Origin of the sequence: Campylobacter sp. US50a (assembly GCF_004379015.1) — a bacterium.
Taxonomy (GTDB): domain Bacteria; phylum Campylobacterota; class Campylobacteria; order Campylobacterales; family Campylobacteraceae; genus Campylobacter_D; species Campylobacter_D jejuni.
On the sequence record NZ_RYYJ01000003.1, the window covers coordinates 1 to 57,671 of the forward strand.

Sequence of the window (57,671 nt, forward strand, 5' to 3'; positions counted from 1 at the left end):
TAATTTAAAAGATTTTAAGTCCTTTTTTCAAAAAAGGAAATGAAAGTATAACCAATTAAACTTAAAGAGGGATTAAATAAAGGATTAAATAGTATAAATATTTGTGTAAGTATTTATATAAGTATTTGGTGGGTTTAAAAAATGGGGGCTATATTTTAGAGCACTCGTAATTTTTATTTTTTATATTAACAAATTGACTTTTAAGTGTTTTAAAATCTGGAATATAAGCATAACCGCTAAGCGTATCTACAACGATACAAAGAGCATGCTTTTTTGATAACAAACGTATAATGCAATCTGAATTATTCTTTGCTAAAGTTTTTTCATATGCATAATTGGCATTTTTTAACGGAGAATACACTCTGCCCATTTCATCAAATACTAATCTAGTAAATCCTGAACAAGATCCTTTGAATTCAACCTTTTCTATTCCGAATCTTTTTGTAAGATTAAATCTTTGTGTAGTTTTTTCATCATCTTTACTAATAACTCCACTTTGACCTGAATTCATTAATTTGTTATGATTGATTACATCAACAGCAATTTCTCTATCTATATTGATTTCAGTTTTACCTAAATTAGCATTTCCATCGCCATTTTTATCCAAGAAAATAGTATATGTTTGATCATAACCTGTGGCAGCTGATTTTATAAAATAAATCTGCCATTTACTTTTAAACCACTCTCTTTTTGCGATAGCCAACTCATCAACTCTTATGCCTTCTTGCATCATGGCTAAACTTTGGGTATATTGGATATCATTAAGAATTTGTATTGCACCTTCTAGTAGATTGTCTTTTTTTAAGTAAAGACTGCCTAAATTAAAAACTATACCCAAAATGAGAATTATAAACACAAATTCTAACAAATTAAAAGCTTTAATCATAGTTTAAAATCTGATATACTTTTTCATATTTTCCAAGTTTTACCTTAACAATTTTTTTGTCCATATCATGCCTATCGGCTTGTTTTAAAGCTTTTAAATAAAACTTATTGCTATTTTTTATTCCATAGAATCGCAATCTTTTTTGCAAACTTGGGGCTGTTGCAAGCTCTAAAACATCTTGTTTTTTTAATTCTAGCGCCAATTCTTTAGCAAAATGATAATTATTGGCAAAATGACGATTTGGATTGTTTATAAAATAATACAATAATTGATTAGCGACGATTAAAAAGTAACAAAATATTAAAAAAATTATAGAACATTCTATAAAGATTTTATACCTTAATCGAAAAACTGGTAATCTCACCCTATAACTTTGCATTAAAGTTTTTATAAGCAAAGGAGTGCAAATAACACAAAAAGGCAAAAAATCATCTAAAAAAAGTTTTTGTCTTAAAGAAAGCAACAAACAAAATACAAATGTTACACTCATTAAAAACCATAATAAATTTTTATATTTCTGAAAAGTTAAACGATAAATAGTATAAAAAAAATACACAAAAACCAAAGGAGAAAAACATGCAGCAAAAATTCCTAAAGTATCTAAAAAATAACCTCTTGGGCGACCACCTGTATCAAAACCATAAAAACTGATACTCACTCCAAACAAAACAAGAGATAAGGTAAATAAAATAGCATTTCTTTTATAAATTCCAAAAAAGAAAAAAGTTAAAAATAAAATATTAAAAGATTTATCAACAAATAACACTATAATCAATAATATATAAAAAAGCCATTTTTTTTCATATTCGTAAGCACATAATATAGCAAGGGTTAAAAAAATCACCAAAGATGCGGCATTAACCAGCAAAGCACTTGCAACAGTACCCGGCAATAAAACAAATAACAATAAAGAAAAAAAAGCATCAATTTTAGTTTTAGTATATTTTAAAGCTAGCAAATACAAAAGCAAACAACTTAAAAAATGAAAAAATAAAAAAGGAAGCCTTAAACCAAAATCATTTTGCCCAAAAATAAAAGTTCCAAAATGAGATATATAATAAAGCAAACTATGGGAAAAAATAAGTGATTTACCCTGCTCACCAAAATAAATATCAGCTTCATCAGCACTAATACTCAGTGTTGAAATTCCATAAAGCAAAGCCAATAAATCAAGACTAAGTAAAATGATGATAAGTTTATAATTTTTGATTTTTTCCATAATGAAAATTTTACAAAATTAAACTTAAAATATCAACCAAAATAAATATTAAAAAGCAAATCAAATGATAAAAATAAATACTAATAAATATTGGAAAAATTTTAAACCGGTCAAGGCAAACAAAAATACAATAGAAAAATAAATACGAGTACTTACTATATCTTAAAATAGGATAAGAAAAATAAAGCAATACTAACTACCAAAAAATACTATTTATCTTATAAATAAGCAAATCTCCATCTGTTTAACTCATATCTTGAAGCAATTCTCCATATCTTAATCTTGATTCTTTGTGCTAACTTTTTTATATACACGAACACTTTCGCTTAAATTTCTTTATCTTATCAAAGATAATCATAAATTTATCAATAAAAGATTTTGGTTTTATAAAAAAATAATTTTGTTTTTAAAATAATTTAAATAATGCCTTAAACACAGGCATTATTATATCATATTTCTTCCTCGCTATTATATTTTAAAAGTGCGACAAAGCGATAAAACATATGCACAAATTTAGAATAAGGCATCATAATAAAAAAAGCCAAAACACAACTTAAATGAAACCAAAGTATATAAGGCAAAAAAGAACTTTGCTTTAAAAGCATGAGTAAAAGCCCTGTAAAACTTACTAAAAAAAGCATGAAAATAAAAACATAATCCATGTCCATACTTTGACTATCTACTATGTTTTTATCCGCTACGCTTTTTAAAACAAAAAGTCCCAAAGTTCCTATGCAAAGCATAATCCCTCCTAAGCTTCCAAAAATTTTAGGAAGTTGGGTAAAATCATAAGGGGCTACTAAATTTAAAAAATGATGATAAAAAGCCCCTAAAGAAGTCGCTATAAAACAAAATAAAAAACCATAAGCGGTAAAATGATGAAATATTTTTCTTATATTAGAACGCTTTTCATTAGGATAAGTACAACCCTCATTTTTATGTCCGCCTAGATATTTAAGGCTTAAAGCATCTTTTAAACTTTTTATGAAAACAGTAAAATTGAGATTTTTTATTTCTATAGCATGATAGAATTTTGCCACACTGCCCACAAGGGCTAAAAGCACCAAAAGTGAAACCGTAACAAAAATACTCACCATATAATCATAAGAAACAATAGCAAAAAAATTCCCTTTAACATCTTCACCCTCATAAGCACTCGCGCTCCAAAATCCAAAAAATAAACAAAGGATTAAAACTATACTGGTTAAAACCGCATTTTTCCTAAAAGCTAAGCCTAAAAAATTAGGAAAAGCGTATTTTTCATAACTGTATTGCCTAAGAGCTGCAAATTGTTTAGGAATCAAAACATTAAATTCATGTGGCTGGGCGTATTGACAATCATAAAAACATTCAGAACATTGGTGGCATAAATTAGCCAAATAATCCATATCCTTTAAAGAAAATTCACGCTTTTTTTCCATAGCTGGAAACACCGCACAAAGCCCCTCACAATAACGACAAGAATTGCATATAATGCAAGATTTTCGTGCTTCTTCATAAATTTTTGTAATTTTCATTTCATATCCTTTACTAACTCAAGTGCATTTTCTCCAGCCAAACGCCCAAAAACGCTTCCTATACTCATACCAAAACCTGCAACATAGCCTTGGGTTAAAATATTTCCTGCCATGATTTCACCAGCTGCAAATATATTTTTAAAAAGTTCTCCATTTTCTTGATATACCCTTGCATTTTTATCCACCTTCACACCCATGTAGGTAAAAGTCACACCTGGACGCAAAGGATAGCAATAAAAAGGTGGAGTATCTATTTTCAAAGCCCAATGTGTTTTTTCTATCTTTAAACCTTGAGTGTGACAATTATCCTGTATAGTGTGATCAAATTCTCCTTCTACAACACTTTGATTGTATTCATCTAAAGTCATCTTTAAAGCCTTTGGATCTAAGTTCATTTTAGTGGCTAATTCTTCAATAGAATTGGCCACTATGGGTTCAAAAAGTGAAGGCATGTAGCATTTTTGCACCTTAGAATCAGTGATAGAATAAGCGATTTGATCCTCTTCATTTGCCACCAAACGCCCCCAAATTGCATAACGCTTTGGCCAAAAATCCTCACCCTCATCATAAAATCTTTGTGCCTTTTTATTTACCACTATACCCAAAGACACACAATCCACCCTTGAAGCTATGCCTCCATCATATTTTGGAGTCCTTGCATCAATAGCAACCATATGCCCTTGAGTGGGATCGCCTATAATTTGTGCGTGATTTTTCTCTAAAGCCTTTAGCATCTTACCTTGATTAAAACGAGTTCCACGGATGATAAAATTTTTAGCCCTTTGTCCCCAAGCTTCTTCAAGCCATTCCAAATTTGACTCAAATCCCCCGCTTGCAACGATCACAGCCTTAGTTTTAATTTTCACTTCTTGATTTTGTTTTTTATCCAAAACCAAAATTTCCTTACAGCATCCATTTTCTACCATCAAATCCAAAGCTTCAAATTCATAAAAAATTTCAACCTCTAAATTTTTTGCCGCATTAAAATAAGCATTGACTAAAGATTTTCCACCCCCTAAGAAAAATGCATTTGTGCGTCCTAAGTGCAAAGTTCCTCGCATGGAAGGTTGAAAACGCACTCCATATTTTTTAGCAAACTCTACCGCTTTTGGAGTACGAGAAATGACAAAACGAGCGTATTCTTCATTAGTTTGCCCCTTAGTCACCTTAAAAACATCTTCAAAAAACTCATCCTCGCTATAACTTTGAGTCAAGACATCCGTAGGCTCATCGTGCATAGAACGCAAATTTCTAGTGTGTTGAGAATTTCCTCCTCTCCATTCTTTTGGAGAACTTTCTAAAAGTGCTATTTTTATATTTTCTTTTTTACTAGCTGCTGCTATAGCTGCACAAAGAGCTGCATTGCCCCCGCCTATAACCACTATATCAAATTCCATTTCATTCTCCTTTTTGTTGTCTTTCATAAATTCCACCTTTTTTAAAAATAATCAAAGAAGCCACAAAAGAACAAATGGCTGCAAAGGTAAGCCAAAATGCAGGAGAGGCAGGATTGCTAGTTTTTTCTATCAAATAAGTTGAAACAGCAGGGGTAAATCCTCCAAAAATTGCCACCGCTATAGAATAAGAAAAAGAAAAACCCAAAGCTTTTACATTTTTAGGCATGATTTCTGATAAAGAAACCACCATAGCCCCATTATAAGCACCAAAAATAAAACTAAACCATAATTCCACTAAAACCAAATTGGCAAAAGAAATATTATTTGTTAAAAAATTTAACATAGGATAAGCACTGACAACACCTAAAAAAGTCATGGTTAATAAAATAGGCTTTCTTCCTATTTTATCTCCAAGAAAGCCAGAAAATGGCAACCAAAAAGTATTGCTAAGTCCTATAATAGCAGTAATTATAAAGCTTTCTAATTTACTAAAATGCAAAACTTTATTGGCAAAAGTTGGAGTGTAAGAAGTGATAAAATAAAAAGTTACTGTCGTCATCATTACAAACATGATTCCAAAAATTACTATAGGTGTATTTTCTCTAATGCTTTTGAAAATAGCTCCAAAGGTTTTTGGAGCTTGGTGAATTTTTGCTTTAAATTCAGGTGTTTCATCCAAAGTTCTTCTTATGTAAAAAATATAAGGTACAACCAAACATCCAACGATAAAAGGGATTCTCCAGCCCCAAGCTTGCATAATAACATCACCTATAAGATAATGCAAAAGTATACCCAAAGCACCCGCAAATATGGTAGCAATTTGCTGAGATCCACTTTGCCAAGAAACATAAAAACCGCGTAAGTTTTTTGGTGCAATTTCTGCTAAATAAATACTTGCTCCACCTATTTCAGCTCCAGCACTAAAACCTTGCAAAAGCCTTCCAATTACCACAATAATAGGAGCTAAAATGCCTATACTTTCATAGCCAGGACAACAGGCTATGGTTAAACTTCCAAAAGCCATAATGCCTAAAGTTACAACAAGACCTTTCTTTCTACCATGCTTATCCATATAAGATCCAAGAACTATAGCTCCGATAGGACGCATTAAAAAGCCAACTCCAAAGGCCATAAAACTTTGCATCAAAGAAATAAATTCATTTTGAGCAGGAAAAAACACTTTAGCAATAAATCCAGCATAAAAACCATAAACCGCAAAATCATACATTTCTAAAAAATTACCGCTAGCAACGCTAAAAATGGTTTTAGCATCACCCTTGCACCTTCTTGCCATATAACCTCCTTTTTTATTTTCATTATAAACTAGTTTTAGGAATTTTTTAGTCCTAAAATATTTTTTGTATTCAAAAGTATTTTTTAAATTACAAAACTACACATAAAGTTGAAATAAAAAATTAATATTTTTTATTTGGATTGCAAGTGTCAATATCTATGTATTTTTAATTAAGTAGATTTAAAAATTAAGAATAGTAAATTATTTTTTAAGTATATTATCTAAACGAATTTTACAAGCTTGTTAAATATGAAATTTTGCTAATCTTTCTGCCTCTAAAGCATTTCTCTCTTTAATAGCATTAACAACAGCTAAATGCTCCTCGTAAGCTTCTTTAGGACGTTTTTCCTTGGCTAAAGTACCATCACCAAGAAGCAATAAAGAACGATCCAAATTTTCCATAATTTTAAAAAGATAATGATTTCCTGAGCAACGATACAAAGTCTGATGAAATAAAATATTACTAGCCCTAAGTTCATTAAGCTCTTTAATATTTTTTTGAACTTTTAAAATATTGACCAAAATTTCAATTTCGGTCATAGAAGCGTGTAATGTCGCAAGTTTAGCAACTTCACCCTCTAATAATTCCCTGATCTCATAAAGCTTCGTAATAGAAATCAAATCAAGTCCTGCAACAATAAGTCCATTTTTACCATCTTGCACCAAAATTCCATCATTTTGCAACAATCCCAAAGCTTCTCTTATAGAAGTTCTGCTAAGTCCTGATTGCTCTACCAAATCTTGTTCTTTAACTCTATCATTAGGTTTTAATTTTCCATCTTTAATAGATTTGAAAATAAAATCATAAATTCTATCACTCGAAATTTTTTGATTTTTTTTGGCATATTATAACCCCTAAGACTCAAATTGATTTTAGTTTTTATAAGTATAATTTTAAACAAAAAAAGGCAAAAATGCAAACTATTGATCAAATTTTTCAAACACAAATCGATATTAAAAAATCTACTTTCTTATCTTTTCTTTGCCCTTTTAAAGATTTTAAATTTTTAATAGAAACGCTAAAAAAAGAGCATCCAAAAGCTGTTCATTTTGTCTATGCTTATCGTGTTTTAAATGATTTTAATCAAATTGTAGAAGATAAAAGCGATAATGGAGAGCCTAAAGGAACTTCTGGAATGCCAACTTTAAATGTTCTAAGAAGCTATGATCTTATCAATGCGGCTTTAATCACTGTAAGATATTTTGGCGGTATAAAACTTGGTACAGGCGGACTTGTAAGAGCTTATAGCGATGCAGCAAATGCCGTGATTAATAATTCTTCTTTACTTTCATTCGAATTGAAAAAAAATATATCCATTGCTATTGATTTAAAAAATTTAAATCGTTTTGAACATTTTTTAAAAACTTATTCTTTTAATTTCACAAAAGATTTTAAGGATTGCAAAGCTATATTACATATCAAATTAAATGAAAAAGAGGAGCAAGAATTTGAAATTTTTTGTAAAAATTTTGCACCTTTTGAAATAGAGAAATTATAAATTCTTGCAAGTAAATACAAAAGCTCCAAAATGGAGCTTTTGATTAAATTGCGTTCAATAAATCATTTAACAAAGCATTATTCTTACTTTGTTCATTTGCACCTTGTTGCGCAAGATCATTGTGAATGCTAGCACTTTGAGCTCTCATAGACAACTCGCCTTCATTTTGTCTAAAACGATAAGCGTAAACATTTGACATTTGAGCATAATTACTTAAATTTGAATTTGAGTTTTGCCCATTGCTTTGAAAACTACTGCTAGAATTTAAAGCATCTCCGCTTGACTTCTCATCCGCCTTATTTAACATATCCATAAAATCAGAATCTCCAGATGAAGAATAATCTTCAATCTGTTTATCCACCTGTTTATACTGACCACTAATAGCATCGTATTCATACGAGCTAATCGTTCTATAATTTACCTGCATAGTTTTCTCCTTTCAAAATATGCAAAAACTATACAAGCAAAAAGCGTTCCTTTTTATGTAAAATCAATGTTTTTTAATCATGATGAGTAGGCAAATGCTCCACATCAAGCTCATTGTTGGCTATAAATTCTTCCTTGGCTTTTTTACAGTTTTCATCACGCATTTTGCGGTATTCATTGCGAATCGTGATTTCTTTATCGCTTAGAGGTCTATCTTCTAAAAAACTGATATGAAAATAAGTATCATCGCTCTTTGAATAAGTTTTATAAAAATCTATATAATCAAAATAATCCTTGCCATTATCAAACTCTACCACTTCTTCTATATAAATCGTAGGCCCAAAACCCTTGTGATTTTGTGTATAATGCCCAAAACCTGCGCTGTATTGAATTCTAAATTTAGCCATCATTTTCTCCTAAAAATTCTTGATAAGTTCCACGAAAATCTGTAAGCTTACCATTTTCTAAATGCCAAATTCTATTAGCAAAAGCAGAAACTAATTCCCTATCGTGGCTGATACAAAGCACTACACCTTTGAAATTATACAAAGCCTCACCTAGTGCAATAATACTTTCAAGATCTAAATGGTTATCAGGCTCATCTAAAAGCAAGAAATTCGGACGCTCTAGCATTAAACGAGAAAGCATTAAACGATGTTTTTCACCTCCACTTAAACTTGCTGCCATTTTTTCTTGATCACTGCCACTAAAAAGCATTCTACCTAAACACTTGCGGATTTCATCTAGATCTTTAAATTTTTCACTCATCAGCCATTCATAAAGTTTCAAATTTTCACAAATTAAATTACTTGTATCTTGAGGAAAATATCCAAGCTCTATAGTTGCCCCAAGATGTATAGATCCGCTATCTGGACTTATAGCATGGGCAATGATTTTTGCTAAAGTACTTTTGCCCACACCATTTGCCCCAATCAAAGCGATTTTATCATTTTTTTCTATTTTTAACTCCAAATTTGAAAATAGTTGTTTATCATAAGCCTTGCCTATACCTTTAAATTCTAAAACTTCATTACCTATTTCACGATTGATTCTAAACACTATACTAGGATCTCTACGGCTTGAAATTTTAATCTCTTCAAGCTCTAGTTTTTCAAGTGCCTTAGCACGGCTTGTGGCTTGTTTTGCCTTAGAAGCATTTGCGCTAAAACGGCGAATGAAATTTTCTAATTCTTCTCTTTCTTTTAAGGTTTTATCGCGTTTAAGCTCAGCTTGTTTTGCCAAAAGCGTTGAAGCCATATACCAATCATCATAATTTCCTGCAAAATCACGAATTTGTTTAAAATCCACATCCAAAATTCTTGTGCAAATTTTATTTAAAAAATGCCTATCATGAGAGATAACAACCAAAGTTCCTTCATGTCTTAAAAGTTCATTTTCAAGCCAAGAAATCGCCTCTAAATCAAGGTTATTTGTAGGCTCATCTAAAAAAAGCACATCAGCACCCAAAAATAAAACTTGAGCTAGTAAGACTTTAAATTTATCCGCACTTTGTAAGGTGCTCATTAAAGCATCAAAATCTTTAATCTTTAAAGAACTTAAAATTTTTTCACAACGTGTTTCACAATCATAATTTGGATCTTCTTCGGCCGTTATTATCTCAAGCTCACCTAAGCGTTCATTGATCTCATCAGTAAATTCCTCGCTCATATAAAGCTTTTCTTTTTCTTTTAAAGCCTCATACAAACGCTTATTTGCACACATCACTGCATCTTTGATGGTGTAATTTTCAAAAGCAAATTGATCTTGCCCTAAAACTGCGATTTTCAAGCCTTCATCAAATACTATTTCGCCACTACTTGTCTCAATTTCTCCTGAAAGAATTTTCAAAAAAGTCGATTTTCCCGCACCATTAGCACCAATAAGTCCGTATCTTTGTCCTCGAACAAGCTTTAAATTCACATTTTCAAATAAAAGCTGATTTGCAAAACGCATAGTAAGATTTTTTACTTCAACCATGATTTTCCTTAAATTTTTTACTTATAAAAATTTTTAAGAAATTGTATCAAAAAAAGACTTGAAATTAATTGAGTATAAATTTTATATAGACAATGAAAATAAAATTTCATTGTCAAAATAAATTAATAATCCAAAAGTTCTACAAAAACTTGCTTTTTATCATCGCTAAATCTAGCACTATAAGAAATTTGAGTTTCATATTCCCCTCCATCAAATAAAATTCCTTTTAAAGCGCCTCTTGAATATTTTTCTCGCATTTCATTAGGCATTTGTGGATAAGTAAATTTTAAACTAGCCATACAAAAACTAGTTTTTTTATCCTTGCTATCTTTGGTTATAAAACTTTCAAAAGAAGTATAAACCACTTCATTAGCATAATCTTTCAAATCAAGTAAAGGTTTAAAATGTGCCCTTAAAACTCCAAGCGTGTCAGTAGATAATGCAGCCTCTAAATCCCTCATATCCATACCATTGGAATTTATCCTTAACGCCCTTAAGGATTGTTCATTTAAACCATACTCAACATAAACCCATTCATCATCATCTAAAATACTTTTTAGCGTAAGCTTAACATCTTCATCATCGCATTTTGGCTTATTATTAAAACATCCTGCAAATAAAAAAACCAACATCAAGCTTAATAAAATATTTTTCATTATTTCTCCATTATTATTTTAATAAATTCTATGATTTCATCATTTTTAGCACCATCTTCCCTCAAAAGACTTTTTAATAAATCTAAGTTAAGCTGTGGAGGAAATATAAGATAAGAATTTACTGGAAAACCATTTGATTTTAAGCCTATGCAAAATTTTTCATCTTTATTTGTGTATGCTTTTCCTGCAACAATTTTATAAGTATCTTTCTCATAAAGTAAAGTAGGCTCTACTTCAAAAGGTGTATATTTTTCACTCATTTTCATCTCCATTCTTTCATTAGTTTTAAAATAAAATAATCATCACTGTATGATATTTACAATTTTTTCATAATTTTGTTTGCGAAGTTTTTTACCTACTAAAAACATATCTACAATCCACCAAATAGTCCAATTGACTATCCAATTCATAAGTGCTAATATATATGCTATGTTCTGCAAAGATTCACTTGCAACAATATTAAAAATTATTTGGAATAATCACAAATGCTAAACGCACAAAACCTAAAACCATATCACCTATCATAAAACGCCCTACTCCAAAAGGGCCAAATAAAAAAGTTCCTATCCAAAACACCAAAGCAGGGCTTTTTAGTTTAAGCATAGGAAGTCGATTTAACACATCTTTTTTCTTTCTTCGCTTAAGCGTTCAAATTTTTCTTTTAGCGTAATTGCTGCTAAACCATCTCTTGGTAACTTATCACCAATATTAGAAAGAACTGAATTAAAATCCATACATTTCTCCTTGAAAATTAAAAAATATCTCGAATTATTCCACACTATCACTTAATTAATATTGAAATATTAAATATATTTTATATAAAAAATTGAATATTTCAAGTGTTTTTAATAAAGAAATTTTAATGTAAAATTTTTTAAAAGCTAAATTTTTAAGGTAAAAAATGACAAAAAAGAGCAAGCGTGATATGGCATATGAACTAGACATTGATGTTAGCACTTTATATAATTGGAGAAAATATAAACCCAATTTATATCGTATTGTTATGCTTGGCTTTAAATTTGATGAACTTTTAGAAAATAGCAAAAAAACTCATGAAGAATTACTTCATATAGAACAAACTATACAAGATGAAATTGCTAAATTTAAATAAAACCCGCTTTTAAGCTTTTTTCTATACAATTATCACTTTTATTAAAATCAAGGATTTGAAATGTTTTTATTAGATTTTTTAATATCATTGAGCTTTATTTTTGAAATTTCAGCACTTGTGTTATCCTTTTACTTTAAAAATTCAAAAATTTTCTTTTTGACTTTAGTGCTATTAGGAGCTAAGTTACCTTATTTTTATACAAGTTTTTTTCAAGCTAATTTATTTGTCGCCTTGTTTTTACCTATGATTTTTACCATATTTTGCCTTGGAAAACATCATGTTTTAATTTTAAATAAAAAAAATATTGCTTCAATTACAACCCTTATTTTTATAGGCATTTTAAGTATCATTTTACCTAGAAATACTACTTTTAATAGCGCTGGTTTAGAATTTCATTTTATTGCATTAGATTTTTTTAAGCCTGTGAGTGAATTAGGATTTTTATTTTTTTTAGTCGGCTTAATACTCATTTTTATCAAAACCTTTAAAACTAAAGAATATTATCTTATTATCGCATTTTTTGCTGCATATTTTCAGTTTTTATTTCAAGAAGGAGCAGGAATAAGGTATTTTGAATTTGCAAGTTTAGTTTTTTGTTTTTATCTTTTAAATCACGCTTATAGATTGGCTTTTTTTGACATCTTAACAAAACTACCTAATGAAAAAAGCCTTACACGCTTTACAAAGGGAAAAAACAACTATATCATTGCCTTGCTTCATTTTAATGAACTAAAAGACACTAAAGAAAGCTATGCCAAACTCATCTTAAAACAAATTGCAAAAATTTTAAAACGCTTTAGAGCAAAAATTTTCATCGTAGACAATGATTTTATTTTAATTTTTAATGATAAAAATCAAGCTTTAAATCATCTTGCTTTTTTAGAATCCACCTTGAAAAACACGGAATTTAATTTAGAAAATGAAAATTTTAAACCAGATTTTAAATTGATTTGGCAAGAAAGCGAAGAAAATTTGGATAAAAATTTACAAAGTCTAAGAGCAAGACTCTTAGACTAAAAAATTATTTTTCGTTTGCTTCAACTTCGATATTTAAATTAATATCATCACTTAAAGTAATAGTTGAAGTACTTGTCGCGAATTTAAAATCAGAGCGTTTGATTTTTCCATTTAAAGAAAAACCTATTTTTTCTTTTCCATCTTTGCCTTTAGCTACACCGCCGATTTCAGTATCTAAAACGATATCTTTAGAAACTCCAGCTATAGTTAAAGTTCCTGTCATTTTGCCTTTTTCATTATCGATTTTTTCATATTTTTTCATTGTAAAAGTCATATCAGGATATTTTTTTGCTTTGAAAAAATCATCTTGTTGTAAGTGATTATCTCTTGTTTGATTTTCTGTATTTACAGATGCGATTTTTATAGTTGCATCAAGCTTTTTAAACTCAGCACTCGCAGGATCAAAATCAATCACCGCAGAATAATCTTTGAAATTTCCTTTTACATTGCTAATTTGTAAATGTTTGATTTTAAAACCTACATCTGTATGTGCTTTATCTAAAGTATATTCTTTAGCAAACAAACCTGTGCTTAACAAAGAGACCGCAACCAATGAACTTAATAAAACTTTTTTCATTTTTTTCCTTTTTTATAGTAATTTTCAATATAAAAATTTTATTAGATAAAACATAACAAATCATTAATAAAAATTAAAAAATTTTACTATTTAAAAATTTTACAAATTCTTCAAATTTAGGCAAGTCAAGCTTTATTGCTTCTCTTTGCTGTTTTCCCCACATACACTCTGGAAAAAACGCATCTTCTTTAAATCTTGCCATAACATGAAAATGCACCCTTGGCACATAATTTGCAAAAGAGGCGATATTGATTTTTTCAGGTTTGTAAAATTCTATCATAGCCTTTTCACAAAGTAAAATTTTTTCAAAAAGTTCTTTTTGCAACTCTAAAGGACAATCGCTAAATTCTTTATAAATTTCTTTAGTAAAAATTTTAAGCCAAGGCACTTGAGCCTCCTCTTTCTCTATATAAATCAAATCATTTTCATAAATCATTACATTCCTTTGAAATTGTATTTATGATTATTTTACAAAATTTATCAAATTTTTAAGTCAAAATGCGTTAAAATTCCTAAAATTTAAAAAACAAAAAGGAGGATAAATGCAAATTAGTTCAAGTTATAACTCTTATGATTACTACTCTAGCAAACCTTCTTTTGATAAAACAAATCAATCTGATTCCACTCAAAAAGATGAAAAAAATCTTAGTGAAAATAAAGATGATAAAGAAAAAAATGGCGAACAAACCCAAATGGTTAATGGCGTAGAGCTAAGCCAAAAAGAAGTAGCTCAAGTTCGCGAACTCCAAAGTATCGATAGAAATGTAAAAGCTCATGAAGCTGCACATCAAGCAGCGGGTGGCGGCTTAGCAGGTGCTGCAAGTTTTACTTACACAAGAGGCCCTGATAATCAAATGTATGCTACAGCGGGCGAAGTTCCTATCAGCATGCAAAAAGGAAACACACCAGAAGAAACTATAGCCAATGCAAGACAAATCGCAGCAGCAGCTATGGCTCCTGCTGATCCTAGCCCACAAGACTATAAAGTTGCAGCAAATGCTACAAAAATGGAATTTGAAGCAAGAGCTGAAGCAATGAAGCTTAAAGCCGAAGAAGCCAAAGAAAAAGAAGAAGAAAATAAAGAAAAAGATGACAAAAATTCAGAAAATAGCTTAGAAAAAACAGATAAAGATTCAAAAAACAACGATAAAAATTTAAATTTTGATAAAGACTTTAAAAATTTTGTTGCTAGAACTTATCAACAAAACTCACAAAATAACGACATTAAATTCAACATCGCATCTTAAAATCCTTAATTTAAATAAAAAATTTACTCCAATCTTCCTTATAAATAAAGCTTTGTTTTAAAATTAAACAGATATATCTAAAAAATTTATCTTTTTATTATCTGCTTTATCTGTATTTGTAGAATTACTTTGTTCTTCTTTTTTAGCTTCGGCTTCTACTTTTTGTTTATCTTCTTCTTGTTCCATAAGCTTTAAAGTATCATATATTTGATGAACTTCCTTAGGCATACATTTATGGAAACGATGATTTGAATTTGCATGTAAAATATTTAACATTTTTTATCCTTTTTATAATTTAAATTTTTGCATTTTCAAGCCTTTATATCTATGCCTTGCTTATTCAGTATTTCTAAGATTTCTAAAACATCCATTCCATTTTCTTGTTGAACTTTTAAAAATTGTTGCCAAAAATTTGTTTTTACTTCATCTTTGTAAGTTTCGCTTTTACTTTCTGCTTATATAGGTTTAAAAGTTTTTGTTTCTTGTTCTTTTTGGTTGTTATATTGTTCTTGTGCAGTTTGCATTTCTTGTTGAATATCTTTTCTGCTTTTCTCGGCAATTTCGCCAAATCTAGCTTCGTGTTTGGCTTGAAGATCTAACCATTTTTGTTTAAATTCTTCTACACTCATACTTGTGTGATAAATTTTTACATATTCTTTTTGTAAGTCTTCATCCAACCAATGCACCGAAGCTTTATTTTGTGCTTTAAAATCTTCTTGGCTTAATTCACCCTTTAAAATCTGATCTTGTATAGAGCCTTTAGCGATAGGAATTTCTTTTGTAAGTTCATCATAATAATCTTTGTAAGATTTTAGAAGTTCATCTAAATTTGCAACATTTAGCTTGTTTTTATCATTTGGAATTTGAGCGGTATTTTTATCGCCAAAATTCCAGTTATTTGTTGTGCTTATTCCAAAAATGCTTAAACTCGAATTTATAGTATTCATATTTTTTACCTTTTAATGTGATTTAAATTGTTATATCAATTTTTTGTTTTCTCTGTAAGTATTTTATTAATTCTTTTTGCTCTTTTTGCATTATTTCAATTAAAGGTGTAAATTCTATATTTTCATTATTTGTATCGACAATACCCGCACCTTGAACTATACTATTTTTATCTAGCTTTAAATTATAGTTTCTATCATTCCAAGCTTTTTTGACTTCTTCACCACTCATAGAGTTATCAAAGCCTTCAGTTTTTCCTTAACGCGTAGCTTCTCCTTCTCTAGTATAAATATTCTCATTTATAATAGCTACTAAAAGCCCACCTTTAGTAATAGTGCCATCTTTGTTAGTGTATTTGCCCTGTATTAATATTTTCTTCACCGTCATTATTATTATTAAAAATATCTGTGGCAGAATTTCCTTTCATAAGATTTTCAGTAGTATTAAAAAACAATTTGTTTATTTTTGTATCAGTTGTATTTTCATAATCAAAATCTATATCAGCATTTAAATAATCCATAGCAGAATTATAAATTTTCGTTACTTGCATAGTTTGGCGATTAAATTCATAGCCTTGTGGGAAGTTGGCTATCTCTTCTAAGTTAAAGTTATCTTTAGAATTTAGCACATCTTCGCCTACAACTTGACTTAAAATTTTATAGGCATTTCCTACGGTTTTAGCAATGTCTATACTCTCAAAAGCTCTTAATGGATTTTTTTCATTCGTAGATATTTTTACTAAGCTTTCCATAGTGCTAGAATGAATTTTTATATCCTCAGGAATTCCTGCTGCTTTATTAAATTCACTTGTAAAATAACCCTCGTTATCTACTTCATAACCTAAAACTTTATTATTTGTTTTAGTAGTGTCTTGGGCATCTTGTAGATTTTTTACACTATTATTTGAAGTGTTTGAATTTAAGGAAGAGTTATTATTGTTTTTAATGTTAATATTAAGATTAACAAAGGGATTATTGAAAGTTGAGTTAATGCCTATCATTTTTTATCCTTTTTAAAATTTAAATTTTTGCATTTTCAAGCCTTAATATCTATACTTTTTGGTGCAGAATTTGAAGAAAGGATTTTGTTAAATTCTCCTGCATCATCATCACTAAATTTCACACCAAAAAGAAGTTCTAATTCTTTACTTGTGCTAAATTTACCTTCTAATAGTTTTTTTACAAGATCATTTCTTGTATTATCATCTTTATAAGTTTCTTTGTTTTTACTTTCTGCTTGTATAGGTTTGAAAGTTTCTTTGTCTTCTTTTTGATTGTTTTTATTAGCTAAGAACCTATCTATATCTTCTTGAGTAAGTGGCTTACCAAGTTCATTAAAAAATTGTTTTTCTCTTTGTGCCCTTTCAGCACCCCATATTTTCTCAAATTCATTCATACTTGTAAGAGTTTTTAAAAGATCAACTTTTCGTTTATGAAGTGCGGACCAATCTACGCCTTCTGTAAGATAGTCTGTGCCAAATTTATTAAGTATTTTTATTTCATCCTTGCTTAGTTTATCTTCCATATATCTTTTATATAAAGAGTTTTCTACTTCTTTTACATCAGGAGATCCATTATAGCCATTTTCTTCTTTAAATTTTTCAAGATCTCCAAATTTTTTTATTATGGATTCATAATAAGCATCATCATCATTTTTAAGCACAGCTTTTTTATTGTTCGTGTTATCATTATTATTAACAAGTAACATTTTATCACCCATAGCCATTTCGTATTCTTTCACAAATTCATCGTGTCTTTGCTTAAAATCTATGTATTTAGTTTTAAACTCATTTAAGCTTAAATCTTTACTTATAAGTGCGTCAAATTCTTTATAAAATTCATCGGCTTTTTTGATGATGTCGTAGCCCAAATGAAACATCTTAGAATAAGAAACAAAAAAACCTAACATCATTTTCTCCGTAGTTGGGTCCCATTTTGTATAAGCAGGATTAAAATCTTTTAAAGGGGATTTTTCTATTTTATTGGGGTCTTTTAAAGCATTTGACTTCATAAAGTTGTTAAATTCTTGCATATCTTTTTTGCTAATACTTTCATCAAGTCCGAATATTTTAGGATTATACTCAAATTTTTTTCCACGATAAGGCAAAGCACCTTCTCCTGTTATAACGGCTACTCCGTGTTTGTTGATTTTAAAATCAATATTTTTATCTTGTTTAAAATTTGAAGTGTTATAATTATAATTTAAATTTACACCATTAATCATTTTTGCCTTCCTTGATATTATATACTATATCGGAAAAAATTAAAAATTTATAATCTTGAGAGTTTTCAAAAACTCTCAAGTTATTATCAAGCTAAGCTTTTTCCACTTTTATGATATTTTAAAATACCTTCAGCACAGCGATAAGCCAAAGCTCCCACAGTATCAGTTGGATTATATCCACTATTATGTTGGAAATTTCCTGCTCCTACAACAAAAAGATTATCCGCATCCCAGTGTTGTAAATAAGTATTAACCACACTAGTTTCTCTATCTGCGCCCATGGTTGTTCCACCTGTGTTATGAGTAGATTGATAAGGCACAACGCTATAATCCTTAAGATAAGCACCTTTTTTGATTGATTTTACTCCTTGCATTCTTTTTGCTACCTCAGCTGTTTTATCTGTGATAAATTTATGCAAAGCTCTATCTTGATCGGTGAAATTATAAGTTAAGCGTAAAAGTGGCATACCAAAAGCATCTTTATAAGTTGGATCAAGACTTAAATAATTATTCTTATGAGGCAAAGAAGCACCTTGTCCTGCTACGGTAATAGCTCTTGTGAAATTATAGTTTAATGCTTTTTTAAATTCAGCACCCCAAGTTGGAGCTCCTGCTGGAAGTGGGGCTGATTGTATAGGGCGAGTTCCAAGCTGAACGCTATAAATCATAGCTCCATGAAGGAATTTTTCCTTAGAATGATCAAAATTATCTCCGTTAAAATCATCACTCGTAGTTCCTAAAGCACCTGAACCCATAAAGGTGTTAAATTGCTCATCAAAGAAAGCTGTTGTGCCCATATTCATTTGGTAACAATAATTTCTACCTAAAGTTCCTTTACCTGTTTTTGGATCGTATTGCTCACCTATGTTACTTACCATTAAAAGCTTAGCATTGTTAAACATATAACTTGTAAGTACAACTATATCAGCAGGCTGGATATACTCTTTCATCGTTCTAGTATCGACAAATTTTACCCCTGTTACTTTTCCGTCTTTTTTAAGAATTTGCGTTACATTACTATAAGTGCGTATGGTGTATTTACCTGTGCTCATAGCCTTTGGAATTACTGTGTTTAAAGGACTTGCTTTTGCGCCATACTCACAACCAAAACGCTCACAATACGCACAGTATTGACAAGGAGCTAAATCTTGACCATCAGGGTTTGTATAGCCACCTTTAGAATTTGAAGCTGGCAAACGATAAGTGTGTAAATTTGAACTTTTTGCTGCACTTTCAAATCGTTTAAGCATTTTAGTATTTTCAAGAGGTTCTTGTGGATAAGGACTGGATCTAAAAGCTCCCATTTTTTCTGCTAAAGGATTTGGCTCACCTGATACCCCACAGGTTTTTTCAAATCTATCATAATAAGGCTCCATATCCTTATAAGTCACACCCCAATCTTGCAAAGTATAATCATTACCTAATTTATTACCATATCTTTGTTTGCTTAGGGTTTGAATTTCAAAGTCATAAGGCATAAACCTAAAAGTCCAACCATTCCAATGCACCCCTGCACCGCCAACATTATTACCCAATAAAAACGAACCCATTTTACGATAAGGCAAGGCTAAACCACTAGGATCATGGCGAAAAGTCACAGTGTCTTTCGAGCAATCTTGCATCAAACCATAATTAATCCCGTATCTCCACTCATCATGGATAAAATTAAAATTTTCAGTACTTTGCATATGTCCGCGTTCTAAACTAAGTACATTCAAACCTGCTTTAGTAAGCTCTGCAGCCACTATACCTCCAGTCCATCCTGCTCCAACTGTTACCACATCTACTTTTTTTAATACTTCAGCCATTTTAACTCTCCATATCTGCTAAACCCATAGGTTCAATGTTAAAAAATTCATCACTTGCAATTTTATCCACATAGCTCATTTGTGCGCCTGGATATTGCATCATTCTCCAACCATTTTTATTATCATTTCCGCCATAAATTGGATCAGCTAAAACTCCAGCTACTGTCATATCTCTTAAAAGTGTGAAAAAATAAGAAGATTTAAAACCTGTAGTTTGAATTTTTCCTTTTTCAAAATCGCTTAAAATTTTATCCTGATCTCCACCTTTAAGCAAAGAAAAAGATTTTTTATAACGCTTTTGAGCATTTTCTTCAAGAGCATGCACGCCTTCTAAAAAAATATCTTTGCGTTGCATAGGAGTTTGATAGCCTTGTTCAGCTTTACCCTCCATGAAAGGCCCTTGCATATATTCTCTATCATTATAACCATAAGCACTAGCTAGCTGATTATCAATAAAATAAGGCACGCCTAAACCTATAGCTCCTTCTCCTTGCTCATCTTTAGGATAAATTCTTTCACAGGCTGCACTTAAGGTATCAAATTCAGTTTGAGTTTGAAAAAACATTCTACCTCTAACTTTATTTGATTTCCCTTGTGAAGCTTGATGCGAATGCGTAAGTTCTGCTGCCTTTAAAACAGCACCGCCACCTATAGTGCTAGCTGCTACTACAGAACCACCTAGAAGCCCTAGTTTAAAAAAGCTTCTGCGATCAATAATATTGTCTTGCATTACTTCTCCTTAATAATAATTTAAACAAGACTATATTAGTCCTATTAATATAAATTTAACTTTAAAAAGCGATAAATTTTGTGTTATTCTTAATTTTATTTAAGAATATCTTTGAAAGTAATAAAAATAGAACTTTTAATAAAGCTCTATATCTTTAGAATTAAGTTCTTTATAAGCTGCGCAAGCTTCTTGATGTTTTTGATCACAAGCCATGCCAAAATATCTTTTTGCCTTTGTTAGATCTTGTTTTTCTAGTTGATTATAGCGTCCTAACAAATAACAAGCCTCACCAAAACCTAAAGTGCAAGATTTAGAATAAAAAGCAAGGGCAGATTTTACACTTGCCTTAACAAGTTCTCCTTTATCATATAAAGATCCTAACTGATAACAAGCTCTTGCATTTTTTAAATCACAAGATCTTTTATAAAAACTTGAGGCCATTTGTCCATCTTTTTCTTTTTCATAAAATAAAGCTATATTATTACAACTTAACGATTCTCCTAAAGCACAAGCTTTATTAAAAGCCAAAAGAGCTTCATTTTTATAACCTTGATTTTGCAAAAGCAAAGCCATATTAGAACACGCATTTGCTAAACCTAATTTACAAGCTTTATCATAAAATTTATAAGCTTGATTTAAATCTTTGCTCACACCCTTAGCACTCTCATGCATAAAAGCTAAAGAAAAACAAGCTTTAGAAATATCTTTTTCACAAAGATTCTTAAAAATTTCATAAGCTTTATCAAATTTATTTGCCTCGTAAAGTTTTAAACCCTCTTCTAATTCACTTAATGCAAATAATGAATTAAAAAATAAAAATAAAGCTAAAAATATTCTCATTAACCTTCCTTTATATTTTCTCTAACATTTAAAATCTGTGCTCTTCTTTTTTGAAGTTCTGCTTTTTTAAGATCTAAAAATTTATTTTTTTCTTGGATTAAATTTTGAATTTGTTCTAAAAAATTTTTTGCAATTTTTGTCAAAATAGGCTTATTAATAAGCAAAGCTTCAAACTCATAAACATTTAATTCATTTAAAACTCTTTCATAAATTTCACTTTTTTTGGGATAAAAAAGTATAAATTCAGAACTATCAAGCTCATAAAGAACACGGCTTTCATTGATTTTACGACTAAAAAATGCAAGGCTTAGTTTCGTAGCATTTTCATAATTTGTAAAAGCCTTAAGATTTAATTTTTCAAAAAATAAATCAAGCTCTAAAATACTTCTAAATAAAAGCTCTTTAAAATCTTTCAAAAAGTACTCATCACTTGCATTGCAAAAAGCTCTTAATTCACTAAAATTTTTATCACTTTGGAAAATGTGATCTTTTTGTATGTTTGAAAATTCTGCTTTAAAAAGCAAAATTTCTCTCTCAAGTATGTTTACAAAGTCTTTTAATTTCATCTTGATTTCTTCAAAAGATTTATAAAGTTCATTTTTGATTTTTTTAAACTCTTTACTCATCACATCACTATTATAAAACATCGCCAAAAAAGCATCGTCACTTGAAATATAAGGCGCTTTATAATCATATCTTGTGTATAAATCTTTCTTTAAAAATCCTTTGCTTTCTTTGTAAAAATAAGCATCTTTTTCCTTAACACTTGCAAAAATTTCACTAGAAATTCTTTCGCTAATGCTTTTAAGCTGTTCTAAAATCTGATGGTTTAAAATTTCAATCTCTTTTAAAAAATTTTCATACGCTAAAAGTAAATGCTTTTCATAACTTTGAAATTGATTTAATAAACGATCAAAAATACCTACAAAAAGTTGGTTTTCATCTTCTAAAATTTCGCATAAATTTAAAATTTTTCTTTTAACAAATTTTTCTTTTAAAGCTGTTGTATCTAGCTGAGTTAAAAAATCAAGTAAAGATTGAAAATTAGATTTTTCATAGCTTTGCCCATCTTTAGCTTCTTTACAAGAAATGGCAATAAGCTTATCAAAATATTTTAAAAATACACTTTTTGCATAATTTAAAACATTATCTAGCTCTTCTGTGTTTAATTTATCTTTTTGATTTAATACACAAATGCTATTTTCTCCTAAAAGTTCTAAATTTGCTTTTATGGCATCTTCTTCGCTTTTTTTACCTGCATTATCAATCAAACTTAACCAAATCGCCCCATGAATATTTTTAAGCTCATCAAGAGTTGTTAAAGTATCATTTTCATTTGCATTTAAACCTGGAGTATCTACAAGAGTAATTTTTTCAAGTAAAGGAATGGGTGCAAAAATATGCAAACTTTTTGCTTGTTTTACTTCATTTCTTTGATCCGTATAAAAGGCTAATTTTTCTATATTTGTGATAATATCACTTCCATCTTCAAATTCTACTCTTAAAAAATATTCTTTTGCATAGCGTAAAAAAGTAGGTTTAAAAGTAACAGGAACAACACCCGTAGGCAAACAATCACACCCCAAGATCAAATTTAGCAAACTTGATTTACCACTTGAAAACTGTCCTATAATAGCAATATTAACATTCTTATCTAAAGAAAACACAAGCTCTTTTAATTCATTTTCTAAAGCATAACTTGCGTGCATAAAAGGCTCATTAAGTTCCTTACAAAGCTCTTGAATACGACCTTTAAAACTATCATCAAAACTCACACTATAAGTATTTTCATAGGCTTTTATAAAATCATTTAAAAGATTAATCTGCATTTAAAAGCCCCATTTCAAGTTGTTTTAATTTTTCAATTTTTTCTAAATTTTCTTCAAAAGAATTTAAAATATTAATATCTTGATTTTTCAGACTCTGTAAAACTTTTTCAAGACTTTCTAATTTTGATTTTTGATTTTTTTCATAATATTTTAATTTATCATTTAAAAACTCAAAAAATACTCCATTGATATTTAAAGAATTTAAAATTTCGCTCATTTTAAATTCTTTAAAAGTATTAAAAATAACCGTATCTAAATTCGTTTCAAGCTCATATAAATCTGATTTTAGATTGCTTAATTTTTCAATTTTCAATCTTAAAAGTGCAAATTTTTCGCTTTGAAAAATACTATCTATATTTTTTGAAATTCCATCTTTAAAACCTTCAAAACCATTATCAAAATCATCTTTTAAAAAATCATATTTTAAAGATAAATTTGTTTTAAGCTCCTCGATTTTTTTAATATTTTCAAATTTAATTTCTCTTAAAATATCATTAATTCCATCTTTTGTAGTAATATCAACTATATTTAAAATACGAGAAAGATTAAGCTTTTGTGCATTATTTTTCAGATATTTAAACTCATCTATCAAGCGTTCTTTTAATTTTTTAGCCAAAAGTAAAACAAGATTATCTATGCCACTATCTATATTTTTAAGTTTTGCAATGGAATTTGAAATTTCATCTTGTGCTTCTTTTAACAAGGTATTTTGCTTTTGAAGTTCAAGTAAAAGCTTTTGATTTTCTTCACTTACACCTTGTTTATTCTCCTTAATAAGACGATTTTGCATTTCATATTCGCTTAGAATATTTTTAAGCTCTAAATGTAATTCTTTTTTGTAAGCTCTTAAGGCAATCTTACTTTTTTCTCCTGCATAAAGCTCGTTAAAAAGATAGTTTTCAAATTCTTGCATACCACTTTTTTGCAAACTTTCCTTAGGCGCTAAACCCTTATAAAAATCACTTGCCATTTTAGCACTCACACATAAAAAATCAATCTTTTCCACCAAATTTTCATCTAAATCCACAAGTCTTGATTTTAAGCTTTCTTTGGTATAAACAATGACTTCTTCTAAATCCTTTTTGCTTAACAAATCCGCTTTAGTTAAAACAATTAAAAACTTACTCAGCCTTGAGTTTAAAAGACAATGCACCAAAAAGTCCGCATCCTTTTGAGTCAAGCTTTGAGAAGCATTCATTAAATGAATTAAAAAATCACTTTCTCTAAGATACTCATTTGTAACAATTTCTCTTTGAACTACAACATCATCAAGCCCTGGAGTATCAACTATAGAAATATTATTTTTTAAAAAATCTAAATGACTTTTAATTTCTATTTTTTTAATTAAAGCTGAAATTTTATTTTTAGCTGAACTGAAATTTTTAAGCTCACAAAGTGCGATATTTTGTATTAAAGGTTTATCTTTGATAAAATCCTCTATATTTACACTCTTATCCAGCTTGTCAATAAATTCTTTTAAATCTGCATTAAAGTGCGAACTTTCAAGTATATTTTGCCATTCTTTTTTATCCCAAAAATATATCCTTGCTTCTTCACTCTTACCATAGCTTAATACTGTTAAATTAGCTGTTTCAGGTATGTTTGAAACCCCTAAAAAATCTTCTTTTAAAAGAGCATTTAAAAGACTTGATTTTCCTGCATTCATCACGCCAGTGATGGCTATATTAAACTCTAAATTTTGAAATTTTTCCAAAGTTTTTTGAAGTCTTGATTTTAAATTTTCATCAAAACTTAGCTTTTGAAGCTCTAAATTAATGGTGTTTAATTCTTTAAAATCATTTTGAAATAAAGCTTTTTGATCTATACTTTGAACTTTTTCTTGTGAAATAAAATCAAATATTTCAGTATTTTTTGAAATTTTTTCTAAAATTTTTAGAGCCTTAAGCAAATCTTGCTTTGAAATAAAACCTGATTTAAAAAGATTTAAAATACAAATTTGAGCATTTTGTATACTAAAAATATCCACTCTTAAATCAATTTTTTTGCAAAGCTCTTGAAATTCTTTTAAGAGAAAATATCTTTCATAATTGTCTTTATTGACACTTAAAATAATCGCACACTCGGCCGTATCAAGTTTGCTTTTATTTTGAAATTTAGCATCAAAATTTAAAAATTGGAGTTCATTTTGCCAAATTTTTTGGAATAATTCTTTCATAATCTTCCCCTTAAAAAGGGGAAAGATTTATTTATTTCTTTGAGCCACAAGTTGTCTTCTCATATAAGCAATTTTACTTTGCAAAGGTAATTCTTTAGGGCAATTATCTTCACAAGCAAGCAATGACATACAACCAAAAACACCATCATCATCGCCAACTAATTCATAAAAATCTTCCACACTTCTATGGTCATGCGGATCTTGTAAATATCTAGCTGTTCTTAAAAGTCCTGTAGCAGCTATGAAATTTGGACGCATAAGTTTAGTTGCACAAGAAGCTACACAAATTCCACACTCTATACAACGATCAAGTTCAAAAGTTTCATCCGCAACCTCTGGCTCAATGCGTTCTTCAAGTTTAGAAATATCAGTTTCTTTTTCATTATGCACCCAGCTTTCAACACGCTTACACATGTCTTCAAACCACTCGCCTGTATTCACGCTTAAATCTTTAATATGTCTAAATGCAGGCATAGGCATAAGCTCTATCACTCCATCAGGATAATCTTTAGTTAAAGTTTTACAAGCAAGTTTTGGCACTCCATTAATCATCATTGCACAAGATCCGCAAATCCCTGCACGACAAACAAAGTCAAAACTCAGATCCGCATCCATTTTTTCACGGATCAAAGTCAAACATACAAAAACTGTCATAAAAGGAGTTTCTTCAAGCTCATAAGTCACAAAATGTGGTTTAGAAATTTTGCTTAAAGGATTATATTTAAATGCCTTTATTGTCAATTTTCTACTCATAATCAACTCCTATTCTTTGGTTTGGTGCTTTATATTTAGCTTGTAATTCATAAGGCATTAAAGCGTTTTGAATTTCATAACGACCTTTGCCTTCAGCTTCCATTTTTTCACGTATTGCATCCACTTCAGCTTGGCGTTTTTCACTTAAAGGATTTTCTATAATATTTCCTTTGGCTCCGTATCCACGGAATGCTGGTGGAATTTCCATTTTCATAATATCAAGCTCTTCATATTCTATGCGTGGCAAGGTTTCGCCTTCTACCCAAAAAGTATTAGTTCTTTTCATCCAATTTAAATCATCTCTTTTTGGATAATCTTCTCTATAATGCGCCCCACGACTTTCTGTTCTTAAAAGCGCTCCATAAGCTACACAAAGTGCTATTTTTAACATTCTTGGCACTCTATACGCTTCTTCAAGCTCTGGATTTGCACAATCAAGTTCTTTACAATGTACTTTAACGTCTTGAGAATCTTTATAAAGTTTTTCAAGCTCGTCTACTGCTTCTTTCAAACCTTCACCTGTTCTAAAGATAGCTACCTTATCCCACATGATTTCTTTCATTCTATTTTTGATTTCAAAAACATTATATTTACCTTCTTTATCTACTAAAGATTTTAAATATTGATACTCTTTAGTTAAGAAGTCTTTTACTACATTTGTGTCAATTACTTCACCATTATTTTTACAATAATCTGCAAAATAATCTCCCACTATCATACCTGCTACAACAGTTTCAGCACATGAATTTCCACCTAAACGATTAAATCCGTGCATATCCCAGCAAGCTGCTTCTCCACAAGCAAAAAGTCCGTTTAACCATTGACTTTCACCCGTTGGTTTAGTTCTAATTCCACCCATAGAATAATGCTGCATTGGAAGAACTGGCGCCCAACCTTTTGGACCTTCATCTGCTGGATCAATACCATTGAAAGTTTTGCAAATATCTTGTACATCGCGGAGATTTTTTTCCACATGAGCACGACCCAATATAGAAATATCAAGCCATAAATGATCCCCATAAGGACTTTTTACACCTTTACCTTTGCGAATATGCTCCATCATTCTACGACTTACCACATCACGGCTTGCAAGTTCTTTTTTCTCTGGTTCATAATCAGGCATAAAACGATATCCATCCACATCACGCAAAATTCCGCCATCACCACGACAACCTTCGGTAAGCAAAATACCGCTTGGCACAATAGGAGTTGGGTGAAATTGCACTGCTTCCATGTTTGAAAGTCTGCAAAGTCCAGTTTCAAGAGCGATAGCCGCACCTGTTCCTTCACAAATTACTGCATTTGTAGTTTGTTTATAAATTCTACCATAACCCCCTGTTGCTATCATAGTTCCTCTTGCAATATAAGCAATGAGTTGTCCATTGGTTAAATCTCTAGCAATCACACCTAAGCATTTTTTGCCATCATGGATAATTCTTATTGCTTCCATTCTATCAATAATTTTTACTTGATGTTTAATAGCTTCATTTGCTACACCATAAAGCATACAATGCCCTGTTGCATCTGCGATATAGCAAGTTCTCCATTTTTTAGTTCCACCAAAATCTCTAGCATTAATAAGCCCGTGCGCTTCTTCTTTTTCTTCAATCACAGTTTTTTGCGCATTGATTACAACAGTTCTTGGACCTTTAGTAACTCTAGTCCAAGGCACACCCCAAGCCGCAAGTTCACGCACTGCTTTTGGTGCAGTTTGAGCAAACATTCTTGCTACTTCTTGATCACAGCCCCAATCACTTCCTTTTACTGTATCTGCGAAGTGAAGATCTTCATTATCACCCTCACCTTTTGCCCCATTTGCTAAGCTTGCCTGCATACCTCCTTGCACCGCTGCAGAGTGAGAACGCTTCACTGGACAAATACTTAAAAGTGTTACACTTTGGCCACTCTTTGCTACTTCAATAGCCGCTCTAAGACCTGCTAATCCTCCGCCTATTACTAAAGCATCACTATATTGTATATTCATAATTTGCTCCATTGTAGTTTTTTATCATCGCAGTAGTTTGGGTTTGATTTTGGTAGTTTTCATAACCTATTTTTATAAATGCTGCAAGACTTAACACACCTAAAACTAGGAAGAAAATACTGATTATCCATTTAGCAGTTTTAAGCTTTTTACGACTTTCTTTTACATTTTTTCCTTCAAACCAACCCCATTTAACACAAAGTCTATAAAGCCCTATACTTCCATGAAGTTCAACACAGACTAAAAGAACAGCATAAAAAAGCCACATAAAATGACTTACAACCCTATCTCCTGACATATCGCCGCTGATTTTATCTGCATTGGTTACAATAAAAATAAGATGAGCAGAACCTAAGAAAAACATAATAAAACCTGTAAAAGCTTGAACCCACCATAACGAAGTATCGCTGTGATTCATTTTTTTACTGTGTGTTCTTAGTATTTGATACTGACGGTAATTAATAGGAAATTTTCTCATTGCAAGTAAAGCATGAACGAAAAAAACCACTAAAACACAGGCGGCTAAAAATGAAGTAAGATAACTCATAACAGGATTATCGTAAACAAATTTTAATTCTAAAAAATGTACCACAGAATTAAAAAAATCCTCACTGACTAAAATTGTAGAAACAAAAAGCATATGCACCCACATAAAAAGACCTAAAAAAAGCCCTGAGGCACTTTGGATAAAGTCTAATTTCGCAGGCATTTTACTTTTTTTGCCCTCAATGCTCTTACCCAAATAACCTTCGATAAGCTCACGCATCTTTACTCCTTTGTAAAAAGAAATTAAAAAAATCCATTTCATTATATTACAAAAGTCTTTAAGATAGATTAAATATTTACTTTTTTAAACTTTATACAAATATAAACTAACAAAGCTGTTATAAACATTATAAAACTTAAAATTTGCCCCATACTCATACCCCATAAAACAAAACCTATACCAAAATCAGGCTCGCGATAAAATTCACATATAAATCTTGCCAATGAATAAGCACCAGCATACACAAGAATCAATTCCCCTTGAAAACTTTGCTTAAATCTTGCTAAATAAACTATAATAAAAACAACAATACCTTCTAAAAATGCTTCATAAAGTTGCGATGGATGGCGCAATACTCCATCAACATAAATTCCCCAAGGCACATTTGTAATGCGACCAAAAAGCTCTTGATTTAAAAAATTTCCTATACGACCAAAAACATAAGCCAATGGAACACTTAAAGCAACCAAATCAAGAAAAATCCAAGGATTTGTTTTATATTTTTTACAAAACAATAAAGTAGCTATCAAAAATCCTATAATTGCTCCATGATAACTCATACCTCGAATACCTACAAATTCACCATTAATATAAGGATTAAAAATTTGCCAAGGATGAGTAATATAATACATAGTATTTGCATCATAAATCAAAATATATCCAAGTCTTGCACCTAAAATAACCCCTATTTCAACCCATATAAAATAACTATCCAAATGTTTTTCATTAATGTCTAGTTGAAATTTTCTTACAAAAAATTTAGCTAAAAGCAAAGCTAAAAGCAAAGCTATAACATACATAATGCCATACCAATGCACCTTTAAACCAAAGATGCTAAAAGCTATAACATTAAAATTTGAATAAATATGCTGCCAAAATTCCATATATCTTTCCTAATTTTCTTTTATAAAAATATAACAAAAAAACTTTAACTTGCTATAATTAACACAAACACATTAAATAAAGGTAAAAAATGAAAAAATATATTTTACTTGCTAGCAGTATGTTAATTTTAGCAGCTTGTGGAGGCACAAGTAGTAATTTTGTCAATGTTTCTATGCCAAATTTTAAACCCCAAGTTCCAACAAAGGTTGAACCTATTGATTCTGGAGTAAGCATTGCTCTTGAGCCTATTAATATAGAACAAAATAACAATTATTCTGATTATTTTGAAAATTCAGTGCTTAAAATTCGCATAGAAAAAGAAATTGATCTTTTAAAACAAAATTTAGAAGAGCAGATCAAAACCATCGCTCAACTAAAAGGCTATAAAATAGTTACTACTAATCCAGACTACACTCTTAAAAGTTCAATCAGTATTTATACAGAAGAAAAAAATGCACAAAAAACAAGCAATTTTATGAGTGGAGATTATGTAAAATCCAATTTAGGTATAAATTTTAAAGGTAAAATAGATTTTATAGATGCACACAATCCACAAAATTCAACCAATCTTTCAAGCAGCACCAAACTGGATTCTTTAGTTGCGCTTAACTATCCTATTAAAAATGATGATGGGGTTAATATGTTTAAAACTACTATCTCCACCGTACCAACTCAACTCAATAAAGGTTTGGAGCAACCTGCTTTTGAAATTGATAAAAGTATTTTAGCTTTTTATAAAAATACATTAAATACACTTTATAACAATCTTCCAAAAGCAACAGACATAGGCAAAACTATACCTAATACAAACAGTAGTTTTAATAGTTTTGATGGCAATGCTACCTTTGAAGAAAGCTTACCTCAAACAAATTTTAATCAAAATAATACAATTGAAAACACACCTACGCAAAATATTCCTACAAATCCGTCTTCAACAAATCAAAATAATCAAAGTAAAAATCAAGATGGGGTAGAAATATTTGAATAATAAAACTTGTGAGAAAATTAAATTTTCTCATACAAAAAAATAACTATCATTCTACTTTAAAATCAATGCTTGTTGCATTGCATTTTTTATCATCTCTCTTTTATCTTGTATTTCAAAAAAAAGCTCAAAAGCAAAAACCCCTTGCCATAAAAGCATATCAAGTCCATCTTTAATTTTTAAATGATACTCTTTACACAATCTATAAAAAGGTGTTTCTCTACCATAAATTACCTCAAAAGCAAATTTAGCTTTAGGTAAAATTCTACCTAAAAGCTCCCTATCACAAGGTAAATTTTCATCTTTTAATCCAGCAGAAGTTGAATTTATAACCAAATCAAAATCAAAATCTTGCAAGTCTTTATAAAGATAAGTTCGATAAGCTAAAAAATCTTTAAATCTTTCTTTGCTGCGATTAGCTATATACACTTCTATGCCTTTTTGTTTTAATGTATAAGCAAGTGCCAAAGCTGTACCTCCAGCACCTAAAATCAAAGCTTTTTTTATATTATCAAAATCCTTAATAGCTTCTAAAAAACCTAAAGCATCAGTATTATAAGCGTAAATTTTGTCTTCTTTTAAGCATAAAGTATTTGCAGAGCCAATATTTCTAGCAAAATCATCCTTCACATCAGCAATATCTAAAGCTTTTTCCTTAAAAGGCAAAGTAATATTAGCTCCACTAAGTCCTAATTTAAAAAAATCTTCTCTTAAACAGTTAGCATTTCTTAAATGATAGCGTGTATAAATACTATCAAGCCCTAAGGCTTTAATAGCATTATTATGCATTCTAGGCGATTTAGAGTGAGAAATAGGATCGCCTATAACTGCTAAAAATTTCATTTTAAAGTAAAAGAAAAAGCATCTTTTGCAATATCCTTACGGATTTTAGCAAGTTCTACTGCAATATTTGCCTTTTCAAATGGTCCTATTAAAACCTTAGTAATTTCTTTACCTCCAACTGTAGTTTTATAAAGTTTATAATCATAACCTTTTTGTTTTACAGAAGCAAGTTCTTTTGATTTTTGATCCAAATTACTTACTGAGAAAATTTGCACATAAATACCCGATGCTAAACCACTTGGATGTACAGGTTTAGCATCAACATTTTTAAATAAATCATTTGCATTTTGTTCTTTTTTAGGAGTTTGTTTTGTGCTTTCTTTTTCTTTTTTTACAGCTGTTTGTTTTTTTACTTCTTCTTTAGGTTTTGCAGTTTGTTTTACTTCTTGTTTGGGAGCACTTGCTTGCGGAGTGGTATTTTCTGAAGTAGTTGCTGTTGGTTCTGCTGGAACTTCTTGATCAGGCATAGCAAAATTTGTAGTATCATTGTTATTTGAACTAGAGGTTGTTGTATTTTGAGTTGTATTTTGTTCATCTTGAAATTGTTTTCTTAATGCCTCAAATTGATCTTCTGCTGAAGTATTATCTGTAATTGGCATACTTTCAAAAGAAGTATCATTGTTATTGTCTTGAGTTGCTATAGGTTCACTTGGTAATACACTTTGATTTTGCGTATTTTCATCACCACTACCATTAATAAGTTTCATAACTATCATGATAGCTAAAAACAAAATAACTAAAGCAATAACTCGTAAAAGAATTTTTTTTACTTTTTCACTTTTATTACTTTTTTCTAAAATAATATCATCAAATTCATTTTTTTGATTTTCCATAATTTGTCCTTTCTTACATGTGCTTAGACCAAGAACTTCCTCGTTCTTTTTGATAAACCTCATAAGGCAATATTAAAATATTAAATTCCCTAGGTACATCCATACTAGGAAACACCTTCCATTCTACTGGCATTTTACTTGCAAACATCATTGAAAGTTTAGACGCTAAAGAATAACCTTCGTTTAACGCCGTGTGTCCTTTGTGAATATAAAGATGTAAATGTCCTGGAGTTTTAGTCTTATAGGCTGTGAAATTTATAAAACCTTCTTCTCTTAAAATAAGTTGTGCACGGTGATAAAATCTTTCAGCATTAAAACCATTATAATCAAAGACAATATTTTCTACTTTATTATCTTTTGTTATTAAATCATGAGCGACAACAATTTTTTTAGCAGCGTGTTCTCTCATGACATTTAAATTTAAAGGAGCATCAACTCTTTCAAATTTATCAAAAAATAAGCGACCTCTATGTGTAGTTTTATTTACAATTTTATCGCGTCTTATATAATAATGATCGCCAATTATTTTAATTAGCGACATATCCATTGGTGAAATCAAAACATAGCCCTTTCATAAATAATAAAATTACTTGCAAGTTTTTTTAATTCTTGTTTAATATTCTCTTGTAATTTTTCATTATTAATATCATCTAAAATATCTGCAATATAATTTGACACAGTTTCCATTTCTTTTTCTTTAAAACCTCTGGCAGTAAGGGCTGGAGTTCCGAGTCTTAATCCACTTGTGATAAAAGGACTTCTAATCTCTCCTGGAACGGTATTTTTATTTGCAGTAATACCTGCATTTCCAAGAGCTAAATCTGCATCTTTTCCACTAAATTCACGATCTAAAAAACTCATTAAAACAAGGTGATTATCTGTTCCATCGCTAACAAGTTTAAATTTTCTATCCATTAAAACATTAGCTAAAACCTGAGCATTGGTTCTTACTTGTTTTGCATAAACTTTCCACTCATCGCTAAGATTAAATTTAAATCCTACTGCTTTTGCAGCAATTACATGCATCAAAGGACCACCTTGAATACCTGGAAAAATCGCAGAATTAATTTTTTTAGCAAGCTCTTCATCATTTGCCATAATAATACCACCTCTTGGACCACGCAAAGTTTTATGTGTAGTTGAGCTTACTACATGAGCGTGCGGAAAAGGACTTGGATGTTCGCCTGCTACAACAAGGCCTGCAATATGAGCTATGTCAGCAAAAAGATAAGCACCTATTTCATCGGCAATTTCTCTAAATTTAGCAAAATCAATCACTCTTGCATAAGCACTAGCTCCACAAACTATAAGTTTTGGCTTTTCTTTTTTAGCAATTTCTCTTACTTTTTCATAATCAATTCTTCCATCAAGTTCTACACCGTAAAAACAACTTTCGTACATTTTACCTGAAGAACTTACTTTTGCGCCATGAGTTAAATGTCCACCATGACTTAAATCCATTCCTAAAATTTTATCACCTGGATTAATCAAAGCCGCATAAACACCTTGATTAGCTTGAGAACCCGAATTAGGCTGAACATTAGCAAATTTACAATTAAAAAGTTTTTTACATCTTTCAATGGCTAGAGTTTCAATCTCATCAACAAATTCACAACCACCATAATATCTTTTACCCGGATAACCTTCTGCGTATTTATTTGTCAAGATACTTCCCATAACTTCCATTACTTCAGGTAAAGTGAAATTTTCACTCGCTATCATTTCAAGACCTTCACATTGACGCTCTAACTCTTTGTTTGTTAAATCAAAAATTTCTTTATCAAACATTTCTAAACTCATTCCTTCTCCTTTAGTTCTGATTTTAATGGACGCATTGCAGGAAACAATATCACATCTCGAATAGATTTTTTGTTTGTCAAAAGCATAACAAGTCTATCTATGCCTATGCCCTGCCCTGCCGTTGGGGGCATTCCATAACCCAAAGCATTTACAAAATCTTCATCCATTTCACAAGCCTCTTCATCGCCTGCATTTTTAGCTTCAATTTGTTTTAAAAATCTCTCATATTGATCAAGAGGATCATTAAGCTCATTAAAACCATTTGCCAATTCTCTTCCACAAATAAACAACTCAAATCTCTCAGCAATCTGAGAATCCTCATCACTACGTCTTGATAAAGGACTTATGGAAATAGGAAAATCAATCACAAAAGTAGGATTGATCAATTTTTCTTCCACATAATTGTCAAAAAGTTCAGCTTGTAAATGTCCAAGTTCAAGCTTTTCATTCGATTCAAAACCATCTGCTTTTAATTTAGTAAGAATTTTTTCCTTATCTTCGATTAAATCCCTATCTAAACCACCATACTTACAAAGTGCATCTTTATAGGTTATTCTTTCAAAAGGTTTGGAAAAATCTATCATTTTTCCATCAAATTCTATTGTTTTTCCTAAATTAAGTTTATCCAAAAGTAAAGCAAAAAGTTCTTCAGTTAAATCCATTAAATCTTTATAATTATGATAAGCCCAATAAAATTCTATAGTTGTAAATTCGGGATTATGAGTTAAATCCATACCTTCGTTTCTAAAACAACGATTGATTTCAAAAACCGCCTCAAAACCACCCACTATAAGTCTTTTAAGATAAAGTTCTGGAGCAATTCTTAAAAATCTTTCTACACCTAAAGAATTATGAAAAGTTATAAAAGGCTTAGCGTTTGCTCCACCTGCAATCGGATGCATCATAGGAGTTTCTACTTCTAAAAAGCCTTTATTTTCAAAAAAATGACGAATCAAACTCACCACTTTAGAACGCACTAAAAAATCTTTTCTAACTTCTGCATTCATTATCATATCAACATAACGTTTGCGATATCTTTGCTCAATATCTGTTAATCCATGATATTTTTCAGGTAAAGGAACAATAGCTTTTGTAGCGAGTTTTACTTTGCTTGCATGCAAACTAAACTCACCTGTTTTAGTTACAAAAGGAAAACCTTTAACCAAAACAATATCACCCACCTCTAAATTCTTTTTTAAAATCGTATAAAGTTCTTCACCTACGCTATCTCTACTAAAATAAATTTGTAAATTTGTATCCTCATCTTCAATGTTTGCAAAAATCGATTTCCCAGCTATACGCAAAAGTTTCAAACGTCCTGCAACAACAGCATTGACACTTTCATCTCTTTTTTCAATTTGCTCTAAAATATAAGAAAATTTATCCTTAAAAGTCTTTAAAGACATTTCTTTTTCTAAAAAATGAGGATAAGGATTAATCCCTAATTTTTTTAACTCTTTAGCTTTTTCTATTCTTTGCTGCTCTAAAATATTATCAAACATTTATATTTTTACCTTTGCTTTTTGATTATTACAATCGCCACAAACACCATAAAGCTGCATCAAATGCCCTGTAAGTTTAAAACCATGTTCTTTTGCAATCAAGGCTTGCTGTCTTTCTATAATAGGATTTTCGAACTCTATAATTTTTCCGCAATTTTTACATATCATATGATCATGATGAGGTTTATTGGCAAGCTCATATTTTTTACCTGCTGAACCAAAAGAAATGGAAGTTACCATTTCTGCTTCTTCAAGCAAATTTAAAGTACGATAAACAGTTGCAATTCCTACATTTAAATCAGGTTCAGCTTGTTTGATTTCCATATATAAACTTTCGGGCGTGTAATGAGTATCACTGTGATAAAGGGTTTTTAAAAGCACTTCTCTTTGCTTGGTATATTTAAGTCCGCCTTGTCTTAATATTTTTTTAAATCTCTCAAGTAAAACATCATATTCCACATTTTCTATCAGCATATCACTCCCCTTTTTGAGTATTGTTTAAATCACTTACAATATCTTGCAACTTTTCACTAGCATGATCTAGACTATTTTCTGCTAAAGGTTGATTCATAATAAAAGATCCCGTTTCTTTAAGCAAATTTAAAGTATAGCTATTTTTAGCAAAATTACCTAATTTGTCATTTAAAAAATCGATTCTTGCTACACAAAAAACCAAAATTGCAAAAATTAAAAAGATTTTTGCTCCGCCAAATATAAAGCCACCAATACGATCTAAAAAACCTAAGCCACTTAATTTAATCAACTTAGAAAGAAAATTACCCACCAATAAACAAACTATCCAAAAAATAATTAATATGGCTAAAAATCCAGCAAATCCAGCTAAGCTTTGATTTTCTATCTTATAAAAAGTACTTTGTATAAATTCAGCTGCTTGAGTTGCATATTTTGAAGCAATAAAAACACCACCAATAATACCCAAAAGTCCAAAAATTTCTTTTATCAAACCATTGATAATACCCTTAAGCCCTAAAAGCAAGGTAAATCCTAAAATAAAAGCATCAAACCAATAAAAATTCATTTCAATACACTCTCTGATTTTTTGTTTTAAATTTATTCTACAAATAAGCACTAAATGCTAAGTTAATCATTCTATGATTTTAGGAACAACAAAAAAATGTTCTTGTTTTTTTGGAGCACAATCTAAAACCTCATCAATAACATTGCTATTTCTTATCTCATCAATCCTCAAAGGAGCTCCACCTTTTATAGTACTCACAGTAATCTCTTGGGAGTTTAAATCAAGTTCGTTTAACTTTTCAACAAAATTCACAATTTCACTTAACTGTGCAATGGTTTCATTTCTGTTTTTTATTATTTGTAAAGCACTTAATTTTTCAAGCTTGCTTAATAATTTCTCATCTATTTGCATTTCTTAAACCTTAATAAAAAAGTTAAAATTTTGAAAATTATATCATAAAAAGCTTTAAATTGTTTAGGATATTTTGCAATTTATATGATACAATATCATAATTTTTCTATACAAACAATAAAAATATTTTTTTCAAGGATAAATTTTGGGACTAAAAGATAATTTAAAAGTTGTTAAAAACGAACTTAACACAGAAGAACAATTTATAGAAAATTTTATCAAAGGAGAGAGATTTATACGCAAGTATAAATTTTACATATCTGCTGTTGTGATAATTTTAGTTGCTTGGTTTGCTGGAAATTTTATAATCTCAAAAATAAACGATTATAAAACAAAAGAAGCAAATGAAATTTATGCCAATCTAATACAAGATCCTAGCAATAAAAATCTTTTAGAACAACTTAAAAATAAAAATACCAATCTTTACGCTATCTTTTTACTAAAAGAAAATATTAATGATTTCAATAATACAACTCTCCAAAATGAACTAAAACAAATTTATAATAATGCTCAAACAAACACTTTACTTAAAAATATTATCGCATTATCTTTAGGAGATAAATCGATATTTTTAAAAAATTATGATAAATTATTAGAAGCTTACAAACTTTTAGAGCAAAATAAAATCGAAGAAGCTAATGTTTTACTTTCTCAGATAAAAGAAAATTCAAGTTTAAATCAAATAGCTAAAAACCTCAAACATTATCAAGGCATTACACAATGAAAAAAATATTTTTAACACTATTTTGTTTAATATTTCTATGTGCTTGTGGCACCAAAAGACAATATTTTGAACCAAAACAAACCGATGGAGATTTAAGTCATAATAGCAATTTAAAAAGTAAAATTGTTGATTGGAATCTAGTTTCTGCAAAACTTAGCAATAATACAGCTATCTTAAAAAATAATATCTCCATAGACAAGTTTAAACTTCCTAAAAATTATATGCTTCTAGCTTATCAAGATGGGGAATATTTTACTGCAGATAATAATGGAAATTTAAAAATTTTTGACAATTCTTATAATGAAATTTATAATTTTCAATTTGACGCTAGTGTTGTAGGAGTAGCTTCTAATGGAGATGATTTAGCCCTTGTACTTGCAAACAATACTATAGTTCTTGCAAATCGTTCTTTGGGTATTAAATTCACTCAAACCCTAACCTCAGCTCCAGCTCAAGATAGTCGTACCGCTAATCCTATATTTTTAGACAATATCATCGTATATCCAACACTGGATGGCAAAATTTTAATTCTTTCAAGAAACAATCTTCAAGTCATTAAAGATGTGGTTATTTCAGCAGAAAATTTTTTCAACAATGTAATCCATCTAAGCGTAATCGGAGATAAACTTATAGCAGCAACAGCTAAAAAAATCATTGTTGTAAGCCCTGCTAGAACTCTTTATCTTGACGCTGACATAAAAGATGTTGCACTTAGTGATGATAGTATTTTTATTCTAGAAAAAGATGGCACTATTATTAAAACTGATTATAACTTAAGAAAAATTGCGGAAAAAAAATTTGAATTTGCTATTTTTGTAAAAAGCAATATATACAATAATTATTTATATATTTTTGAAAAAACAGGCTATCTTATCAAAATGAATCTAAATTTAGATAATACGCAAGTATTTAAACTTTCAGAAGCTGTTGATAAAATTTCTTTCATGGGGAATGGTAAATTTTACTACGGAGATAAAATTTTAGATTTGCTATGATAAAAATTTTAGAACAAACAATAAAGGCTTTAAAATTAAATTTAAAGCCCTATGACTTAAGTATGTTGACTAGAAAAAAAAGTTATATTTGCGCTAAAGATCAAAATAACATTCTTTTTATGTATACAGGAAAAACAAAATTTTTAATGAAAGATGCCTTATTTTTAGAAAATCTAGCACAGCAAATTAACATAAATAACAAATATTTTTTTAGCATGGCTTCTCTTTGCTCTAAAGCAAAAAATCATCTAGAAATGAAAGGATTTAATATCTATGCTGCTCTGTGACATTGGGAATTCAAATGCTAATTTCCTAGATGATAACAAATATTTTACTCTTAGTATAGATCAGTTTTTAGAATTTAAAAATGAACAAAAAATTTTTTATATCAATGTCAATGAACATCTCAAAGAACATTTAAAAAATCAAAAAAATTTTATCAATCTTGAACCTTATTTTTTATTTGACACAATTTATCAAGGATTAGGAATCGATCGCATAGCAGCTTGTTATACTATTGAAGATGGAGTTGTTGTAGATGCAGGTAGTGCTATTACAATTGATATTATTTCTAATTCTATACATCTTGGTGGTTTTATCTTGCCAGGTATTGCAAATTATAAAAAAATTTATAGCCATATTTCACCACGATTAAAAAGTGAATTTAACACTCAAGTTAGTCTTGATGCATTCCCACAAAAAACCATGGATGCTTTAAGTTATGGTGTTTTTAAAGGAATTTACCTACTGATAAAAGATGCCACTCAAAATAAAAAGCTTTATTTCACTGGTGGAGATGGACAATTTTTAGCAAATTTTTTCGATCACGCAATTTATGATAAACTTTTAATCTTTCGAGGAATGAAAAAGATTATAAAAGAAAATCCCAATTTACTTTATTAAAAATGTTACAAAAATTCTCATTGATATCAAACCTTAATGAAATTTAACTTTTTGTAAAACAAATTCAATTAAACTTCTATTTAGAAAAAAGTTTATTAAAATAAAAAAAGGAAAAACAATGAGCCAACAAGAATTTGATGTGCTTGTCATCGGAGCTGGAATTTCAGGAGCAGCATTATTTTACGAGCTTGCAAGATATACAAATATTAAAAATATTGCTTTGATAGAAAAATATAATACAGCTGCAACATTAAATTCTAAGGGAACGAGTAATTCTCAAACCATTCATTGTGGAGATATTGAAACCAATTATACTTTAGAAAAAGCGCGAAAAGTAAAAAGAACAGCTGATATGATAGTTAAATATGGACTCATGCAAAATGCGCAAAATAATTTCATGTTTTCTCATCAAAAAATGGCCCTAGCTGTTGGAGATATAGAATGTGATTATATGAAAAAACGCTATGAAGAATTTAAAGAACTTTATCCTTATATAAAATTTTTCGATAAAGCAAAAATCAAACAAATTGAACCCAAGGTTGTTTTAGGAGAAGATTGCAATCAAGATAGACCTGAAAATATCTGTGCCATGGGTGTTGAAAGCGGCGAGGTTTTTACAACTGTAGATTTTGGGAAAATGAGTATAAATCTAATAGAACAAGCGCAAAAACAAAATAAAAATACTTTTGTTGCCTTTAATCAAGAAATTATTCACATAGAAAAAAAGGAAGATATTTTTATATTAAAAACCTCAAATCATCAAGAATACCATGCCAAAAGCGTAGTTGTCAATGCTGGGGCACACTCTTTATATTTAGCACATAAAATGAACTTAGGTATGGATAAGTCTTGTTGGCCTGTTGCAGGAAGTTTTTATTTAACCAAACAAAAACTTTTAAACGGTAAGGTTTATATGGTGCAAAATCCTAAACTTCCATTTGCAGCTCTTCATGGAGATCCTGATTTACTTGCTGATATGAACACTCGCTTTGGACCTACCGCACTTGTTATTCCAAAACTAGAACGTTATCATGGTCTAAAATCAGTTCCAGAATTTTTTGAAGCACTAAAACTTGATAAAACTGTTTTAAAAGTAACTTTTAATATGTTTAAAGATGCAACAATTAGAAATTACATCTTTTATAATTATCTTTTTGAACTACCTTTTATTGATAAAAGCTTATTTGTTAAAGATGCCAAAAAAATAGTCCCAAGTCTTAAAGCAAGTGATATTTATTATGCAAAAGGTTTTGGAGGCGTAAGACCACAAGTTATTGATAAAACTAAAGGAGAATTAATGCTAGGTGAAGCAAGCATCACAGAAACCCCTGGTATTATTTTCAATATGACTCCAAGTCCTGGAGCAACAAGTTGTTTAGGAAATGCTGAAAGAGACGCAAAACTTATATGTAATTACTTAGGAATGGAATTTAACGAAGATAAATTTTCTTCAGAATTATTGTAATCATTTTGTTTCTATTTTTAGCTACAATAATTTCAAAAGGAGTTTGCTATGCTTAAAAAAACAAAAATTGTAGCCACAGTAGGTCCAGCAAGTGAAAAGGAAGAAATTCTACGCCAAATGATTATCAATGGTGTAAATGTTTTCCGTTTAAACTTTTCTCATGGAACACATGAGTATCATAAAAAAAACTTAGATACCATAAGAAGAGTAGCTAAAGAATTGCATACTCGTATTGGAATTTTACAAGATATTAGTGGTCCTAAAATTCGTACAGGCGAACTTAAAGAACCATTTGAATTAAAAAAGGGTGATAGAATTGATTTTTATCGTGAAACAATTTTAGGGGAGAAGATTGCTCAAAATCATTATAAAATCAGTATCAATCAAAAATCTATTTTAGATATGTTAAAAATTGATGAATATATTTATCTATACGATGGATCAATTCGTGCTAAAGTAGTAAGCATAGATGATCAAAAAATTGAAACCATTATAGAAAATGATGGTTTTTTAAACTCAAATAAAGGTATTAATTTTCCGAACACTAAAATCAATATTGATGTTATTACACAAAAAGATAAAAATGATTTACTTTGGGGTATAAAAAATGAAGTAGATTTTTTAGCAATATCTTTCGTACAAAATGCGCACGATATTGATGAAGTTCGTGAAATTTTAGCACAAAATAACGCAAAAATATCCATTTTTGCAAAAATTGAAAAATTTGATGCAGTAGAAAATATTGATGAGATTATTAAATCTAGCGATGGTATAATGGTTGCAAGAGGAGACTTAGGTATTGAGGTGCCTTATTATAAAGTTCCTAATATCCAAAAAGAAATTATACAAAAAGCAAACAATGCCTCTAAGCCTGTTATTACTGCGACTCAAATGCTTTTTTCATTAGCCAAAAGCAAAACCGCCACAAGAGCTGAAATTTCAGATGTTGCAAATGCTGTTTTAGATGGAACAGATGCAGTAATGCTAAGTGAAGAAAGTGCCGTTGGTATAGATCCTGCAAATGCTGTTGATATAATGTGCCAAACTATAATAGAAACAGAAAAACGCTATCCATATAACAAATTTAATGATTTTAATGATTTAGACAATACAGATAAAATCATGCGTTCTTCAGCTCATCTTGCAACAGATCTTAACGCTGATGCTATTTTTTCTTTAACAAGTAGCGGAAAATCTGCTATTAAGATTGCAAGATATCGTCCAAATATAGAAATCATAGCAGTAGGACATTCTGAAAAAACCTTAAACTCTTTAAGTATAGTTTGGGGAGTTAATCCTGCGATCTTGGTTAACAAAAGTAATGAACTTACAGAATTATTAAAAGACTCTGTAAGATCAAGTGTTGAAAAAGGTTTTGTGAATGAAGATAAATGCTATCTTCTAACCGCAGGCTTTCCAGCAGGAGTAGAAGGCACTAGCAATCTTATCCGCATTCTCAATAAAGAGCAAATTACTTATTATCTACAATAAAACATTAAATTCCTTTGAAAATAAGGAATTTAATGTCCTTATAAATTTTTTAAGTCAAAAGTCGATATAAATTAAAGCCTCACACAAAGGAGCAAATATGCAAGTGAATACTTTTTCAAATATCGCTAGCATGGCACAAACACAAGTTAGCAATAAGAAGGCAGATGATGCTAAGGAAAACACAAAAGACAAAAATGTTCAAAGTGCTAATTCTAGCAAGGATGTAGATAAAAATACCCTTGAAAAATTAAATGCACTTGGTGGAAAGGGCATTACACAAATTTACCTAGTTCAGTTTCAACAGCAAACAATGAATACTGTAATAGGTTCGAGCAATGCCCAAACTGGACTAGATAGTCTTTTAAATGGTGCCAATTTAGATACTGCGAAATCTATACTTAAAAATATTGATTTTGCATCCTTGGGCTACAGTGGCAAAAATCCACTTGATATGAATACAGATGAACTTCAACAACTTGTAAGTGAAGATGGTTTTTTTGGAGTGGAAAATACAGCCAGTCGCATCGCGGATTTTGTTATTAAAGGCGGTGGCGATGATGTTGAAAAATTGAAAAAAGGTCTTGAAGGTATGAAAAAAGGATTTGAGCAAGCAGAAAAAATGTGGGGCGGAGAACTTCCTCAAATCAGTCAAAATACAATAGATGCGGCACTTAAAAAAGTTAGCGATCGCATCGATGAACTAGGCGGAAAAACTCTAGATCTTCAAGCTTAACTAAAAATGCTTAGAAAGTTCTAAGCATTTTTAGTTGTTATTGATATCAAAAGTAAAAAATTCACTCTTAAAATTATTAGGTAAAGTTTTATACTGAGATATCGCAGCTTCATAGTTCTTTACTTCTTGATACAACATACCAAGAGCTGCTTTACTTTCTTTGTTATTTTTATCTGTAAGTTTAGAAAGCTGCAAAAGCGCTATAGCTGAATTTGGATTATTTGCACCTACGGCTGCTACGGCTGCTAAAAATAAAGTTTTAGTATCTTTAGCTCCATAATCATCAATCAAAGAATTATAAAGCGCATAAGCCTCCTCGTATTGCTGTGCAAAAATATCCAAATAAGCTAAAGTTTGTAAAATACCCTCATCTTTTGCTCCTGAAACATTAATCAACTCTTTAAATTTCTGTCTTTCTAAATTTAAAAGCCCTGCAATATGCATTAAATTAACATAAAATTCCCTAGCTATATTTGGCCCACCAAAAACACTACGATAATCAAGCTTTAAATTTTTAAAATGAATTTGAGCATTTTGAGCATATTCTTTAATATTTAAATTTGAATTTAAAGAATTAAAATACAAAATATTTGCCAAAATATCTTCAGGTAACTCTGAACGCAATTTAGCAATTTTCACATCTACTTGATTATTAAGGTTATTATTTTTAGCAACAATAGCTTCAAAAATCAAACTCAAAGGCGTGTCTTTTTTTGTTTCATCTAAATAAGGAAGCATAGAAATATAATTATTATTAACTAAAAACAACATACTTTTTTGCATATTAGCTTTAAAATTAGAATCAGCAGCTATATTATCAAGAATTTCATTGTAAAGTTTAGTTGTATCAATATCAATTAATTTTGCACAAAACATAGCAAAAGCACCTGCTAAGTAATTTTTAGGATTAAGATGATATGAACTTGAAAAATGCTTATAAGCAAGTTCATAATTTTGCATTTGGGCATAGGTTAAAGCCAAATTATAATGTAAAATACTATGTTCTGGATAATCCTTGATAAGTTTTTGAAATTCTTGGTTAGCAAGGCGTAACTTCTGATTTAATGCATAGTTAATAATATTGGCAATTTTTACATTGGTAGATGAAAGAGCTTTGCTTGCATTAAGATAAATTCCCGCATCAGTACTATCATCTACGAAATCTGTAACATTAGCTTTTTTAATATACAAAGCAGCCTGCTTGCTATCAAACACTTGATAAGGTGCAAAATAAAAAAGTAAATCGAATTGATCTTTTTGTTTTTTTAACAAATCTTTTGAAAAAGAATTTTGAGCAACTGCTATATTAAAAAGATCCTTATTTAAACGAACTTGAATTTTATAAGTATCTAAAATCTTATATCTATCTTTATCATTATCATAAGAATTTTGCAAGCGTGCTAACATATCTTGATAATTTCCTGTTTTAATATCAACCAATGTTAAAGCCGCCAAACTCTGATTAAAATCTCTTTCAATTTTCATCGCTGTACTTAAAGCGACTTTAGCTTTAGCATATTCTCCTATTCTAGCGTATAAAAGACCTAAAGATAAACTAGATTCAAAATTGCCTTGAGAATTTAATTGCTGTATAGCCTTGGAATCAAAGTCCATTTTTGCATAAATTTTAGCAGACAAATACTTTGCAACATCAGAATACGGCTCCACATCTGTTCTTTGTAACATTTGTAAGGCCTCAGGGTAATATCCTTTGTAATAATTAATCAAACTTAAATAATAATCATATAATTTTGATTTTCCTTCTTTTGGAAGATACACTTGAGCTAAATCAATATAATATCTAAATTTTTCCTTATCATTAAGCTTTAAAGCACAAACAGCAGCATTGATAGCAGCTACACTTTGATTTTCTCCATTGGCTATAGCTTTCTTGAAGCTTTCAAAAGCTTCTTGGAATTTATTCTCATTCATTTGAGAAACGCCTAAATTATAATTAGATAAAGATTCATTATATACGGCAACTTGCTCATAAACTTTTAAAGCCTGTTCAACTTCACCCTTTAAATATAAAGCATTTGCTTTTTGGATCATACCATCAATTCTTTGCATATCATTGTATTTATATGATTCATCAGGCATAACAACAGGTTGTTCTAAAGGCTTAGAAGCTATAATATCTGGTTTAATTTTTCCTTCACTAAAAGTTAAATAAAAAAGTGTAAAAACTAAAATACAAATAATCCCCAAAGATAAACCCACAAGAGACATAAACTTACGATCTTTATACCAAGGCGTAAGCTCTTGACTTTCAACTTCTTCAAAAGTTGATACATCTTCAGGCGCACTTTCTCTTGTAAATTTAAAACCACTCTCACTATTTTCTTGAGGTAATTCTTCTGGCAATGATGCAAATTCTTCATCTTCTGGAGCTTGCCCCTCTTGCCCCTTAAATCCCTCTAAACTCTCATCGAGTCTTGGTTGATTTAAGCCATCTTCAGGTTTTTCTAGTATTATATCTTCTTGTTCAGCCATCTATACTCTTTAAAAATATTTTTTCAAAGCATCAGGAATATGAATTTTTCCTTCTTTATCTTGATAATTTTCCATAATCGCTACCAAAGTTCTTCCTACCGCTAAAGATGAGCCATTAAGAGTATGGACGAGTTCATTTTTTCCTTGTTCGTTTTTATAGCGAATTTTAGCGCGTCTTGCTTGAAAATCACGACAATTTGAAACCGAGCTGATCTCACGATATTTATTTTGTCCTGGAAGCCACACTTCAAGATCTACAGTTTTTGCTGCACTAAAACCCAAATCTCCGGTACAAAGCATCAAATGTCTATGCGCTAAACCTAAAGAACTCAGTAAATCACTTGCACACTCAAGCATTTCATTAAACACGCTATCACTTTGCTCAGGTTTAGTGATACTTACAAGCTCTACTTTTTCAAACTGGTGTTGTCTTATAATACCTCTTGTATCACGCCCTGCACTGCCTGCTTCTTTTCTAAAACAAGCGCTATAACAAGTCATTTTTATCGGTAAAGTTTCACTCGCTAAAATTTCTCCACTATAAAGATTGGTTACTGGAATTTCAGAAGTTGAGATCAAATATAAATCCTCATCATCTACCTTATACATATCTTCTTTAAATTTTGGCAACTGACCTGTCCCAAACATAGTAGCACCATTTACCAAAAAAGGTACATTAACAAATTCAAATCCACGACTTCTATTAAAATCTATCATATAATTTACCAAAGCACGGCTTAATAAAGCTCCTTCGTTCTTAAGCACACAAAAACGGCTTTGTGAAATTTTCACCCCACGCACAAAATCAAGCCAATTTAAACTCTCTCCTAATTCAAAATGTTCTTTTGGAATAAAATCAAAGCTAGGCGGATTTAATACTTTTTTAAGCTCCACATTTTCATTTTCATCTTCACCCACAGGCACAGACTCATCAGGAATATTTGGGATGGCATGAGCGATTTCCTCAAGCTCATTTTCTAAAGCATTTACTTTAGCGCTTTGCTCATTAATTTTGCTTTTATTTTCGCTTAATTTTGCTTTTAAACTTTCTTTATCTTCGGCTGTAGCAAGCTCTTTGCTGAATTTATTTTGAAAAGCTTGAATTTCTTCTAAAGCTGTTTTTTCTTTTTTTAAACTTGCAAAAAGTTCAGCAAGTTTTTTTAAGATATTTTCATCAACTTTTTTATTTTTTAACTTTTTAGCCACTTCATCAAAATTATTTTGCAAATTTTTTAAATCTAGCATTTTCTACTCCTTAAAGTCCGATTTTTTCATAAATTTTTTGCATTTTTTCTTGGGCGATTTTTCTTGCTTTTGTCGCACCAAAATCCAAAATTTCTTTTAAATGTGAAGGCTTTTCTAAAAGCTCATTGTATTTTTCTCTCGCTTCCTTAAAATAAGCATTTACAAGCTCGTTTAAATACATTTTAAAATGTCCATAACCCTCGCCACCTTTTTCATAGCGTATTTGTAATTCTTTTTGCCCTGCTTCATCTAAAAAAAGCTTTGCGATTTTAAAAACATTGCAGTTTTTAAAATCTTTTGGATCTTCTAAAGCGGTGCTATCTGTAACTATGGAAGAAATTTGTTTTTTTAAGGTTTTTTCACTGCTAAAAATATCTATAGTATTTTGATAAGATTTGCTCATTTTTGCTCCATCAGTACCCACAACTACAGCTACTTCTTCATTAACTCTCGCTTCTGGAAGGGTAAAAATTTCACCCCATTCATTATTAACTTTTAAAGCAATATCACGTGCGATTTCAACATGTTGGATTTGATCTTTTCCCACAGGAACAATTTGTGTATCAAAAAGCAAAATATCAGCTGCCATTAAAACAGGATAAGAAAAAAGCCCATGTGAAGCACTAAGCCCCTTAGCAACTTTATCCTTGTAACTATGCGCACGCTCTAATAAACCCATAGGAGTAAATTGCGATAAAATCCAATAAAGCTCCATAACTTCCTTAACATCACTTTGCAACCAAAAAACGCTTTTTTGAGGATCTATACCAAGGCTTAAAAAAGCCGCAGCAGCTTTTAAGGAATTTTGTTTAAGTTTTTCTCCATCTTGAGAAGAAGTCATGGCATGATAATTAGCAATAAACATAAACATTTGGCTTTTTTCTTGTGCATCTACCATTTGTTTAATCGCACCAAAATAATTACCTATATGCAAATCACCACTTGGTTGAAGGCCTGTTAATACTCTCATTTTATCACCTTTTTAATCTCGCTTAAAAGCTCATCTATATTTTTATTTTCTATATTTAAAACAAAATTTGCCTTTAGTTCATACTTGCTTAAACGCTCATTATATAATTTTTTTGCTTTAATTTCATCATAAAACAAAGGTCTTTTAGAAATTTCATTTTCATCTAAACGCTTTTTTAAATATTCAAAATCTGCTTTTAAATAAATACAAAAACCTGCTTTTTCTAAATTTGAAACATTGATAAAACCCCCACCCGTAGCGATACAAGCCTCACTACAAGAGCAAAAAAAATCCGCCATTTTCTGCTCTTGCTCTCTAAAAAATTCCTCGCCTTTTTCTGTAAAAATTTCACTGACTTTTTGATTAAATTTTTGTTCTATTAAAAAATCACTATCTAAAAAAACAAGATCTAAATCCCTAGCTAAAGCTCTTGCTAAAGTGCTTTTTCCAGAACCCATAAATCCTATAAAAACGATATTTTTAGCTTTCATCATTTTCTTTACTGCCCTTTTTACGCGAAGCAATCACTAAAGGCACACCTTCAAAATTAAATTCTTTTCTAATTTGATTTTGTAAATAACGCTTATAGCTAAAATGCAAGGCCTTAGGACGATTCATAATAAGTGCAATTTTTGGCGGTGCTAAGTCGTATTGTACTGCATAATAAATTTTAACCAATTTCCCATAATCATGCGGCAAAGGATGTGATCTTGTGGCATTTTCTATCAAGGTATTAAGCTTAGAAGTTTGGATTTTCTGAGTGAAATTTTCAAAAATTTGCAAAATTTTATCGAGTAAAACATGCACCCTTTTTCCACTTAAAGCTGATACACTAATCACGGGTGCGTAAGCTAGAAATTTAAAACGATCAAGACGCAATTCTTTTACAGTCTTATCAAAATCCATCTCACTTTTATCCCATTTATTTAAAACAATAATCACACCCAAATAATGCTTAGCCACAAGCCCAGCAATGCGTTCATCAAGCTCGTTAAAGCCCTCATGCACATCTAAAACCAAAAGTGCTATTTGAGAATGAGATAAAATTTTTTCCGTGCGATTTAGGGCAAAGCGTTCGAGTCCTTGAATTTTACCCCTTTTTCTAATACCTGCAGTATCAACAAATTCTATCACTTTATCTTTATGAACTACACTTTCATTAACAGGATCTATAGTAGTTCCTGCGATAGAACTTACAACACTGCGTTCTTGCTTAACCAAAGCATTTAAAAGACTTGATTTTCCAACATTTACACGCCCTACAATACCCACTCTGATATGATTTTGATCGACTTCTTTAAATTGAAATTCTTTTCCTTCTTCATAATGCTCTAAAAAATCTTCTAAATTTTCTTCTTCATCGGGGATTAAAAACTCTTCATGTAAAAATTTTTCAAGCCATTCATAAAGTTCATCTAAGCCTACATTATGAGTTACTGAAAGATTAAAGATTTCCTTTACGCCAAAATTTACAAACTCCCAAGCCCTTTCTTCATCTTTTTTATTATCTACTTTATTAATCACTAAGGCTATAGGTTTTCCAAGTTTTTTTAAAGAATAAAAAAACTGTCTATCCTCATCATCAGGTGCTAATTTTCCATCAACTAGATAAAGTATGATATCGCTTTCTTTGGCTACTTTTAAAGTGTTTTTTTTCACATTTTTAAAAAGTTCATCACTTTCATCAAGCCCTCCACTATCAATAAGCATGGCTTTTTTTGAATTAATATGAATTTCTGTTTTATTTGTATCTCTAGTTGTGCCTGAAATATCACTTGTAATAGCTATTCTTTGTCTTGCCATTCTATTAAAAAGACTTGATTTTCCCACATTTGGCTTACCTATAAGTATAATGCTTTGCATTTTTTTCCTAGAAAATTATATTTTTAAAATTATATAAAATTTGGCTTAATATTAAGCAAAAAAAGACTAGAATTAGCCCAGATTTTAGTCAAGGAAAAAAAATGCTAAAAGTAATCAAGCATAATTTAGGAATTTATTTCATGATTTTAGCATGTTTGGATTTTGCACTTATGGGAGCTTGTGCAAAAATTCTTAGCAAGGAAATGAGTTCTATAGAAATTATGTTTTTTAGAAATATCATAGGAATTTTTTTCATAGTCTATCTTTTAAAACGATCTAAGGCACATAAAGAAGGGGGACATTTTTGGCTCTTGGTATTTCGTGGAGTAGTAGGCACGCTTTCACTATATATGTTTTTCTATAATGTTTCAAATATTACACTAGGTGGAGCTTTTGCTTTTCAAAAAACCTCTCCTATTTTTATTACTTTAATAGCTTTTGTTGTTTTTAAAGAAAATATTGGCATCAAAGGCTGGATAGGAATTTTAATAGCATTTAGTGGAGTACTTTTAATTGCTCAGCCTTGGGCTCATAATTTAAATCATTCAGGCTTTGATTTAAAAAATTCTGTTATAGGCATCACGAGTGGATTTTTAGCCGCTTTAGCTCTTACAAGTGTAAGAGAACTTAGAAAATCTTACACTACAGAACAAATTGCCTTTTCTTTTATCCTTTTAGGAACCTTAATGCCTTTAATTTCTATGATCAGTGCTGAATTTTTTGAACCACAGCATCTTGATTCTTTACATTTAGATTTCATTCTAGCACCTTTTGTGATGCCAAGTCTTACAGCTTGGCTTATCATTGCCATTATGGGAACTTTAGGCACCATTTATCAAATTCATATCACTAAAGCTTATGGTATCGCTAAACAAGCAGGAGTAGTTGCTGGAGTTAGTTATCTTGATGTGGTATTTAGTATGATAGTTGGGATAATTTTAGGAGATAATTTACCAAGTACTATGGTTTTTTTAGGTATAATAGGCATTATTTTTGGTGGATTAATTTTAGTTAAGAACAAAGGAAAAAAATGAAAAAAATGATACTCATTGCTGGTCCTTGCGTGATAGAAAGCAAAGATTTGATTTTTAAAGTTGCCGAACAATTAAAAAATTTTAATGAAAACCCAAATATAGAATTTTATTTCAAATCAAGTTTTGATAAGGCCAATCGCACAAGTATTAATTCTTTTCGAGGTCCTGGTCTTGAAGAAGGATTAAAAATTTTACAAAGCGTAAAAGATGAATTTGGTATGAAAATCTTAACCGATATACACGAAAGCAATCAAGCAAACCCTGTAAGTGAAGTAGCTGATGTCTTGCAAATTCCTGCTTTTTTATGTCGTCAAACCGATTTACTTGTAGCCGCAGCAAAAACTAAGGCAAAAGTTAATATCAAAAAAGGACAATTTTTAAACCCAAGCGATATCAAATACAGCGTTAAAAAAATTCTACAAACCCGTGGCATAGAAGATGAAGGCTATGAAGCTGCTCAAAAAAATGGTGTTTTTGTAGCTGAAAGAGGAGCTAGCTTTGGCTATGGAAATCTAGTAGTAGATATGCGTTCTTTAGTTATCATGCGTGAATTTGCTCCAGTTATTTTTGATGCTACCCATAGCGTACAAATGCCAGGGGCTGCAGGTGGAAGTAGCGGAGGAAAAAGCGAATTTGTAGAACCTTTAGCAAGAGCGGCAGCAGCCGTAGGCATAGATGGCTTTTTCTTTGAAACACATATTAATCCTTGCGAGGCTTTATGCGATGGACCTAATATGCTTAATCTTACACGCCTTAAAAATTGCGTTAATACATTACTAGAAATACAAAATATCATAAAGGAAAACAAATGAATATTATTGAAGGAAAATTAAATTTAGACTCAAATACAAAAATTGCTATCATTAATGCAAGATTTAACCATATCATCACAGATCGCCTTGTAGAAGGAGCAAAAGATGCTTTTTTAAGACACGGAGGCAAAGAGGAAAATCTAAGCCTTATACTTGTTCCTGGTGCTTTTGAGCTTCCGTATGCGTTAAAAAAAGCTATAGAAAGCAAAAAATTTGATGCAATTTGTTGCGTAGGTGCAGTAATTCGTGGCTCAACTCCGCATTTTGACTATGTTTCAGCAGAAACTACCAAAGGCATAGCCAATGTGAGTTTAAATCATAATATCCCTGTAAGCTTTGGTGTTTTAACTACAGATACAATAGAACAAGCCATAGAAAGAGCTGGAAGCAAGGCAGGTAATAAAGGCTTTGAAGCTATGGCAACTGTAATTGAGATGTTAAATTTAAGCAAGGAGCTTTAATGGCAACGCGTCATCAAGTTCGCCAAAGCGTCATCTCCTTACTTTATGCTTTTGAATTAAATTCTCAAAACAACGTTTTTGTAAATGAAATTTTAGATGAAAAAAAAATACGCAATGAACAAAAAAATTTTACTTTAAATTTATATCATGGAATTTTAGATAATTTAAACAATATTGATGAAACCTTAAATTCATTTCTAAATGATAATCAAATTACAGCTTTAGGACATGTAGAAAGAGCTATACTAAGACTTGGAGCTTATGAGTTACTTTTTACCGATACTCCTAGTGCCATTGTTATCAATGAAGCTATAGAACTTGCCAAAGAACTTGCTAATGACAATTCTCCAAAATTTATAAATGGAGTTTTAGATGCCTTAATAAAGGCTAAAAAATGAAGCTTTGTGTCGCACTTGATCTTTCTACAAAAGAAGAATGCTTACAACTTGCTAAAGAATTAAAAAATTTAGACATATGGTTAAAAGTAGGTTTAAGAGCATATTTAAGAGATGGTTTTAAATTCATAGAAGAACTTAAAAAAGTTGATGATTTTAAAATATTTCTTGATCTTAAAATTCATGATATTCCCAACACTATGGCAGATGCTTGCGAAGAAATATCAAAACTTGGTGTTGATATGATCAATATCCACGCAAGTGCTGGAAAAATAGCCATGCAAGAAGTTATGACACGGCTTAGCAAATTTTCAAAAAGACCATTAGTTTTAGCAGTTTCTGCTCTTACGAGTTTTGATGAAGAAAATTTCTTTAGTATTTATAGACAAAAAATCGAAGAAGCTGTAATTAATTTTTCAAAAATATCCTATGAAAATGGACTTGATGGCATGGTATGCTCTGTTTTTGAAAGTAAAATCATCAAAGAACACACCCAAAGAAATTTCCTAACTCTCACTCCAGGAATTCGTCCATTTGGAGAGAAAAATGATGATCAAAAACGCGTCGCTAATTTAACAATGGCTAGAGAAAATTTAAGCGATTTTATAGTAGTTGGACGCCCTATTTATAAAGATAATAACCCTAGAAAAATTTGTGAAAAAATTCTACAAGAAATTTAATAATCATTATCCTTGTTATATTTTAATAATAAAAATTTTTAATAAGGAAAAATTATGATTATAACTCCTGAGAATTTATATAAAAAAAGAAGAGATTTTTTAAAACTTGGAGCAGGTGCTTTAATAAGTTCAAGCGTGCTTGCTTCTAAATTATCTGCTTTAAATTTCACAAACGATACTAATCCAAACAAACTTGAAATCAGCGATGAAGAACTGGCTACAAATTATGTTAATTTTTATGAATTTTCAACAGACAAAAAAAAGGCTGTATCATTAGCACAAAATTTCAACACTCAAAATTGGAAAATCGATATCAGTGGAGAAATAGAAAAACCTTTAACTCTAAGCATGGAAGATATTTTAAAATTCCCTCTAGAAGAAAGAATTTATCGTTTTCGCTGTGTTGAAACTTGGTCTATGGTGGTACCTTGGGTAGGCTTTGAATTGCGTCGTTTGATTGAAATGACAAAGCCTACAAGCGAAGCAAAATTTGTTAAATTTACCACTCTTTTAGATAAGAGTCAATTTCCCGATCAAGACGCTTTATTTCCAACTATAGACTATCCTTATGTAGAAGGACTTCGCATGGATGAAGCTATGCATCCTCTTACCTTGCTTGCAGTAGGAATGTATAAAAAAGCCTTAAAGCCTCAAAATGGCGCTCCAATACGCCTTGTTGTTCCTTGGAAATATGGCTTTAAAAGTATTAAATCTATAGTTAAAATAGAATTTACCAAAGAACAGCCTAAATCCACTTGGGAAAGTTACGCTCCAAACGAATATGGTTTTTATGCCAATGTCAATCCTAATGTCTCTCATCCTAGATGGTCTCAAGCTAACGAGAGGGCTTTAGGAGACTTCTTTACCAAGCCTACTTTAATGTTTAATGGCTATGAAAAAGAAGTAGCAAGTTTATATAAAAACATGGACTTGAAAGTGAATTTTTAATGCAGGCAAAATACTTTAAATTTCTTGCTTATTTTAGCTTTATCATAAGTTTAATTTATGGCTTTTATCATATCATAAAAGCCTTTGATTTTGTAAAAGAAGCCTATATTTACACCGGAATATTTGCTTTAATCTTTTTAAATTTAAGTCTTTTATTTTCTTTACTTAAATTTAAAAAAACAAAAAATTATCCTAAAATTTTAGGTATTTTTGCAGTTTTTTGGGCGATTTTGCACTTTTTAAATTATTTTATTTTTGATAGAAATGCTCAAATTTCAAGGCTTTTCGATGATATTTCACATCGTTTATTAGAAGCAAGTGGATTTATCGCATTTTTAATCATATTTTTAATGCTTTTAAGTTCTTTTAAAATCTTTAAAAAACTTAGTAAAATCAGAAAACTAGGATATTTATGCTTAGTTTTGGCAAGTTATCATTATTTTTTAACCCCAAAAGTTCCTATGTTTTGGGAATGGAGTGCTTTAATTATAGCTTTGTTTTATTTTATAGTTCGCTATACAAAAACATTAAAAAAGTTAAAATCCAACAATCTTACTTTTATCAAAACTTGAATTTAATTCTTTTTGTATGCTTTCTATAAAATCTTGCATTTTAAAAACCCCATCTTGTGATACAGCTACTTTCAAAGCTGTATTCTTTACTACCATTAAAATTTGTGCTCCACTTAATTCATAATTTGATAAAATATTTATATCAAAATCTTTTTCAAATAATGCTTTTTTAGGTAGAAATTTTTCCCAAATTTTAAGCCTATCTTTAAAATCAGGTTTTTTAAATTCTATCTTATAATCAAATCTTCTTGAAAATGCACTATCTAAGCTTTCTAAAAAATTTGTCGTAGCGATAATCACACCACTAAAACGCTCAATTTGCTCTAAGAATATATTTTGCATTTGATTATGCATTTTATCGCTACCACTACTTCCATCTACACGCGTACTTAAAAACTGATCGGCTTCATTGAGAAGTAGAATAGGACTTTGTTTACAAGTTTGCACGATATTTTTATAAGTATCAAAAATTTTTCTTACATTTTGCTCACTCTCTCCAACCCATTTGCTCAAAATTTTAGAACAGTCAAAACTAAGAACAGATTTTTTCATTGATTTAGCCATAGCTAAAGCTGACATAGTTTTTCCAGTACCAGCAGGACCATAAAAAATAATTTTAGCTTCTATATTTTTATTACTCTTTATACCCCAAGAATGAAGTCTTTCTAGGACTTTTTTATCTTGTTGTTTTAAAATATTTTCTAAAAGCTCTTTTGTATTTTCAGGCATAATAATATCATTGATGTCAGTGCTTGGTTCTATAAGCTCGAAAATATCTTGATCTTTTAAAACACTTTCAATTTTGATTTTTTTACTTTGTTTTGGTTCAAAATTTATAATTCTTTGTAAAATTTCATCGATAATAAAAAAACTTTTAGAAATATCTCCAAAAGCATTTAAATATTCATCATACTCGATTAAGTTTAAAAGAGGAGCATTTTCTTGTAATAGTTTTTTATTTTTATGCCTTTCTAAATCATTTTCACTGATTAAAGAAAGCAAAGAATTCATTTCTCTAGAAATCGAACTTTCATTACTTAAGGCGTATTCTTCTTTTAAAAGTGCTAGAAAAATAATTTGTTCTTTATGTTCAAGATTGTATTCTTTAAAAATATCAGCCAATACATTATAAAATTTACTTTTTTTTAGTCTTTCTTTGATATGTTTTTCATAAAGTTTAATTTGGTTTTTTATTTCACTATTATAAGCACTTTTTTGTATAAAACTTAATCTTTCGTATAATTGAATACGCACAAATTCATCTTTTAAATATTCTAAATAATCTGCATAAGCCTCTTGTTTCTCAAAGTTTAAACGAGGTTTTGCTTCTAAAAATTCTAAAAAATATTCACTTAGACTAAGCTCACTTTGTAATAAGGTAAGAGTTAATGTTTGAGTTTTATTATTTTCTAAACTTTTAAAAAAACTCGAATTTTGATTTACAAAACCTCTTTCGATAAGTTTTTTTAAATCCTCCAAAGCATCAAGATAAAGATACTTATCATTTCCAAAAATTGCCGATAATAAAGTAAAGGCATTGATAGAAGAAATAGAAACGACATAATTTCTGCAAAGCTCTCTAAGAATCAAAGCCTCATTTTTAGCACACTTAAGTTCTTTATAAATTTGAGTATCTTCTATATTTTTTAAACTTAAAAAATTTTTTAATTTTTCCATTATTTTTTAAATTCCTTAAGCTCATCTTCGTTAAATTCTACGCAAATATTTTCATCTAAAAAATGACCTTCAAAAGGTAGATAACAAATTTTTAGTTTTCCATTATTAAGCAAAAAATTATTATTAAATTGTAAATTTTGCAGATCTTCAAAACACTCATCACATGTATTTTTAAGCCTCTCATGTAAAAGATTTTGAAATTTTTGATTTTCAGTATTATACAAATCATTTAGTTTTACAAACGTGTGAGTATTAATATCATAAACAAAATTATTTAACTCTAAAATAGCACGACTCATACCATCTTCATAAAAATAATACCATTCTTCAAAACTAATTTTTCCATCTTGTAAAAAAATAGGCTTTTGGCGAATTTGTTCAAAGCTAAATACACCCTTATGGACAGGATGAAATTCTTTAAAATCATCATTAAAACCTATAAAATCAAGACTACACTTTATACGAATGCCATCTTGCGTTTCAACAAGTTCTAAAGTAGTCGTTCCTAAATTTTTTCCTTGAAAATTTTTATTATCATATGTAAGCATTTTAGAAGAATTGATTTTATATTTTTTACGCTCATCCTGCCAAAAATCATTTGTCTTAAAGAGTGGAATCTCTAAATTTCCATTTATATCATCAACAATTAAAAAACTAGAACTTGTTTGATTTTTATCCCTGTCAAAAAGTGGAGTCATAGGTGCATTATCATAAACTATGGCAAAAATTTCTTTATCCTGCAAATGATAAAAATACAATTCACCTTTATAAACTTGTGCTAAAGCTAGATTGACAAAGCAAAATACCAGTAAAAAAAATTTCAAACTCTATCCTTCAATTTTGAATATGCGTTAAGATAATTTTAGTATGTGAAATTTTATCAAAAAAACTTACTTTATTATCACAAACTTGATAAAAAATTTCATAATTTTTTGCTTTTAAATTTTGTTCAAAACCACAATCAGTTTTTTCTAAATTTCTACCCTGCCATAAAGCATTTGCCTTTAAAACATCACTTAAAATATCATCATAATATACATTTTTAAAAAATTTTTGATTAAACACTTTTTTATCATAACACACTGCATTGATGCA

At 30.0% G+C, this 57,671-nt stretch carries 61 protein-coding genes and 3 pseudogenes (1 of these 64 running past the window's edge); 19 read left to right on the forward strand and 45 right to left on the reverse strand.

What is annotated here, in order from left to right; translation table 11 throughout:
* Positions 1–148: 148 nt before the first annotated feature.
* From ELQ11_RS02570 to ELQ11_RS02595, 6 genes are all read right to left on the reverse strand, one after another.
* On the reverse strand, positions 149–886 hold the full coding sequence (locus ELQ11_RS02570; RefSeq protein ID WP_002870432.1) for a hypothetical protein: 738 nt from the start codon (positions 884–886) through the stop codon (positions 149–151).
* A complete protein-coding gene (locus ELQ11_RS02575) occupies positions 879–2,105 on the reverse strand; it encodes a hypothetical protein (protein ID WP_002870431.1) in 1,227 nt (408 codons plus the stop codon). Before ELQ11_RS02575 ends, ELQ11_RS02570 begins: the two co-directional genes overlap by 8 nt.
* A gap of 449 nt (positions 2,106–2,554) precedes the next feature.
* The gene (gene tcuB, locus ELQ11_RS02580; protein ID WP_002870430.1) at positions 2,555–3,622 is read right to left on the reverse strand and encodes a tricarballylate utilization 4Fe-4S protein TcuB; all 1,068 of its coding nucleotides are present in this window, start codon (positions 3,620–3,622) and stop codon (positions 2,555–2,557) included.
* The gene (gene tcuA / locus ELQ11_RS02585; RefSeq protein ID WP_072223956.1) at positions 3,619–5,046 is read right to left on the reverse strand and encodes an FAD-dependent tricarballylate dehydrogenase TcuA; all 1,428 of its coding nucleotides are present in this window, start codon (positions 5,044–5,046) and stop codon (positions 3,619–3,621) included. The genes tcuB and tcuA overlap by 4 nt, the downstream gene beginning before the upstream one ends.
* A complete protein-coding gene (locus ELQ11_RS02590; protein ID WP_072223957.1) occupies positions 5,021–6,313 on the reverse strand; it encodes an MFS transporter in 1,293 nt (430 codons plus the stop codon). The genes tcuA and ELQ11_RS02590 overlap by 26 nt, the downstream gene beginning before the upstream one ends.
* A gap of 243 nt (positions 6,314–6,556) precedes the next feature.
* Positions 6,557–7,138 (reverse strand): GntR family transcriptional regulator, encoded by a 582-nt coding sequence (locus tag ELQ11_RS02595; protein WP_052949576.1) that lies wholly within the window; start codon positions 7,136–7,138, stop codon positions 6,557–6,559.
* Between the two features lie 89 nt (positions 7,139–7,227).
* On the opposite strand from ELQ11_RS02595, the gene ELQ11_RS02600 reads away from it, so the two are divergent.
* On the forward strand, positions 7,228–7,812 hold the full coding sequence (locus ELQ11_RS02600) for a YigZ family protein (protein WP_072223958.1): 585 nt from the start codon (positions 7,228–7,230) through the stop codon (positions 7,810–7,812).
* 43 nt (positions 7,813–7,855) lie between these two features.
* On the opposite strand, the gene ELQ11_RS02605 is transcribed toward ELQ11_RS02600, so the two are convergent.
* The 6 genes and pseudogenes from ELQ11_RS02605 to ELQ11_RS10260 all read right to left on the reverse strand — a co-directional run bounded on the left by ELQ11_RS02605 (position 7,856) and on the right by ELQ11_RS10260 (position 11,605).
* Positions 7,856–8,239 carry a hypothetical protein gene (locus tag ELQ11_RS02605; RefSeq protein ID WP_072223959.1) on the reverse strand — a complete coding sequence of 128 codons (384 nt, stop codon included), beginning with the start codon at positions 8,237–8,239 and terminating at the stop codon, positions 7,856–7,858.
* Between the two features lie 73 nt (positions 8,240–8,312).
* The gene (locus ELQ11_RS02610) at positions 8,313–8,648 is read right to left on the reverse strand and encodes a hypothetical protein (protein WP_002859498.1); all 336 of its coding nucleotides are present in this window, start codon (positions 8,646–8,648) and stop codon (positions 8,313–8,315) included.
* Complete coding sequence (locus ELQ11_RS02615; protein WP_052858581.1) at positions 8,638–10,215, reverse strand: ABC-F family ATP-binding cassette domain-containing protein; 1,578 nt, start codon at positions 10,213–10,215, stop codon at positions 8,638–8,640. Before ELQ11_RS02615 ends, ELQ11_RS02610 begins: the two co-directional genes overlap by 11 nt.
* Positions 10,216–10,337: 122 nt before the next feature.
* Entirely contained in the window at positions 10,338–10,871 is a 534-nt protein-coding gene (locus tag ELQ11_RS02620; RefSeq protein WP_002861172.1) for a hypothetical protein, read from the reverse strand.
* Complete coding sequence (locus ELQ11_RS02625; RefSeq protein ID WP_126264447.1) at positions 10,871–11,131, reverse strand: hypothetical protein; 261 nt, start codon at positions 11,129–11,131, stop codon at positions 10,871–10,873. Before ELQ11_RS02625 ends, ELQ11_RS02620 begins: the two co-directional genes overlap by 1 nt.
* A 42-nt stretch (positions 11,132–11,173) precedes the next feature.
* Positions 11,174–11,605 (reverse strand): annotated as a pseudogene (locus tag ELQ11_RS10260) (hypothetical protein).
* A 167-nt stretch (positions 11,606–11,772) separates the two neighbouring features.
* On the opposite strand from ELQ11_RS10260, the gene ELQ11_RS02630 reads away from it, so the two are divergent.
* On the forward strand, positions 11,773–11,982 hold the full coding sequence (locus tag ELQ11_RS02630; protein WP_002778401.1) for a transcriptional regulator: 210 nt from the start codon (positions 11,773–11,775) through the stop codon (positions 11,980–11,982).
* A 60-nt stretch (positions 11,983–12,042) separates the two neighbouring features.
* A complete protein-coding gene (locus tag ELQ11_RS02635; RefSeq protein WP_134225132.1) occupies positions 12,043–12,999 on the forward strand; it encodes a hypothetical protein in 957 nt (318 codons plus the stop codon).
* Between the two features lie 4 nt (positions 13,000–13,003).
* Here ELQ11_RS02635 and ELQ11_RS02640 read toward each other — a convergent pair whose 3' ends face one another.
* Positions 13,004–13,576, reverse strand: a complete 573-nt coding sequence (locus tag ELQ11_RS02640) for a YceI family protein (RefSeq protein ID WP_002870418.1) — start codon at positions 13,574–13,576, stop codon at positions 13,004–13,006.
* Between the two features lie 73 nt (positions 13,577–13,649).
* Entirely contained in the window at positions 13,650–14,012 is a 363-nt protein-coding gene (locus ELQ11_RS02645; RefSeq protein WP_002857306.1) for an HIT family protein, read from the reverse strand.
* Positions 14,013–14,118: 106 nt separating this feature from the next.
* On the opposite strand from ELQ11_RS02645, the gene ELQ11_RS02650 reads away from it, so the two are divergent.
* The gene (locus ELQ11_RS02650) at positions 14,119–14,823 is read left to right on the forward strand and encodes a putative metalloprotease CJM1_0395 family protein (protein ID WP_070240055.1); all 705 of its coding nucleotides are present in this window, start codon (positions 14,119–14,121) and stop codon (positions 14,821–14,823) included.
* Positions 14,824–14,886: 63 nt separating this feature from the next.
* Here ELQ11_RS02650 and ELQ11_RS02655 read toward each other — a convergent pair whose 3' ends face one another.
* From ELQ11_RS02655 to lgt, 15 genes and pseudogenes are all read right to left on the reverse strand, one after another.
* Positions 14,887–15,099, reverse strand: coding sequence for a hypothetical protein (locus tag ELQ11_RS02655; RefSeq protein WP_070240053.1), 213 nt, complete (start codon positions 15,097–15,099; stop codon positions 14,887–14,889).
* A gap of 179 nt (positions 15,100–15,278) precedes the next feature.
* Positions 15,279–15,770 (reverse strand): hypothetical protein, encoded by a 492-nt coding sequence (locus tag ELQ11_RS02660; RefSeq protein ID WP_072223960.1) that lies wholly within the window; start codon positions 15,768–15,770, stop codon positions 15,279–15,281.
* A gap of 22 nt (positions 15,771–15,792) precedes the next feature.
* The gene (locus ELQ11_RS02665; protein WP_126264449.1) at positions 15,793–15,999 is read right to left on the reverse strand and encodes a hypothetical protein; all 207 of its coding nucleotides are present in this window, start codon (positions 15,997–15,999) and stop codon (positions 15,793–15,795) included.
* 115 nt (positions 16,000–16,114) lie between these two features.
* A complete protein-coding gene (locus ELQ11_RS02670) occupies positions 16,115–16,768 on the reverse strand; it encodes a hypothetical protein (protein WP_208359337.1) in 654 nt (217 codons plus the stop codon).
* Between the two features lie 35 nt (positions 16,769–16,803).
* Positions 16,804–17,475, reverse strand: coding sequence for a hypothetical protein (locus tag ELQ11_RS02675; RefSeq protein WP_230100180.1), 672 nt, complete (start codon positions 17,473–17,475; stop codon positions 16,804–16,806).
* Positions 17,452–17,991: pseudogene (locus ELQ11_RS10040) on the reverse strand (hypothetical protein); the annotation flags it as partial. The pseudogene ELQ11_RS10040 and the gene ELQ11_RS02675, both read right to left, overlap by 24 nt.
* An 86-nt stretch (positions 17,992–18,077) precedes the next feature.
* A complete protein-coding gene (locus ELQ11_RS02680; protein ID WP_002872556.1) occupies positions 18,078–19,799 on the reverse strand; it encodes a GMC family oxidoreductase in 1,722 nt (573 codons plus the stop codon).
* 1 nt (position 19,800) lies between these two features.
* On the reverse strand, positions 19,801–20,529 hold the full coding sequence (locus tag ELQ11_RS02685; RefSeq protein WP_002870810.1) for a gluconate 2-dehydrogenase subunit 3 family protein: 729 nt from the start codon (positions 20,527–20,529) through the stop codon (positions 19,801–19,803).
* 135 nt (positions 20,530–20,664) lie between these two features.
* Positions 20,665–21,369, reverse strand: a complete 705-nt coding sequence (locus ELQ11_RS02690) for a tetratricopeptide repeat protein (protein WP_002870809.1) — start codon at positions 21,367–21,369, stop codon at positions 20,665–20,667.
* On the reverse strand, positions 21,369–23,198 hold the full coding sequence (locus ELQ11_RS02695) for a dynamin family protein (RefSeq protein WP_002870808.1): 1,830 nt from the start codon (positions 23,196–23,198) through the stop codon (positions 21,369–21,371). Before ELQ11_RS02695 ends, ELQ11_RS02690 begins: the two co-directional genes overlap by 1 nt.
* Positions 23,188–25,374 (reverse strand): dynamin family protein, encoded by a 2,187-nt coding sequence (locus tag ELQ11_RS02700; RefSeq protein ID WP_134225133.1) that lies wholly within the window; start codon positions 25,372–25,374, stop codon positions 23,188–23,190. The genes ELQ11_RS02695 and ELQ11_RS02700 overlap by 11 nt, the downstream gene beginning before the upstream one ends.
* 27 nt (positions 25,375–25,401) lie before the next feature.
* The gene (locus ELQ11_RS02705; RefSeq protein WP_002854302.1) at positions 25,402–26,127 is read right to left on the reverse strand and encodes a fumarate reductase iron-sulfur subunit; all 726 of its coding nucleotides are present in this window, start codon (positions 26,125–26,127) and stop codon (positions 25,402–25,404) included.
* Entirely contained in the window at positions 26,120–28,111 is a 1,992-nt protein-coding gene (locus ELQ11_RS02710) for a fumarate reductase flavoprotein subunit (RefSeq protein WP_072223964.1), read from the reverse strand. Before ELQ11_RS02710 ends, ELQ11_RS02705 begins: the two co-directional genes overlap by 8 nt.
* A complete protein-coding gene (locus tag ELQ11_RS02715) occupies positions 28,095–28,877 on the reverse strand; it encodes a fumarate reductase cytochrome b subunit (protein WP_002854660.1) in 783 nt (260 codons plus the stop codon). Before ELQ11_RS02715 ends, ELQ11_RS02710 begins: the two co-directional genes overlap by 17 nt.
* 68 nt (positions 28,878–28,945) lie before the next feature.
* On the reverse strand, positions 28,946–29,761 hold the full coding sequence (gene lgt / locus ELQ11_RS02720) for a prolipoprotein diacylglyceryl transferase (protein WP_002854600.1): 816 nt from the start codon (positions 29,759–29,761) through the stop codon (positions 28,946–28,948).
* Positions 29,762–29,850: 89 nt separating this feature from the next.
* Between lgt and ELQ11_RS02725 the strand changes: the two genes are divergently transcribed.
* Positions 29,851–30,750: a membrane lipoprotein lipid attachment site-containing protein gene (locus ELQ11_RS02725; RefSeq protein ID WP_052858564.1), complete on the forward strand. Its 900-nt coding sequence runs from the start codon at positions 29,851–29,853 to the stop codon at positions 30,748–30,750.
* Between the two features lie 51 nt (positions 30,751–30,801).
* Here ELQ11_RS02725 and ELQ11_RS02730 read toward each other — a convergent pair whose 3' ends face one another.
* The 8 genes from ELQ11_RS02730 to gatC all read right to left on the reverse strand — a co-directional run bounded on the left by ELQ11_RS02730 (position 30,802) and on the right by gatC (position 37,115).
* Positions 30,802–31,590 carry a shikimate dehydrogenase gene (locus ELQ11_RS02730; protein ID WP_002870805.1) on the reverse strand — a complete coding sequence of 263 codons (789 nt, stop codon included), beginning with the start codon at positions 31,588–31,590 and terminating at the stop codon, positions 30,802–30,804.
* A complete protein-coding gene (locus ELQ11_RS02735; protein ID WP_004313898.1) occupies positions 31,587–32,423 on the reverse strand; it encodes an SPOR domain-containing protein in 837 nt (278 codons plus the stop codon). The genes ELQ11_RS02730 and ELQ11_RS02735 overlap by 4 nt, the downstream gene beginning before the upstream one ends.
* Before the next feature lie 13 nt (positions 32,424–32,436).
* Positions 32,437–32,982 (reverse strand): DUF1882 domain-containing protein, encoded by a 546-nt coding sequence (locus ELQ11_RS02740; RefSeq protein ID WP_002870803.1) that lies wholly within the window; start codon positions 32,980–32,982, stop codon positions 32,437–32,439.
* A complete protein-coding gene (locus ELQ11_RS02745; RefSeq protein ID WP_002870802.1) occupies positions 32,979–34,223 on the reverse strand; it encodes a serine hydroxymethyltransferase in 1,245 nt (414 codons plus the stop codon). Before ELQ11_RS02745 ends, ELQ11_RS02740 begins: the two co-directional genes overlap by 4 nt.
* Positions 34,220–35,725 (reverse strand): lysine--tRNA ligase, encoded by a 1,506-nt coding sequence (lysS, locus tag ELQ11_RS02750; protein WP_134225134.1) that lies wholly within the window; start codon positions 35,723–35,725, stop codon positions 34,220–34,222. Before lysS ends, ELQ11_RS02745 begins: the two co-directional genes overlap by 4 nt.
* Complete coding sequence (locus ELQ11_RS02755) at positions 35,726–36,199, reverse strand: Fur family transcriptional regulator (RefSeq protein WP_002854230.1); 474 nt, start codon at positions 36,197–36,199, stop codon at positions 35,726–35,728. It abuts the gene before it with no gap.
* A gap of 1 nt (position 36,200) precedes the next feature.
* Complete coding sequence (locus ELQ11_RS02760) at positions 36,201–36,764, reverse strand: CvpA family protein (protein WP_070261204.1); 564 nt, start codon at positions 36,762–36,764, stop codon at positions 36,201–36,203.
* Between the two features lie 66 nt (positions 36,765–36,830).
* Positions 36,831–37,115, reverse strand: a complete 285-nt coding sequence (gene gatC, locus ELQ11_RS02765) for an Asp-tRNA(Asn)/Glu-tRNA(Gln) amidotransferase subunit GatC (RefSeq protein ID WP_052858558.1) — start codon at positions 37,113–37,115, stop codon at positions 36,831–36,833.
* Positions 37,116–37,260: 145 nt separating this feature from the next.
* Here gatC and ELQ11_RS02770 point away from each other — a divergent pair, with 145 nt between their 5' ends.
* The 7 genes from ELQ11_RS02770 to ELQ11_RS02800 all read left to right on the forward strand — a co-directional run bounded on the left by ELQ11_RS02770 (position 37,261) and on the right by ELQ11_RS02800 (position 43,426).
* Positions 37,261–37,839, forward strand: coding sequence for a hypothetical protein (locus tag ELQ11_RS02770; protein WP_002870798.1), 579 nt, complete (start codon positions 37,261–37,263; stop codon positions 37,837–37,839).
* Positions 37,836–38,834 (forward strand): hypothetical protein, encoded by a 999-nt coding sequence (locus tag ELQ11_RS02775; RefSeq protein ID WP_002870797.1) that lies wholly within the window; start codon positions 37,836–37,838, stop codon positions 38,832–38,834. The genes ELQ11_RS02770 and ELQ11_RS02775 overlap by 4 nt, the downstream gene beginning before the upstream one ends.
* Positions 38,831–39,121 (forward strand): hypothetical protein, encoded by a 291-nt coding sequence (locus ELQ11_RS02780; protein WP_002854689.1) that lies wholly within the window; start codon positions 38,831–38,833, stop codon positions 39,119–39,121. The genes ELQ11_RS02775 and ELQ11_RS02780 overlap by 4 nt, the downstream gene beginning before the upstream one ends.
* Positions 39,108–39,737 carry a type III pantothenate kinase gene (locus ELQ11_RS02785; RefSeq protein WP_002870796.1) on the forward strand — a complete coding sequence of 210 codons (630 nt, stop codon included), beginning with the start codon at positions 39,108–39,110 and terminating at the stop codon, positions 39,735–39,737. The genes ELQ11_RS02780 and ELQ11_RS02785 overlap by 14 nt, the downstream gene beginning before the upstream one ends.
* Before the next feature lie 118 nt (positions 39,738–39,855).
* Positions 39,856–41,202 carry an FAD-dependent oxidoreductase gene (locus tag ELQ11_RS02790; protein ID WP_002870795.1) on the forward strand — a complete coding sequence of 449 codons (1,347 nt, stop codon included), beginning with the start codon at positions 39,856–39,858 and terminating at the stop codon, positions 41,200–41,202.
* A gap of 48 nt (positions 41,203–41,250) precedes the next feature.
* Complete coding sequence (gene pyk, locus ELQ11_RS02795; RefSeq protein WP_070261169.1) at positions 41,251–42,693, forward strand: pyruvate kinase; 1,443 nt, start codon at positions 41,251–41,253, stop codon at positions 42,691–42,693.
* Between the two features lie 97 nt (positions 42,694–42,790).
* On the forward strand, positions 42,791–43,426 hold the full coding sequence (locus ELQ11_RS02800; RefSeq protein ID WP_070233639.1) for a hypothetical protein: 636 nt from the start codon (positions 42,791–42,793) through the stop codon (positions 43,424–43,426).
* Positions 43,427–43,456: 30 nt separating this feature from the next.
* On the opposite strand, the gene pflB is transcribed toward ELQ11_RS02800, so the two are convergent.
* Genes pflB through der form a run of 5 tightly spaced genes read right to left on the reverse strand, consistent with a single transcriptional unit; the run spans position 43,457 to position 49,997 of the window.
* Positions 43,457–45,919, reverse strand: a complete 2,463-nt coding sequence (pflB, locus tag ELQ11_RS02805; protein WP_052949549.1) for a motility protein PflB — start codon at positions 45,917–45,919, stop codon at positions 43,457–43,459.
* Between the two features lie 9 nt (positions 45,920–45,928).
* A complete protein-coding gene (gene serS / locus ELQ11_RS02810) occupies positions 45,929–47,164 on the reverse strand; it encodes a serine--tRNA ligase (protein WP_134225135.1) in 1,236 nt (411 codons plus the stop codon).
* A 10-nt stretch (positions 47,165–47,174) separates the two neighbouring features.
* Positions 47,175–48,134, reverse strand: coding sequence for a tryptophan--tRNA ligase (gene trpS / locus ELQ11_RS02815; protein ID WP_126239878.1), 960 nt, complete (start codon positions 48,132–48,134; stop codon positions 47,175–47,177).
* Complete coding sequence (locus ELQ11_RS02820) at positions 48,131–48,628, reverse strand: shikimate kinase (RefSeq protein WP_134225136.1); 498 nt, start codon at positions 48,626–48,628, stop codon at positions 48,131–48,133. The genes trpS and ELQ11_RS02820 overlap by 4 nt, the downstream gene beginning before the upstream one ends.
* A complete protein-coding gene (gene der / locus ELQ11_RS02825; protein ID WP_070261172.1) occupies positions 48,615–49,997 on the reverse strand; it encodes a ribosome biogenesis GTPase Der in 1,383 nt (460 codons plus the stop codon). Before der ends, ELQ11_RS02820 begins: the two co-directional genes overlap by 14 nt.
* 101 nt (positions 49,998–50,098) lie before the next feature.
* Between der and ELQ11_RS02830 the strand changes: the two genes are divergently transcribed.
* The 7 genes and pseudogenes from ELQ11_RS02830 to ELQ11_RS02860 all read left to right on the forward strand — a co-directional run bounded on the left by ELQ11_RS02830 (position 50,099) and on the right by ELQ11_RS02860 (position 54,899).
* Complete coding sequence (locus ELQ11_RS02830) at positions 50,099–51,031, forward strand: DMT family transporter (protein WP_070261173.1); 933 nt, start codon at positions 50,099–50,101, stop codon at positions 51,029–51,031.
* On the forward strand, positions 51,028–51,843 hold the full coding sequence (gene kdsA / locus ELQ11_RS02835; RefSeq protein ID WP_052949537.1) for a 3-deoxy-8-phosphooctulonate synthase: 816 nt from the start codon (positions 51,028–51,030) through the stop codon (positions 51,841–51,843). The genes ELQ11_RS02830 and kdsA overlap by 4 nt, the downstream gene beginning before the upstream one ends.
* Positions 51,840–52,304, forward strand: coding sequence for a 6,7-dimethyl-8-ribityllumazine synthase (gene ribE, locus ELQ11_RS02840; RefSeq protein WP_002870785.1), 465 nt, complete (start codon positions 51,840–51,842; stop codon positions 52,302–52,304). Before kdsA ends, ribE begins: the two co-directional genes overlap by 4 nt.
* Positions 52,304–52,702 carry a transcription antitermination factor NusB gene (nusB, locus tag ELQ11_RS02845; RefSeq protein WP_052949536.1) on the forward strand — a complete coding sequence of 133 codons (399 nt, stop codon included), beginning with the start codon at positions 52,304–52,306 and terminating at the stop codon, positions 52,700–52,702. Before ribE ends, nusB begins: the two co-directional genes overlap by 1 nt.
* Positions 52,699–53,376, forward strand: a pseudogene (gene pyrF, locus ELQ11_RS02850) (orotidine-5'-phosphate decarboxylase); the annotation flags it as partial. The gene nusB and the pseudogene pyrF, both read left to right, overlap by 4 nt.
* A 57-nt stretch (positions 53,377–53,433) precedes the next feature.
* Positions 53,434–54,327, forward strand: coding sequence for a protein-methionine-sulfoxide reductase catalytic subunit MsrP (msrP, locus tag ELQ11_RS02855; RefSeq protein WP_126264455.1), 894 nt, complete (start codon positions 53,434–53,436; stop codon positions 54,325–54,327).
* Positions 54,327–54,899: a sulfite oxidase heme-binding subunit YedZ gene (locus ELQ11_RS02860; protein WP_070261176.1), complete on the forward strand. Its 573-nt coding sequence runs from the start codon at positions 54,327–54,329 to the stop codon at positions 54,897–54,899. Before msrP ends, ELQ11_RS02860 begins: the two co-directional genes overlap by 1 nt.
* On the opposite strand, the gene ELQ11_RS02865 is transcribed toward ELQ11_RS02860, so the two are convergent.
* The 3 genes in view from ELQ11_RS02865 to ELQ11_RS02875 are tightly spaced (at most 10 nt apart) and all read right to left on the reverse strand, a layout consistent with a single transcriptional unit that may run on beyond the window.
* Complete coding sequence (locus ELQ11_RS02865) at positions 54,864–56,576, reverse strand: ATP-binding protein (RefSeq protein ID WP_126222588.1); 1,713 nt, start codon at positions 56,574–56,576, stop codon at positions 54,864–54,866. The genes ELQ11_RS02860 and ELQ11_RS02865 overlap by 36 nt on opposite strands.
* Positions 56,576–57,400: a hypothetical protein gene (locus ELQ11_RS02870; RefSeq protein WP_134225137.1), complete on the reverse strand. Its 825-nt coding sequence runs from the start codon at positions 57,398–57,400 to the stop codon at positions 56,576–56,578. Before ELQ11_RS02870 ends, ELQ11_RS02865 begins: the two co-directional genes overlap by 1 nt.
* Positions 57,401–57,410: 10 nt before the next feature.
* On the reverse strand, positions 57,411–57,671 hold the 3' portion of the coding sequence (locus ELQ11_RS02875; protein ID WP_002870780.1) for a hypothetical protein. The gene runs 216 nt beyond the window's last position; only the last 261 of its 477 coding nucleotides appear in the window; its start codon lies off the right edge, out of view; the stop codon is at positions 57,411–57,413.

Bases quoted from the DNA above. Each gene is read 5' to 3' on its own strand.
- ELQ11_RS02785 (WP_002870796.1), top strand. From the start codon at position 39,108: ATGCTGCTCTGTGACATTGGGAATTCAAATGCTAATTTCCTAGATGAT.
- ELQ11_RS02725 (WP_052858564.1), top strand. From the start codon at position 29,851: ATGAAAAAATATATTTTACTTGCTAGCAGTATGTTAATTTTAGCAGCT.
- ELQ11_RS02620 (WP_002861172.1), bottom strand. From the start codon at position 10,871: ATGAAAAATATTTTATTAAGCTTGATGTTGGTTTTTTTATTTGCAGGA.
- ELQ11_RS02700 (WP_134225133.1), bottom strand. From the start codon at position 25,374: ATGAAAGAATTATTCCAAAAAATTTGGCAAAATGAACTCCAATTTTTA.
- lgt (WP_002854600.1), bottom strand. From the start codon at position 29,761: ATGGAATTTTGGCAGCATATTTATTCAAATTTTAATGTTATAGCTTTT.
- ELQ11_RS02655 (WP_070240053.1), bottom strand. From the start codon at position 15,099: ATGTTAAATATTTTACATGCAAATTCAAATCATCGTTTCCATAAATGT.
- ELQ11_RS02695 (WP_002870808.1), bottom strand. From the start codon at position 23,198: ATGCAGATTAATCTTTTAAATGATTTTATAAAAGCCTATGAAAATACT.
- der (WP_070261172.1), bottom strand. From the start codon at position 49,997: ATGCAAAGCATTATACTTATAGGTAAGCCAAATGTGGGAAAATCAAGT.
- ELQ11_RS02865 (WP_126222588.1), bottom strand. From the start codon at position 56,576: ATGGAAAAATTAAAAAATTTTTTAAGTTTAAAAAATATAGAAGATACT.
- ELQ11_RS02790 (WP_002870795.1), top strand. From the start codon at position 39,856: ATGAGCCAACAAGAATTTGATGTGCTTGTCATCGGAGCTGGAATTTCA.
- lysS (WP_134225134.1), bottom strand. From the start codon at position 35,725: ATGTTTGATAATATTTTAGAGCAGCAAAGAATAGAAAAAGCTAAAGAG.
- serS (WP_134225135.1), bottom strand. From the start codon at position 47,164: ATGCTAGATTTAAAAAATTTGCAAAATAATTTTGATGAAGTGGCTAAA.
- ELQ11_RS02820 (WP_134225136.1), bottom strand. From the start codon at position 48,628: ATGATGAAAGCTAAAAATATCGTTTTTATAGGATTTATGGGTTCTGGA.
- ELQ11_RS02600 (WP_072223958.1), top strand. From the start codon at position 7,228: ATGCAAACTATTGATCAAATTTTTCAAACACAAATCGATATTAAAAAA.
- ELQ11_RS02665 (WP_126264449.1), bottom strand. From the start codon at position 15,999: ATGAGTGGTGAAGAAGTCAAAAAAGCTTGGAATGATAGAAACTATAAT.
- ELQ11_RS02760 (WP_070261204.1), bottom strand. From the start codon at position 36,764: ATGAATTTTTATTGGTTTGATGCTTTTATTTTAGGATTTACCTTGCTT.
- trpS (WP_126239878.1), bottom strand. From the start codon at position 48,134: ATGAGAGTATTAACAGGCCTTCAACCAAGTGGTGATTTGCATATAGGT.
- ELQ11_RS02800 (WP_070233639.1), top strand. From the start codon at position 42,791: ATGCAAGTGAATACTTTTTCAAATATCGCTAGCATGGCACAAACACAA.
- nusB (WP_052949536.1), top strand. From the start codon at position 52,304: ATGGCAACGCGTCATCAAGTTCGCCAAAGCGTCATCTCCTTACTTTAT.
- ELQ11_RS02780 (WP_002854689.1), top strand. From the start codon at position 38,831: ATGATAAAAATTTTAGAACAAACAATAAAGGCTTTAAAATTAAATTTA.
- ELQ11_RS02735 (WP_004313898.1), bottom strand. From the start codon at position 32,423: ATGGAAAATCAAAAAAATGAATTTGATGATATTATTTTAGAAAAAAGT.
- ELQ11_RS02755 (WP_002854230.1), bottom strand. From the start codon at position 36,199: ATGCTGATAGAAAATGTGGAATATGATGTTTTACTTGAGAGATTTAAA.
- ELQ11_RS02715 (WP_002854660.1), bottom strand. From the start codon at position 28,877: ATGCGTGAGCTTATCGAAGGTTATTTGGGTAAGAGCATTGAGGGCAAA.
- ELQ11_RS02575 (WP_002870431.1), bottom strand. From the start codon at position 2,105: ATGGAAAAAATCAAAAATTATAAACTTATCATCATTTTACTTAGTCTT.
- msrP (WP_126264455.1), top strand. From the start codon at position 53,434: ATGATTATAACTCCTGAGAATTTATATAAAAAAAGAAGAGATTTTTTA.
- tcuB (WP_002870430.1), bottom strand. From the start codon at position 3,622: ATGAAAATTACAAAAATTTATGAAGAAGCACGAAAATCTTGCATTATA.
- tcuA (WP_072223956.1), bottom strand. From the start codon at position 5,046: ATGAAAGACAACAAAAAGGAGAATGAAATGGAATTTGATATAGTGGTT.
- ELQ11_RS02605 (WP_072223959.1), bottom strand. From the start codon at position 8,239: ATGCAGGTAAATTATAGAACGATTAGCTCGTATGAATACGATGCTATT.
- gatC (WP_052858558.1), bottom strand. From the start codon at position 37,115: ATGCAAATAGATGAGAAATTATTAAGCAAGCTTGAAAAATTAAGTGCT.
- ELQ11_RS02730 (WP_002870805.1), bottom strand. From the start codon at position 31,590: ATGAAATTTTTAGCAGTTATAGGCGATCCTATTTCTCACTCTAAATCG.
- ELQ11_RS02670 (WP_208359337.1), bottom strand. From the start codon at position 16,768: ATGATAGGCATTAACTCAACTTTCAATAATCCCTTTGTTAATCTTAAT.
- ELQ11_RS02570 (WP_002870432.1), bottom strand. From the start codon at position 886: ATGATTAAAGCTTTTAATTTGTTAGAATTTGTGTTTATAATTCTCATT.
- ELQ11_RS02705 (WP_002854302.1), bottom strand. From the start codon at position 26,127: ATGAGTAGAAAATTGACAATAAAGGCATTTAAATATAATCCTTTAAGC.
- ELQ11_RS02650 (WP_070240055.1), top strand. From the start codon at position 14,119: ATGCAAATTAGTTCAAGTTATAACTCTTATGATTACTACTCTAGCAAA.
- ELQ11_RS02680 (WP_002872556.1), bottom strand. From the start codon at position 19,799: ATGGCTGAAGTATTAAAAAAAGTAGATGTGGTAACAGTTGGAGCAGGA.
- ELQ11_RS02830 (WP_070261173.1), top strand. From the start codon at position 50,099: ATGCTAAAAGTAATCAAGCATAATTTAGGAATTTATTTCATGATTTTA.
- ribE (WP_002870785.1), top strand. From the start codon at position 51,840: ATGAATATTATTGAAGGAAAATTAAATTTAGACTCAAATACAAAAATT.
- ELQ11_RS02685 (WP_002870810.1), bottom strand. From the start codon at position 20,529: ATGCAAGACAATATTATTGATCGCAGAAGCTTTTTTAAACTAGGGCTT.
- ELQ11_RS02615 (WP_052858581.1), bottom strand. From the start codon at position 10,215: ATGGTTGAAGTAAAAAATCTTACTATGCGTTTTGCAAATCAGCTTTTA.
- kdsA (WP_052949537.1), top strand. From the start codon at position 51,028: ATGAAAAAAATGATACTCATTGCTGGTCCTTGCGTGATAGAAAGCAAA.
- ELQ11_RS02775 (WP_002870797.1), top strand. From the start codon at position 37,836: ATGAAAAAAATATTTTTAACACTATTTTGTTTAATATTTCTATGTGCT.
- ELQ11_RS02625 (WP_126264447.1), bottom strand. From the start codon at position 11,131: ATGAGTGAAAAATATACACCTTTTGAAGTAGAGCCTACTTTACTTTAT.
- ELQ11_RS02635 (WP_134225132.1), top strand. From the start codon at position 12,043: ATGTTTTTATTAGATTTTTTAATATCATTGAGCTTTATTTTTGAAATT.
- ELQ11_RS02745 (WP_002870802.1), bottom strand. From the start codon at position 34,223: ATGAGTTTAGAAATGTTTGATAAAGAAATTTTTGATTTAACAAACAAA.
- ELQ11_RS02610 (WP_002859498.1), bottom strand. From the start codon at position 8,648: ATGATGGCTAAATTTAGAATTCAATACAGCGCAGGTTTTGGGCATTAT.
- ELQ11_RS02710 (WP_072223964.1), bottom strand. From the start codon at position 28,111: ATGAATATACAATATAGTGATGCTTTAGTAATAGGCGGAGGATTAGCA.
- ELQ11_RS02860 (WP_070261176.1), top strand. From the start codon at position 54,327: ATGCAGGCAAAATACTTTAAATTTCTTGCTTATTTTAGCTTTATCATA.
- pyk (WP_070261169.1), top strand. From the start codon at position 41,251: ATGCTTAAAAAAACAAAAATTGTAGCCACAGTAGGTCCAGCAAGTGAA.
- ELQ11_RS02645 (WP_002857306.1), bottom strand. From the start codon at position 14,012: ATGATTTATGAAAATGATTTGATTTATATAGAGAAAGAGGAGGCTCAA.
- ELQ11_RS02675 (WP_230100180.1), bottom strand. From the start codon at position 17,475: ATGTTACTTGTTAATAATAATGATAACACGAACAATAAAAAAGCTGTG.
- ELQ11_RS02690 (WP_002870809.1), bottom strand. From the start codon at position 21,369: ATGAGAATATTTTTAGCTTTATTTTTATTTTTTAATTCATTATTTGCA.
- ELQ11_RS02660 (WP_072223960.1), bottom strand. From the start codon at position 15,770: ATGAATACTATAAATTCGAGTTTAAGCATTTTTGGAATAAGCACAACA.
- ELQ11_RS02640 (WP_002870418.1), bottom strand. From the start codon at position 13,576: ATGAAAAAAGTTTTATTAAGTTCATTGGTTGCGGTCTCTTTGTTAAGC.
- ELQ11_RS02590 (WP_072223957.1), bottom strand. From the start codon at position 6,313: ATGGCAAGAAGGTGCAAGGGTGATGCTAAAACCATTTTTAGCGTTGCT.
- ELQ11_RS02630 (WP_002778401.1), top strand. From the start codon at position 11,773: ATGACAAAAAAGAGCAAGCGTGATATGGCATATGAACTAGACATTGAT.
- pflB (WP_052949549.1), bottom strand. From the start codon at position 45,919: ATGGCTGAACAAGAAGATATAATACTAGAAAAACCTGAAGATGGCTTA.